This is a genomic window from Streptomyces sp. NPDC088706 (assembly GCF_044752765.1).
Classification (GTDB): domain Bacteria; phylum Actinomycetota; class Actinomycetes; order Streptomycetales; family Streptomycetaceae; genus Streptomyces.
Genome location: NZ_JBIVLW010000003.1, coordinates 633,102 through 690,772, shown reverse-complemented (window position 1 = coordinate 690,772; position 57,671 = coordinate 633,102). Strand labels below are relative to the sequence as shown.

General features: G+C 68.8%; 43 protein-coding genes, 1 tRNA gene, 1 other RNA gene and 4 pseudogenes (2 of these 49 cut by a window edge). 23 read left to right on the top strand and 26 right to left on the bottom strand.

All coding sequences use genetic code 11. The features are described 5' to 3' along the window. The 5 genes from ACIQAK_RS12575 to ffs all read right to left on the bottom strand — a co-directional run. Window positions 1–266, bottom strand: partial view of a N,N-dimethylformamidase beta subunit family domain-containing protein gene (locus ACIQAK_RS12575; RefSeq protein WP_366392201.1) — the 5' end (the start) only. Its footprint begins 1,189 nt before the window's first position; only the first 266 of its 1,455 coding nucleotides appear in the window; its start codon is at window positions 264–266; its stop codon lies off the left edge, out of view. A 486-nt stretch (window positions 267–752) separates the two neighbouring features. Beyond that, entirely contained in the window at window positions 753–2,471 is a 1,719-nt protein-coding gene (locus tag ACIQAK_RS12570; protein WP_366392200.1) for a hypothetical protein, read from the bottom strand. A 332-nt stretch (window positions 2,472–2,803) separates the two neighbouring features. Next, window positions 2,804–4,054, bottom strand: a complete 1,251-nt coding sequence (gene purD, locus ACIQAK_RS12565; protein WP_366392199.1) for a phosphoribosylamine--glycine ligase — start codon at window positions 4,052–4,054, stop codon at window positions 2,804–2,806. Window positions 4,055–4,137: 83 nt separating this feature from the next. Further along, a complete protein-coding gene (locus tag ACIQAK_RS12560; RefSeq protein ID WP_366392198.1) occupies window positions 4,138–6,408 on the bottom strand; it encodes a DNA polymerase III subunit gamma and tau in 2,271 nt (756 codons plus the stop codon). 102 nt (window positions 6,409–6,510) lie between these two features. Continuing rightward, window positions 6,511–6,607: signal recognition particle sRNA small type (ffs, locus tag ACIQAK_RS12555), an RNA gene on the bottom strand. Between the two features lie 131 nt (window positions 6,608–6,738). On the opposite strand from ffs, the gene ACIQAK_RS12550 reads away from it, so the two are divergent. The 3 genes from ACIQAK_RS12550 (at window position 6,739) to ACIQAK_RS12540 (ending at window position 7,690) form a co-directional block, all read left to right on the top strand. After that, window positions 6,739–6,826: transfer RNA gene (locus ACIQAK_RS12550), tRNA-Ser, on the top strand. A 322-nt stretch (window positions 6,827–7,148) separates the two neighbouring features. Next, entirely contained in the window at window positions 7,149–7,412 is a 264-nt protein-coding gene (locus ACIQAK_RS12545) for a hypothetical protein (protein WP_401847962.1), read from the top strand. A gap of 14 nt (window positions 7,413–7,426) precedes the next feature. Next, complete coding sequence (locus tag ACIQAK_RS12540; RefSeq protein WP_401847971.1) at window positions 7,427–7,690, top strand: hypothetical protein; 264 nt, start codon at window positions 7,427–7,429, stop codon at window positions 7,688–7,690. A gap of 619 nt (window positions 7,691–8,309) precedes the next feature. Here the strand turns inward: ACIQAK_RS12540 and ACIQAK_RS12535 are convergent. The 3 genes and pseudogenes from ACIQAK_RS12535 to ACIQAK_RS12525 form a co-directional block, all read right to left on the bottom strand. Continuing rightward, window positions 8,310–8,837: a GNAT family N-acetyltransferase gene (locus tag ACIQAK_RS12535; RefSeq protein ID WP_366392661.1), complete on the bottom strand. Its 528-nt coding sequence runs from the start codon at window positions 8,835–8,837 to the stop codon at window positions 8,310–8,312. Then, on the bottom strand, window positions 8,834–9,706 hold the full coding sequence (locus ACIQAK_RS12530; protein ID WP_366392690.1) for an XRE family transcriptional regulator: 873 nt from the start codon (window positions 9,704–9,706) through the stop codon (window positions 8,834–8,836). Before ACIQAK_RS12530 ends, ACIQAK_RS12535 begins: the two co-directional genes overlap by 4 nt. Before the next feature lie 171 nt (window positions 9,707–9,877). Further along, a pseudogene (locus ACIQAK_RS12525) lies at window positions 9,878–10,087 on the bottom strand (helix-turn-helix domain-containing protein); the annotation flags it as partial. Window positions 10,088–10,323: 236 nt separating this feature from the next. Here ACIQAK_RS12525 and ACIQAK_RS12520 point away from each other — a divergent pair. From ACIQAK_RS12520 to ACIQAK_RS12490, 7 genes are all read left to right on the top strand, one after another. Continuing rightward, window positions 10,324–10,749, top strand: a complete 426-nt coding sequence (locus ACIQAK_RS12520; protein WP_366392691.1) for an ATP-binding protein — start codon at window positions 10,324–10,326, stop codon at window positions 10,747–10,749. Continuing rightward, the gene (locus tag ACIQAK_RS12515) at window positions 10,746–11,165 is read left to right on the top strand and encodes a DUF6415 family natural product biosynthesis protein (RefSeq protein WP_366392662.1); all 420 of its coding nucleotides are present in this window, start codon (window positions 10,746–10,748) and stop codon (window positions 11,163–11,165) included. Before ACIQAK_RS12520 ends, ACIQAK_RS12515 begins: the two co-directional genes overlap by 4 nt. A gap of 223 nt (window positions 11,166–11,388) precedes the next feature. Further along, window positions 11,389–12,624: a methyltransferase, FxLD system gene (gene fxlM / locus ACIQAK_RS12510; protein ID WP_366392663.1), complete on the top strand. Its 1,236-nt coding sequence runs from the start codon at window positions 11,389–11,391 to the stop codon at window positions 12,622–12,624. Window positions 12,625–12,679: 55 nt separating this feature from the next. Continuing rightward, entirely contained in the window at window positions 12,680–12,871 is a 192-nt protein-coding gene (locus ACIQAK_RS12505; protein WP_366392664.1) for an FxLD family lanthipeptide, read from the top strand. A gap of 86 nt (window positions 12,872–12,957) precedes the next feature. Continuing rightward, window positions 12,958–16,023, top strand: coding sequence for a lantibiotic dehydratase (locus tag ACIQAK_RS12500; protein ID WP_366392665.1), 3,066 nt, complete (start codon window positions 12,958–12,960; stop codon window positions 16,021–16,023). Beyond that, window positions 16,020–17,252, top strand: coding sequence for a lanthionine synthetase C family protein (locus tag ACIQAK_RS12495; protein WP_366392666.1), 1,233 nt, complete (start codon window positions 16,020–16,022; stop codon window positions 17,250–17,252). Before ACIQAK_RS12500 ends, ACIQAK_RS12495 begins: the two co-directional genes overlap by 4 nt. Further along, entirely contained in the window at window positions 17,234–18,235 is a 1,002-nt protein-coding gene (locus ACIQAK_RS12490) for a thiopeptide-type bacteriocin biosynthesis protein (protein WP_401848006.1), read from the top strand. The genes ACIQAK_RS12495 and ACIQAK_RS12490 overlap by 19 nt, the downstream gene beginning before the upstream one ends. Before the next feature lie 25 nt (window positions 18,236–18,260). Here the strand turns inward: ACIQAK_RS12490 and ACIQAK_RS12485 are convergent, their stop codons facing one another. The 4 genes from ACIQAK_RS12485 to ACIQAK_RS12470 are packed head-to-tail and all read right to left on the bottom strand — an operon-like array spanning window position 18,261 to window position 27,175. Further along, window positions 18,261–20,987 carry a pPIWI_RE module domain-containing protein gene (locus ACIQAK_RS12485; RefSeq protein ID WP_366392668.1) on the bottom strand — a complete coding sequence of 909 codons (2,727 nt, stop codon included), beginning with the start codon at window positions 20,985–20,987 and terminating at the stop codon, window positions 18,261–18,263. Beyond that, window positions 20,975–24,538: a hypothetical protein gene (locus ACIQAK_RS12480; RefSeq protein WP_366392669.1), complete on the bottom strand. Its 3,564-nt coding sequence runs from the start codon at window positions 24,536–24,538 to the stop codon at window positions 20,975–20,977. The genes ACIQAK_RS12485 and ACIQAK_RS12480 overlap by 13 nt, the downstream gene beginning before the upstream one ends. Next, window positions 24,531–25,589: a hypothetical protein gene (locus ACIQAK_RS12475; protein WP_366392670.1), complete on the bottom strand. Its 1,059-nt coding sequence runs from the start codon at window positions 25,587–25,589 to the stop codon at window positions 24,531–24,533. Before ACIQAK_RS12475 ends, ACIQAK_RS12480 begins: the two co-directional genes overlap by 8 nt. Further along, window positions 25,586–27,175 carry a PD-(D/E)XK nuclease family protein gene (locus ACIQAK_RS12470; RefSeq protein WP_366392671.1) on the bottom strand — a complete coding sequence of 530 codons (1,590 nt, stop codon included), beginning with the start codon at window positions 27,173–27,175 and terminating at the stop codon, window positions 25,586–25,588. Before ACIQAK_RS12470 ends, ACIQAK_RS12475 begins: the two co-directional genes overlap by 4 nt. A 74-nt stretch (window positions 27,176–27,249) precedes the next feature. Here ACIQAK_RS12470 and ACIQAK_RS12465 point away from each other — a divergent pair, with 74 nt between their 5' ends. Then, entirely contained in the window at window positions 27,250–28,143 is an 894-nt protein-coding gene (locus ACIQAK_RS12465; protein ID WP_366392672.1) for a serine/threonine-protein kinase, read from the top strand. A 33-nt stretch (window positions 28,144–28,176) separates the two neighbouring features. Here the strand turns inward: ACIQAK_RS12465 and ACIQAK_RS12460 are convergent, their stop codons facing one another. After that, entirely contained in the window at window positions 28,177–30,891 is a 2,715-nt protein-coding gene (locus tag ACIQAK_RS12460) for a tetratricopeptide repeat protein (protein ID WP_366392673.1), read from the bottom strand. A gap of 1,122 nt (window positions 30,892–32,013) precedes the next feature. On the opposite strand from ACIQAK_RS12460, the gene ACIQAK_RS12455 reads away from it, so the two are divergent. The 11 genes from ACIQAK_RS12455 (at window position 32,014) to ACIQAK_RS12405 (ending at window position 43,634) form a co-directional block, all read left to right on the top strand. Then, window positions 32,014–34,197 carry a hypothetical protein gene (locus ACIQAK_RS12455; protein ID WP_366392674.1) on the top strand — a complete coding sequence of 728 codons (2,184 nt, stop codon included), beginning with the start codon at window positions 32,014–32,016 and terminating at the stop codon, window positions 34,195–34,197. 112 nt (window positions 34,198–34,309) lie between these two features. Then, window positions 34,310–34,942, top strand: a complete 633-nt coding sequence (locus ACIQAK_RS12450) for a hypothetical protein (RefSeq protein ID WP_366392675.1) — start codon at window positions 34,310–34,312, stop codon at window positions 34,940–34,942. Further along, complete coding sequence (locus tag ACIQAK_RS12445; protein WP_366392676.1) at window positions 34,939–35,673, top strand: hypothetical protein; 735 nt, start codon at window positions 34,939–34,941, stop codon at window positions 35,671–35,673. Before ACIQAK_RS12450 ends, ACIQAK_RS12445 begins: the two co-directional genes overlap by 4 nt. Window positions 35,674–35,677: 4 nt before the next feature. Then, entirely contained in the window at window positions 35,678–36,325 is a 648-nt protein-coding gene (locus ACIQAK_RS12440) for a hypothetical protein (protein ID WP_366392677.1), read from the top strand. After that, complete coding sequence (locus ACIQAK_RS12435) at window positions 36,322–37,188, top strand: protein kinase domain-containing protein (protein ID WP_366392678.1); 867 nt, start codon at window positions 36,322–36,324, stop codon at window positions 37,186–37,188. The genes ACIQAK_RS12440 and ACIQAK_RS12435 overlap by 4 nt, the downstream gene beginning before the upstream one ends. Window positions 37,189–37,299: 111 nt before the next feature. Continuing rightward, on the top strand, window positions 37,300–37,443 hold the full coding sequence (locus ACIQAK_RS12430) for a hypothetical protein (protein ID WP_366392679.1): 144 nt from the start codon (window positions 37,300–37,302) through the stop codon (window positions 37,441–37,443). A gap of 111 nt (window positions 37,444–37,554) precedes the next feature. Continuing rightward, window positions 37,555–38,466 carry an aKG-HExxH-type peptide beta-hydroxylase gene (locus ACIQAK_RS12425; RefSeq protein WP_366392680.1) on the top strand — a complete coding sequence of 304 codons (912 nt, stop codon included), beginning with the start codon at window positions 37,555–37,557 and terminating at the stop codon, window positions 38,464–38,466. Then, window positions 38,463–39,758, top strand: coding sequence for a serine hydrolase domain-containing protein (locus ACIQAK_RS12420; protein ID WP_366392681.1), 1,296 nt, complete (start codon window positions 38,463–38,465; stop codon window positions 39,756–39,758). The genes ACIQAK_RS12425 and ACIQAK_RS12420 overlap by 4 nt, the downstream gene beginning before the upstream one ends. Before the next feature lie 446 nt (window positions 39,759–40,204). Beyond that, window positions 40,205–40,963: a creatininase family protein gene (locus tag ACIQAK_RS12415; RefSeq protein ID WP_366392682.1), complete on the top strand. Its 759-nt coding sequence runs from the start codon at window positions 40,205–40,207 to the stop codon at window positions 40,961–40,963. Between the two features lie 457 nt (window positions 40,964–41,420). Then, the gene (locus tag ACIQAK_RS12410; protein WP_366392683.1) at window positions 41,421–41,657 is read left to right on the top strand and encodes a hypothetical protein; all 237 of its coding nucleotides are present in this window, start codon (window positions 41,421–41,423) and stop codon (window positions 41,655–41,657) included. Window positions 41,658–42,362: 705 nt separating this feature from the next. Continuing rightward, window positions 42,363–43,634 (top strand): hypothetical protein, encoded by a 1,272-nt coding sequence (locus tag ACIQAK_RS12405; protein ID WP_401847963.1) that lies wholly within the window; start codon window positions 42,363–42,365, stop codon window positions 43,632–43,634. Here the strand turns inward: ACIQAK_RS12405 and ACIQAK_RS12400 are convergent. The 8 genes and pseudogenes from ACIQAK_RS12400 to ACIQAK_RS12365 form a co-directional block, all read right to left on the bottom strand. Further along, entirely contained in the window at window positions 43,605–44,021 is a 417-nt protein-coding gene (locus ACIQAK_RS12400; protein ID WP_366392685.1) for a tetratricopeptide repeat protein, read from the bottom strand. The genes ACIQAK_RS12405 and ACIQAK_RS12400 overlap by 30 nt on opposite strands. Window positions 44,022–44,031: 10 nt before the next feature. Then, window positions 44,032–45,315, bottom strand: coding sequence for a hypothetical protein (locus ACIQAK_RS12395; RefSeq protein ID WP_366392686.1), 1,284 nt, complete (start codon window positions 45,313–45,315; stop codon window positions 44,032–44,034). Window positions 45,316–46,144: 829 nt separating this feature from the next. Beyond that, a complete protein-coding gene (locus ACIQAK_RS12390; RefSeq protein ID WP_366392692.1) occupies window positions 46,145–46,363 on the bottom strand; it encodes a hypothetical protein in 219 nt (72 codons plus the stop codon). A 114-nt stretch (window positions 46,364–46,477) separates the two neighbouring features. Further along, a pseudogene (locus tag ACIQAK_RS12385) lies at window positions 46,478–46,606 on the bottom strand (ASCH domain-containing protein); the annotation flags it as partial. Between the two features lie 1,753 nt (window positions 46,607–48,359). Next, window positions 48,360–48,680: pseudogene (locus ACIQAK_RS12380) on the bottom strand (GNAT family N-acetyltransferase); the annotation flags it as partial. A gap of 152 nt (window positions 48,681–48,832) precedes the next feature. Continuing rightward, a complete protein-coding gene (locus ACIQAK_RS12375; protein ID WP_366392687.1) occupies window positions 48,833–50,044 on the bottom strand; it encodes a hypothetical protein in 1,212 nt (403 codons plus the stop codon). Between the two features lie 617 nt (window positions 50,045–50,661). Next, the gene (locus ACIQAK_RS12370; RefSeq protein WP_366392688.1) at window positions 50,662–50,970 is read right to left on the bottom strand and encodes a hypothetical protein; all 309 of its coding nucleotides are present in this window, start codon (window positions 50,968–50,970) and stop codon (window positions 50,662–50,664) included. A gap of 211 nt (window positions 50,971–51,181) precedes the next feature. Beyond that, window positions 51,182–51,523: a hypothetical protein gene (locus tag ACIQAK_RS12365; RefSeq protein ID WP_366392689.1), complete on the bottom strand. Its 342-nt coding sequence runs from the start codon at window positions 51,521–51,523 to the stop codon at window positions 51,182–51,184. Between the two features lie 615 nt (window positions 51,524–52,138). Between ACIQAK_RS12365 and ACIQAK_RS12360 the strand changes: the two genes are divergently transcribed. After that, a complete protein-coding gene (locus tag ACIQAK_RS12360; RefSeq protein ID WP_401847962.1) occupies window positions 52,139–52,402 on the top strand; it encodes a hypothetical protein in 264 nt (87 codons plus the stop codon). Here ACIQAK_RS12360 and ACIQAK_RS12355 read toward each other — a convergent pair. The 5 genes and pseudogenes from ACIQAK_RS12355 to ACIQAK_RS12335 form a co-directional block, all read right to left on the bottom strand. Next, window positions 52,360–52,737 carry a hypothetical protein gene (locus ACIQAK_RS12355; RefSeq protein ID WP_401847961.1) on the bottom strand — a complete coding sequence of 126 codons (378 nt, stop codon included), beginning with the start codon at window positions 52,735–52,737 and terminating at the stop codon, window positions 52,360–52,362. The genes ACIQAK_RS12360 and ACIQAK_RS12355 overlap by 43 nt on opposite strands. Before the next feature lie 853 nt (window positions 52,738–53,590). Then, a pseudogene (locus ACIQAK_RS12350) lies at window positions 53,591–53,716 on the bottom strand (IS5/IS1182 family transposase); the annotation flags it as partial. Between the two features lie 509 nt (window positions 53,717–54,225). After that, window positions 54,226–54,987 (bottom strand): hypothetical protein, encoded by a 762-nt coding sequence (locus ACIQAK_RS12345; RefSeq protein ID WP_366391726.1) that lies wholly within the window; start codon window positions 54,985–54,987, stop codon window positions 54,226–54,228. Next, window positions 54,984–56,315: a hypothetical protein gene (locus ACIQAK_RS12340; RefSeq protein WP_401369886.1), complete on the bottom strand. Its 1,332-nt coding sequence runs from the start codon at window positions 56,313–56,315 to the stop codon at window positions 54,984–54,986. Before ACIQAK_RS12340 ends, ACIQAK_RS12345 begins: the two co-directional genes overlap by 4 nt. Beyond that, on the bottom strand, window positions 56,312–57,671 hold the 3' portion of the coding sequence (locus ACIQAK_RS12335; RefSeq protein ID WP_366391724.1) for a hypothetical protein. Its footprint extends 647 nt past the window's final position; 1,360 of the gene's 2,007 nt are visible here — the last part of the coding sequence; the start codon falls outside the window, past its right edge; the stop codon is at window positions 56,312–56,314. Before ACIQAK_RS12335 ends, ACIQAK_RS12340 begins: the two co-directional genes overlap by 4 nt.

Genomic DNA, 57,671 nt, shown 5'->3' with positions numbered 1-57,671 from the left:
ACGGTGATGTGGAAGTCGATCGCCTCGCCGGGGGCGGCCGCTCCGGGTGAGACGAAGCCCTTGATCTGCCGGCGCACGTCGTCGGCGGTACGGGTGCCGCCGCCGGTGGAGCGGGCGAGGTCGGCGTACCAGGGGACGACCTGGCCGGTGTCGTCGAAGTAGTTCTCGCTGCCGCGCAGCCAGGGCAGGGGGCCCTGCCCGAAGGGGTCGCTCACCGCGTGCGCGAGGGCGCCCGACTCCCACCGGCGAATCTGCTCCGCCCCCATGCCGCGCCCCTCCCTCAGGTCCCCCGGACAACACCGGCGCGCACGATGCCGGCGCCGCTCCCCAGCACATCACATAACGCACGCACTCCGTCACCCTTCGTCGTGAATTGACGTGATCGGAACGTTTCCCTCCGGGTGGACCCCTGTCTCCGGGCGAGTCCCTGTCTCCGGGCGGGTCTGTGCCGACTGGCGGTCCGTTGCCGCTGGTCGGTGCTTTGCCGCCGGGAGGTCCCTTGCCGCTGGTCGGTACTTCCCCCGGGCGGTGCCTTGCCGCCGGGAGGTGCCTCCCCCGGGGCCCGGGCGGTGCCTTGCCGCCGGGCGGTGCCTTGCCGCCGGTCGGTGCTTCCCCCGGGCGGTGCTTTGCCGCCGGGCGGTGCCTCCCCCGGGACCCGGGCGGTGCCTCCCCCGGGGCGGGCCCCTGCCGCAGGCCGGTCCCGGGGTGCGCCCCCGGACAGTGCTGTGGACTGCCCGGCGGCGGGCTCTCGGTCACACCAGCCGCACCGGCTTGTCGGAGCGCACGCCCGCCTCGGCCAGCCAGGACCGCAGCGGGTCCGGGTCGCCGTCCTCGACCAGGCTGAGGACCGGCGCCGCGAGGTCCGCCCGGCGCTCGCCGTCGACGAGCAGCACGGGGCCGTCCAGCCAGTCGAGGCCGGGGGCCGCGCCCGCCGTGTCCACGGCCGCGCAGCAGACCATGGCCGCGACGTGGTCGGCGAGCAGCTCCGTACCCGTACGCGGCGGCTGGAGCGGGAAGAGGGGCAGCGGGTCGGGGCCCCAGAGGTCGAGGGGGTCCGGGCCGGTGCCGGACGGCGGCTGCTGGGACGGGCCGGGCGCCGAGGCCCGGGCGTCGTCGCGGGCGACCGCCGCCCCGATGCCCGCCGCGAGCTCCTCCCCGGGCCCGCCGGGTCCGGACAGGTGCTCCATGACCCGGGCCAGGGTGGGAACCGCCGGATCGGCCGCGGAGGCCGGGGGTACGCCCATGGCGTCGAGCACCCGGTGGAGCCGGGCCGCCTCCGTACGCCACTTCCGGTCGACGACCTCGTCCGGATACTGCTGCCAGTCCACCGGCGCCCAGCCCGGACCGCTCTCCGCGGGGCCGCCGTGGAAGAGGCGGGCGGCGAGCAGGGAGGTGGCCTCGTCGGCGGCGCCGGGCTCGTCGAGCAGGTCGCAGGCGGGGCGCTCACCGAGGCGCGAGGTGAAGCCGTCGGCCAGCCGGTCCCGGCGGGAGAGCTCGGTGAGCGCGGAGACCACTCCGGCGTCCAGCCGGGAGGGCCAGCGGCCCATCCGCCAGGCGGGCAGCGCGACCCGGGTCAGCAGCCGGTCCCAGCCCGCGTAGGCCAGGCCGATCTGCTCCTGGGCGGCGATGCGGAGCGCGTAGTCGACGCCCTGGGCGCGCATCGAGGCCGTGGCCGCCACGCACCGCTCCATCTCGGCGGCGTGCTCCCGGCAGGCGCGCAGCAGCAGCCGGGCGACCCAGCCGGCGAAGGTGACCGGCGCCCCGCGCAGCGCCCCGCGGCCGGGGGCGGCTCCGTCGGCCACCGCGGCGTCCAGACCGCGGACGAAGCGCCGGGCGGCGGCTATGTCGGGGTGCGCGGACGAGTCGGTGCCCGCCACGACGGGGGCGAGGACCGCGCGGAGCTCGGCTACCCGCATCCACCACAGGAACGGCGAACCGATCACCAGGACGGGGGCGGTGTCCTTGGCCGCACGGTCCTCAGCCGGCGCCGGGGCGACGGCAGCCTGCTCCGGGGCCGCCGACGTGGCTTTCGGCCGCTTCCGGCCCACGCGGTGCGCGCGGTGGGTACGGTCCTCCAGCCAGCTGTCGCAGTCAGGGGTGAGCGCTATGGCCGAGGGCGCGGGGACGCCGAGCCGGTCGGCGAGGTCCCGGACCAGCCGGTAGAGGTCGGGGGCGCCCTCCTCCGCCACGGGGACGGTGGGGCTCACGGCGGGCCGGGCCCGCGCGACGGAGACCGCGACGGCGGCGGCCACCAGCAGCACCAAGACGGCGACACCCAGCACCGCCCACCGCACCCCGTCCCAGACGGACCCGCCGAGGTGCCCCTGGGCGCCCGCGGCGAACAGCACGACAGCCACGGCCGCCGGCGTGATCACCACGGCCAGTGCCCTGCTGCGGATCCGCAGCAGGGCGAGCGCTCGGGCCTGTGCGGCCCGTGCACCCAGCTCCTCACCCACGTCGATACCGGACACGGCCGGATGTCACCCCCTCTGCCCCGCGACGGTTGTCCACTCCCCCACTGTGGCACCCGTCACTGACATCGCAATGCCGGTGGGCCAAGTGCCGGAACGCTTGCGCCGCACCCTAGTTGGGGCCTGGGCGGGCGTCATCCGTCTGGCCCAGTCGTCACCCGATGGAATGGCTTTGGGCAAAGCTGCTGACGTGTTCGTGTCCGTAGGGCAGGGCTTCCGCCGCTGGTACCGCGCGCGTACTCCATGGGACGGCCCCTCGCGCCCGCCCCGCGTACGCCGGTGGCGTTCGAGGGGCGGCGCGAGGGGCCGGGTGGAGCACGGTGGCCGGCGGATCAGCCTCCGGCGGCCTTCAGGGCGATGTCCGTCCGGTGCTGGGAGCCGTCGAGGCGGAGGCGGCCGAGCGCGGTGTAGGCGCGCTCACGGGCCGCGGCGAGGTCCTTGCCGGTCGCGGTCACCGACAGGACCCGGCCGCCGGCGCTGACGACCGCTCCGCCCTCGGCACGGGTCCCGGCGTGCAGGACGTACGCGTCCGGCGCATCCTGCGCCGCGACATCCGCGAGCCCTTCGATCGGGTCGCCGGTGCGCGGAGTGTCCGGGTAGTTGTGCGAGGCGATCACGACGGTGACCGCCGCGTCGTCACGCCACGTCAGCGGGGGGAGCACGTCCAGGGTGCCGTTGGCGGAGGCGAGCAGGACACCGGCCAGCGGGGTCCGGAGCCGGGCCAGCACGACCTGGGTCTCCGGGTCGCCGAAGCGGGCGTTGAACTCGATGACCCGCACCCCGCGCGAGGTGATCGCCAGGCCTGCGTAGAGCAGCCCGGAGAAGGGCGTACCCCGGCGGCGGAGCTCGTCGACGGTCGGCTGGAGGACGCCTTCGAGGACCTCGTCGACCAGCTTGGGGTCGGCCCACGGGAGCGGGGAGTAGGCGCCCATGCCGCCGGTGTTCGGGCCCTCGTCACCGTCCAGGGCCCGCTTGAAGTCCTGGGCGGGCTGGAGCGGGAGCACGGTGGTGCCGTCGGTGATGGCGAAGAGGCTGACCTCGGGGCCGTCGAGGAACTCCTCGATGACCACGCGGTCGCAGGAGAGCGCGTGGTCGCGGGCGACGGCGAGGTCGTCGGTGACGACGACGCCCTTGCCCGCCGCGAGGCCGTCGTCCTTGACGACGTACGGAGCGCCGAAGGCGTCGAGGGCCTCGTCGATCTCCGCGGGGGTGGTGCAGACGTAGCTGCGGGCGGTGGGGACACCGGCCCCGGCCATGACGTCCTTGGCGAACGCCTTGGAGCCTTCCAGCTGGGCGGCTTCGCCGGAGGGGCCGAAGCACGGGATGCCGGCCGCGCGCACGGCGTCGGCGACCCCGGCGACGAGCGGCGCCTCCGGGCCGACGACCACCAGCTCGGCGCCCAGCTCGGCCGCGAGGCGCGCGACGGCGTCACCGTCGAGCGCGTCGACCGGGTGCAGTTCGGCCACCTCTGCGATGCCGGCGTTGCCGGGGGCGCAGTACAGAGCGGTGACATCGGGGTCGAGGGACAGAGAGCGGCACAGGGCGTGTTCGCGGGCGCCGCCGCCGATGACGAGGACCTTCACGGGATGCAGCCTAGCCGCCGGGCGCGGCGGGTCCGGACGGCCGCCGGTCCGTGGACGGCCTGCGCCGCTCGGGTCCCACCGGCTCACTGCTCGTTGGTGAACTCCTCCACCACGGTGGCGCCCAGCTCGCGGACGATCAGCTCGTGGCCGGAGAGGGCTGAGTCGACCAGATCCGGGTCGTCGGCCTCCGCCGTGTCGTCCTCCGGGGCGACGGAGCGCGGCGGCTCCGACCCGTACCCCCCGTGGGAGGGCTCGGGGGCCGACGGGGCCGTACTCCGGCCCTGCTGCTGCGGCGGTGGCGCGGAGTACGACGAGGCGGCGGCCTGCGGGGGCTGCTGCGGCGTGTGCTGCTGGGGGGCGTGCGCCGGGTTGCCCTCGTACGCCGTCGGGGTCGGGGTATGGGGTGAGGGCGTCGGGGCGGGCTGGTACTGCGGGGCCGGGGGGCGTCCACCGCCGGGGAGCGGGGGCGCCGCACCGCCGCCGGAGGCATCGACGACCGCTTCGACCCGCCACTGGGCGTTGAACCGCTCGGCGAGTGCCTGCTTCAGGACTTCCTCGCTGCCGCTGCTGGCGAAGTTGTCACGGGCGCCCGCGTTGATGAAGCCGATCTGCAGGGTGGTGCCGTCGAACCCGGTCACCTGGGCGTTCTGGCTGAGCAGGATCCAGGTGAAGCGACGCCGGTTCTTCACCGCTTCCAGGATGTCGGGCCACATGTTCCGGACCTGGCCGGCCCCGTGGACCATGCCCTGGTCCGGCGCCGGGGCGGCCGGGGAGGGGGCCGCGGGAGCGGGAGCGGTCGGTGCGGGGGCGGCGGGGGGCGGGGCGGCGGGGCCGCTGCCGGGGGCGGACGCGGTGGGCCAGCCGCCGGGGCGCCGGGCCTGCTCACCACCGGCCGCGGTGGGCCAGGACCCGGGCCGCTGCGCCGGGGCTTCGGCCGGGGGCTGCGCCGCCGGGGGCTGTGTGGCCGGGGGCTGCGGGTCGGCGGGCTCGGCCGGGGCGTGGGCGGCGGGCGGCGCGTAGGCGCTGGGCGCGGGGGCCGACGCCTCGCCCCGTACGGCGGCACGGGCGGCATCCGGACCTGCGGGGGCGGCGGGGGCTGCCTGCGGGGCGTGGCCCTGGGCCTCGGGCCCGGGGACGTACCCCATCGGGACGGCCGCTGCGGGCGGTCCGGCGAACGAGGCGGCAGCGGCGGCGGACGCACCGCGCTCCAGCCGGTCGAGCCGGGCCTGCATCGACCGCTCGTCGTCGAAGGCGGCGGGGAGGAGGACCCGGGCGCAGATCAGCTCCACCTGGAGGCGCGGCGAGGTGGCGCCGCGCATCTCGGTGAGCCCGTCGTTGACCAGGTCGGCGGCGCGGCTGAGCTCGGCGGCGCCGAAGACGGAGGCCTGGTCCTGCATCCGCTCGACGACATCGGCGGGCGCGTCGATGAGCCCCTTCTCCCCGGCGTCGGGCACGGCGGCGAGGATCACGAGGTCGCGCAGCCGCTCCAGGAGATCCGCCACGAACCGACGAGGATCGTTGCCACCCTCGATGACCCGGTCCACGACCTCGAAGGCGGCGGCCCCGTCACCGGCCGCGAAGGCGTCGATGATCGAGTCGAGCAGGGATCCGTCCGTGTACCCGAGGAGGGAGGTCGCCATGGCGTATGTCACACCGTCGTCGCCCGCGCCGGCCAGCAGCTGGTCCATGACGGACATGGAGTCACGCACGGACCCGGCCCCGGCGCGCACGACGAGCGGCAGGACACCGTCCTCGACAGGGCTCTTCTCCCTGCCGCACACATCAGCGAGATAGCTGCGCAGGGTCCCCGGGGGAACGAGCCGGAACGGGTAGTGGTGCGTACGCGACCGGATGGTCCCGATGACCTTCTCGGGCTCCGTGGTCGCGAAGATGAACTTGAGGTGCTCCGGCGGTTCCTCGACCACCTTCAGCAGGGCGTTGAACCCCGCCGGGGTGACCATGTGGGCCTCGTCGATGATGTAGATCTTGTAGCGACTGGAGGCGGGCCCGAAGAACGCCTTCTCGCGCAGGTCACGGGCGTCGTCCACACCACCGTGCGAGGCGGCGTCGATCTCGATGACATCGATGGACCCCGGCCCGTTGCGCGCGAGGTCCTGGCACGACTGGCACACCCCGCACGGGGTCGGCGTGGGCCCCTGCTCGCAGTTCAGACAGCGGGCGAGGATGCGCGCACTGGTCGTCTTTCCGCAGCCACGCGGCCCGCTGAACAGGTACGCGTGATTGACCCGGTTGTTCCGCAGGGCCTGCTGGAGCGGGTCAGTGACATGCTCCTGACCGATGACCTCGGCGAACGACTCGGGGCGGTAGCGGCGGTACAGCGCAAGGGACGACACACCTACGAGGTTATCGGGGCGGACCGACAACCGGCCCCACACGGCCCACGCAGGGCCCCGACCAGGACGTACGGCCCACCGGATCCCGGAAACCCCCGGAACACAAAGGGCCCCCCACGCACCCGCCAGAGCCAACCTACCCTTGCTGCCTTCCGGCCCTGGGGGAGTTCAGTCAGATAGCGCCACGTGAGGGGCTGACGCCCACCTTAGCGGATCCCCACCCCATCCGGTCCACCCGCCCACCCCACCGAACGACCTGCCCGGCCTCTCCGGACGATCTTCGGGGAACGTGTTCGCTAGCACCCTCCAACGTCTTGTATTGTTTGCGGCGGAGGATTCGCCTAGTGGCCTAGGGCGCACGCTTGGAAAGCGTGTTGGGGGCAACCCCTCACGAGTTCGAATCTCGTATCCTCCGCCATTGCTCTCACCGGGCAATACGAAGAAGGCCCTGACCCGTTTCGACTGGTCAGGGCCTTCCTCGCGTGCTGGCCCGAGTCGGACCGGTCTCAGTCACGCGCCGCTAGGCGGTGGGCTCTTCGTGATCTTCCGTCTCAGTTGCGGTCCGAGGGGCCCTCGTTCGGACATCTCCGACCTCTTCGCTCGCCTCCGGCGCGGTACCCCGGAGTGCGTCCCCGGCTTGCTGCGCGACGTTCTTCAGCATGGGTCCGGCTTCAGCATGGGTCCGGTGACATGCATGTGCCGGGGCCCTCGTCCCCCGTCTCGATCCCGTCACCGGAGAGGTGACCGGCTACAGCCTCGCCACCGCCGACGACACCGACACCAAGGGCGAGCCCGTCTTCTACAGCGGCTCCGCACTCGCGCCAGACCCGTCCCTGAACCGGCTCCGCGAGCGCTTCGGCCCGGCGGATGACAAGGTTGCGGGGCAGGCCACGGCGTTGCACACGAGCTGTGCGGACGCAGGCGACTCCTGGCGGCACGCCGATGGGGAGCTGCGCGCCGCCTACAACCTCGTCACCAGGGCCAACAGCGGAACGGCAGAATAGGAGACCGACGCCCAGTGCAGGCTCAGGGCGCGGCGTTCGCCGAGCTGCTGCACAACACCGCAGTCTCGGCGCCGCGCCAGCCCCGGGCAGAACTGCAAGCGGCAGCCATCGCCTTCAACCGCGCCAACCGCTCCGCCACCCGAGCCGAGCATCGGGCCGCCGACGCCCTGCGCCAGGCCGGAAGGACGCCGCTGACCGCACCTACCGCCAAGGACGGCGACTTCGTCGCCGCGGCGCTCGCCTCCGCCGTCTTCCTGCTCATCACCCTCACCACGTGACACGCCCAGCCCGGTCACGCGCAGCAGGCGGCAGCCGCCCAGCAGTCCCTCGTCCACCTCCAATCCGCCCAACAGCACGCCGCCCGGCCGGCCCTGGCCCAGCTCACCGCACGCGCCCCGAGTCCCCAAGCACAGGATCGGCTCGCCGCAGCCGTCCGAGCCACGATCCCCGAGCACGCGCACCGCATCCCCGCCGACCCGGCTAGGCCCGCGCTGTCCACCGCCCTCGCCCGAGCCGAGTCCGCCGGCACACCGCCCCGCCAGACCTTGGCCGACCTGTCCGGGCAACGGGAACTCGACACTGCGGACCGGCCAGCCGAAGTCCCGGTCTGGCGCCTACGAACCGCCACCGCCGAGCCAATCAGCCAGCGAGCTCGGAGCGCGGCAACCCGTAGCGCTCGCACCAAAACTCTGGCCGCGAGGCGGGCACACCTGCCGCTCCAGCGATCCAGGCACAGCCGCTCGACGTGAAACGCGTGCGCCCAAGTCGCTGACGTAGTCCTTCCCGTCTCAGAAGCTGCCGTCACGCTTCAGATAGGAACGTGACGGCAGCCCTCAGCGGACGGTGGTCGCACGCCGGGCCAGCAAGCAACACCCCACGAAGGGTGGCCTTGGCTGCTCAGGGGTGCAGTCTCTTCACCATGACCGCGTACACCGGGGAATCGGCGAAAGGCTGCTGCTCGCCCGCCTTCTCGTAGCCCCACGTCTCATACAGGTCCTGAACCTTCGGGTGCGTCACGTCGACCAGGAGCACCGCAAGGTCTTCGCCGCGTTCCTTCAGCAGGGCTTCGTGGAGCCGCTCCGAGATCCCCTGCCTCCGCCACTGCGGGCGCACCATGACCTCGGAGACGGCGTAGGTCGCGGTGTACCCGTTGTTCGGCGCGAAGGCCGTGGAACGCCACCACTCGCGGCCCGGCTGGAGCGGGGCGCCGTACGCGAAGCCGGTCGGCGCGTCGCCGTCGAAGGCGACGACACAGGTGAAGCCGTCCATTGCTGACCAGTGATCGACGAACCACGGGAACCGCTGGTTGAACTCGTTGTCCATCGCATCGACGTAGGCGTCGGCGTGCACGTCGATCAGCATCTGCTTGAAGCCCTCGGGGAGGCTTCCCTGTCCGTAGTGTCGCAGGTCGATCACACTGGTCACGTTCGGCTCCATTCATCTCGCATGCGGTCTGCCCAGTCGCGGGCGTACGTCGTCGACGGCGCCAGCCGGAACAGGTCTCGGTGGAAGTCTCCGATCAGCGTGCGCATGCGCCCCGGTAGTGGGGCGCCCTCCATGATCGTGAAGACGGTGGCCGCGGTCGCCGTGGCCTGCTCGGGCTCGCCCTGGCGGAGCTGTGCCAGGGCGAGCTGGCAGGTGGCCAACGCGCGGTTGCGCTGGAATGCCGCCGGGATCTTGGCCAGGGATCGGTGAGCCATCGCCTCGGCTTCGGCGGGCTCCCCGTTGTGGTTGAGGATGATCGCCGCAAGGTGGTTGAGTTCTGCCGGCCCATAGAACGCAGTCCACCGGGGGCGTTCGTCCTCGGCCGCCTTCCGGTAGTTCTCCTGCGCTGCGCCCAAGGACCGGCGAGCGGCCCGCAGGTCTCCCAGCGACGAGTGGGCAAGCGCGAGACGGACGCGGCCCATGGAGCCGAAGAACGGATCTCGGCGGGCAGCTGGGGAGGCGTTGGCCGCCTGAGCTGCCGCGAGTTGTTCCGGCCAGTTCTTCCGCTGATAGGCGAGCATGGCCATGTTGACCCACACGCGCATGGCCGTGGGCGGGTCCTGGGAGAGGCCGGCGAACGTGGACGACTCGTGCAGGTACGTCCGGGCCTTGTCCAGGTCACGTAGGTCGATGCACGACCAGGCGGCGACGGTGGTGAACTCGGCCGCGAGCGCGTACAGGGCACGACGTACACGTTCGCTGGCGTTCCGCTGCTGAAGCTCCAGCACCTTGGCGCGAGCTTCGAGGGCTGCGGTCGCCAGGGAGGCGTGCCCGCCTTGGCGGTCGTCGGCCTCCACGAGCTGGTCCATGCTGGCCGATGCTCGGGCCACGTCCGTCATGCCCACCGACCGACGTTGCTTGACCACGGGAACGGCTGCGGCTGCCGTCCCGGTGGTGGAAGCGATGAAGTCGCGACGCCGCACGGGGCCCTCCGGGGGATGTTGCATGGAGCTGGGTGCGCTGAACCCTAAGTCCGCCACGGGGCAGCCGAACACACGCTCAAGTGCGGCGCAAGTGCGTCCGATTGGGCGTCGGCTTGATCCGTTGAGCAGGTTGCGGACCGTCCGGGAGGAGATGTCGCCAGGCCGACCCGTGACCTCCTGTAGCGCGGCGTTCAGGCGTGCCGCCAACTCCTCCTGCGTCAGACCGAGTTGATCAAGTCGTTCCTGAAGAACGAAATTCCCTCCCATGCACCGAACGTAATACCACCGTCACGATGACACCTAGAGCCCGGTAATGGAAACGTAAAGTCTTCCGGTTGGTGGACGTGCAGAATCCGGGACTCTTCCTGTTGCGCTGCGCTCGTCGCTCGTTGACTGGTCATCGGTCGCCAAGCCGGGTTCGGTGCGGCGGCACGGAGGAAAGCCCGGTCCTGCCTTGCTTGCCCGGACCGGGAACCCCAGCAGGAGGGAAAGACCTCGTGACCATGACCGTCGCTCAACCGAATGCGATCGGCTCCCCGGGTTACGCCGCAGAGGTGCCTTGCGTACGTGAGTCCGTGAGCCTCGCCCGCGCTTTCGTCTCCCAGGTGCTGGCGGTCTGGGGCATGGACGACGACGTGACCGGCTGGGGAAAGATCATCGTCACTGAACTGCTGGCCAACGCCGTCGAGCACACCGAGACCCCGGTGTCGCGAATCCACATCGAGCGTCCGAGCAACGGTGCCGTCCGCATCGGAGTCTCCGACCGCTCGCACGACGCTCCCCATCTGAAGACAGCCGACCTGAACGCTGAGAGCGGCAGGGGTCTGAGTCTGGTCGCGGCGATGAGTTCGCAGTGGGGCTACGACACGCACCCGTGGGGCAAGGTCACCTGGGCTGTGGTCGAGACTCCGGCGGGGAGAGAGCGGTGAGCACCGCAGTGGCTCCGAAACCTCCAGCCCAGGAGTGGACGCCACCACTCGACGCGGACGGTTTACGGCTCGTGCTGGAGCGGTTCCGGGCGTGGGAACCCCTCGACATCGAGGAGGTCTTCGACGATCTCGACACGGCGATCGGCAGTCAGCCGCCACCTGTTGCAACGGCTGTCGCCCTGTTCGGCCGCCTCCGCAGACACCTGAGACAGCTCAGCGACATCACGGTGGCTGACGACAGCTTCCCGCCCAGTGCCGAGATGACCCGACTTGTCGAGCGAGGAGTTCCTCTGTTGGAGGAGCCCACTCCGGCTGGCTATCGGCAGGTTGTCGGACTCGCCCGCCGTCTCGCCTTCGTGACCGCTGACCTGATCGAAGTGCTGATCGAGGCCCGCTACATCAAGGATGTCGAGTGACGCACGCCCCTTGCCACCCGCGAGCCACCCGGCGTGCTGGTCGCCACGAACCGGCCCGCCGGGCCGCCCTCCACGGGCGTGGTCCTCCCAACTCGCCTTCCAGCGCGGCCCCGTCGGTCAGCCGACGAGAACCGAGCGAGCTCTCCCCCCCCCCCGGTTTCCCCGGCCCATCCGCCACGCGACGCCGGCCTGCATCCCCCATACGTACGACTGAAGGAAGTCCATGACGAACACGACCGTCGAGCCCGACGAAGCGACCCGTCTCCGGAACAAGGTGGTGGACGAGTTGCGCGCGGGCGGCGGCATCTCCTCCCCGGAGATCGAAGCCGTCATGCGCAAGGTGCCTCGGCACGCGTTCCTTCCCGACACCCCGCTGGACAAGGCGTACGACACGTACGCGGCAGTGATCACCAAGACGGACGAGCACGGTGTGCAGCTCAGCTCCGTCTCCGCCCCGCAGATCCAGGCGATGATGCTGGAGCAGGCCCAGGTGAAGCCCGGCATGCGCGTGTTGGAGATCGGTTCGGGCGGGCTGAACGCCGCCTACCTCGCCGAGCTCGTGGGTGAGCACGGCGAGGTCGTCACCGTGGACATCGACCCCGTCGTCACCGAGCGGGCGCACCGGCTCCTGGACGAGCACGGCTACGACCGGGTGCGTGTCCACACCGCCGACGCCGCCGAGCCCATTCCGGGCCTCGGCGAGGTCGACGTCGTCATGGTGACCGCCGGAGCCTGGGACATCGCCCCGGCGTGGACCGCGCAGCTCAAGCAGGGGGGTCGACTTGTGGTGCCGCTGCGGATGCGTGGCCTGACCCGGTCGGTCGCCTTCACCCAGATCACGGGCGAACACGGCCCGTACCTGGAGAGCATGTCGGCGCTCATCTGCGGCTTCGTCCCGATGCAGGGCTCGACAGCCCACCGGGAAGAACTTCTTCTCGTCAACGGCACACCGGAGATCGGGCTGAAGTTCGATGACGGGCTACCGGCCGACCCACACCGACTGGACAACGTGGTCACGTTCCCGCGCCACGAGCTGTGGACAGGCGTCGTCATCGGCCTCTCGGAACTCATCGACACCCTCCAGATGGCCTTGGCCATCAGCCTGCCCGGCTTCTGCACGATGGCCGTCGACGAGGACATGGACACGGGCCTGGTCGCCCCCGTGAACAAGCGGTTCGCCCTCGCCGCCGTCGAGGACGACACCTTCGCCTACCTCGTCACCCGCCGCACCGAGGACAACAAGCACATCGAATACGGCGTGCACACCCTCGGCCCGAACGCGAAGCAGTTCGCCGACCAGGTCGCCGACGTGCTTCGCGACTGGGAGGCCAGCCGGCGCGGGGGCCCCAGCCCGGTCATCCGGGTCTATCCGGCCAACACCTCTGATGACCAGATCCCGGCCGACCGGGTCATCGACAAGGTGCACAGCCGGGTCTCGCTCTCCTGGCCCTCGGCGTAACGCCGGAAGCCAGGTTGTTCCACACCATCCGGACACCAAGAAGAAAGGCACGAACATGACGAGCCCCACTCTGGCCCCTCCCGCCCCGCTGGCGGGCCTGGACGACGACTTCGCACCCCTGGACGTGAAGGTCGTCATCGCCGAGCACGCGTACGGCAAGCTCATGTGCTCCACGGGCGACGGCTGCGGCACCACCTGCGCGACCGGCGCCTCCGCCTGCGGCTCCTTCACGGAGGACCCGGCCTGATCCAGGCCGTTCCCTGCCGGTGGGCCGAGCGAAGTGTTCCGCTCGGCCCACCGGCTCCTCACCCGCCCCGCCAGACGGAGGGCCCCATGGTTTCCCGAGCAGTCGCCGACTACCGATGGCAGGGCGCTGCCATGCTGCGCGCCACCACCAGCCCCGGGCCGGCGGACATCCCCCGTACCCTCGACCTGGACAACGTGGCCGTCACTCGCGGGTGGCTGAACCGCGTCTGGGAATGCGATGGCTTCCGCAACGCGCTGGAGCTGGCGACCCCCGTCCTGTCCGACGCTATCGAAGCAGTCGTCCAAGGCCGGCAGTCCGAGCCCCGTCACGTCCGCCGCACCGCGGTATCGACGGTCTCCTACCTCTTGCGGTGGCAACACCGGCCGACCCCGCTGGGCCTGTTCGCCGGCACCGCTCCGGTGACGGTCGGGCCCAGGGCAAGCGCGCGGTGGCGCGACAAGCACCGCGTGCTGATCCGGCCGGACTCCGAGTGGGTCACCGACATGGTCCTCCGACTCCAGCGCATCCCCGCGTTACTGGCGCGGCTCCCGCTCGTCGCCAACAACGCCGCCCGCACGCGGGGCGATCGGCTCGTGGCGCCGGGCCCGCCCTCCGACGGGCACGCCGTCCTGTTGGCCCCGGTCGAGGTATCCGTCCGTAATGCCAGGCCAGTGGCCGCCGCCATGGACGCCGCCCGCTCGCCCATCCCTTACGGCGCCTTGTACGACCACCTGCGCGACAGCTTCCCCCAGGCCACACCGGAGCAGATCGACGCGCTCCTCACCAGCCTGGTCGAGCAGCAGTTCCTCATCACCAGCCTGTGGGCACCCATGACCACCGTGGACCCCCTCCAGCACCTGTGCCACGAACTGGAACAGCACGACGCGGACAGCATCCCCGACGTGCGGGACCTGGTCCACGAGCTGTACGCGCTATGCGACGAGGTATCCGCCCACCAGCCGACGCTCTCCGACGCCAGCGTGAGCGCCATCGTCGCGCGGATGCGCGCCCTCACCACCGTCACGCCGACACCGTTGCTCATTGACACCGCCCTCGACTGCGAGACCCAGCTTCCGCAGGCCGTGATCGCGGAAGCGCAGGCAGCCGTGTCAGCTCTCTACCGGACCACCCCGCAGCCCTACGGCTATCAGCACTGGCGCGACTACCATCGCCGGTTCCGGGCCCGGTACGGCGTCGGCGCCCTGGTGCCGGTGATGGACCTGGTCGCCGACAGCGGCCTCGGGCTGCCCGCCGGATACGTCGGCTCCGAACGCGGAGCCTCCCTGAAGGTGCGCACCGACCGCGACGAGCTGCTGCTCTCGCTGATGCAGCAAGTCCTCCTCGACGGCCGCGACGAACTGCGGCTGACAGACGACATGGTCCACGCCCTGGAGAAGGCCGCCGGAACGGACGAGCGGCTGTTCGTGCCCCGAGTGGAGGCCGCCTTCGAGATCCACGCCTCCAGCACCCGGGCGCTGTCCAGCGGCACGTTCGACCTCCTTCTCACGGCGGCGCCCCGCCCCGGCAGCAGCATGGCGGGCCGGTTCGCCCACGTCCTGCCGCCCGAGCACCAAGACGCCCTCGCCACCAGCTATCGCGGGGCACCGGACCGCCTCACGGCGCAGCTCGTGTTCCCACCGCGTCGGCACCGCAACGAGAACATCACCCGCACATCGCGACTCCTGCCGCACATCATCGAGCTGTCCGGGCACCAGGAGCGCGACGAGACGACGATCCAGCTCGCCGACATCGCCGTCACCGCCGACCCGCGCAGTTTCCATCTCGTGCAGCTCTCCACCGGCCGGCGCATCGACGTGCGGGTGCTGCATGCCCTGCAAGGCGGAACTCAGACCCCGCCGCTGGCCCGGTTCCTGGCCGAGGTGGCCAGCGGGCGGTACGCCGCATACAAGCCGTTCGACTTCGGCGCCGGTTCTCGGCTCCCCTACCTCCCTCGGGTGCGCTACCGCCGCACCATCCTCACGCAGGCGCGATGGCTACTGATGGCGGAAGACCTGCCCGGCCGGAAAGCCCCGAGGCAGGAGTGGGCAGACGCCTTCACTGCGTGGCGGGACCGGCTGCGGGTCCCGATGCAGGTCGCCGTCATCGAGTACGACCAGCGCCTCCCGCTCGACCTGTCCCACCCGGTCCACCTCCGGGTCCTGCGCGCCCACCTCGACAACGCCCGGCGCGTGGAGCTGCGCGAGGTACCGGACGCAGACGCCCACGGCTGGATCGGACGGGCACACGAGATCTGGCTCTCGCTGGGCCGTTCCGAGCCGGACACCGCGTACGTGCCCCGGCCGCGCTCCACTACGTCGCCGGGCGCCCAGCGGCATCTGCCGGGCGGCGGCGACGTTCTTCACGCACAACTCCACGCCCATCCGCGCCGCTACGACGAGATCCTGAGCCACCAGCTCCCCCGCCTGCTCACCGCGTTCGGGGAGGAGCCGCCGACTTGGTGGTTCACCCGGCACCGGGAGATGGCCCGGCCGGACGCCGACCAGCACCTCGACCTCATCCTGCTCCTGTCGCCGGACTCGTACGAAGTCGGCGCACAGCACGTCCGCGCGTGGGCCGACAGCCTGCACACGATGGGGCTCGCGTCCGGACTCGCCCTGGCCCCGTACCAGGCGCAGACCGGACGCTTCGGCCACGGGCCGGCCATGGACGCCGCGCACCAGGTGTTCGCCGCGGACTCCGCCGCCGCCCTTGCGCAGATCCAGCTCGCCGAGCGCACCGATGCCTTCGCCCCACAGGCCCTCGCCGCCGCCAGCGCCCTGCACCTCGTCACTCCCCTGGCACCGAACGCTGCGGCGGCCGAAGAGTGGCTGGTGGGCAACCTCCCCCAGGGCACAGGACGGTTGGACCGGACCCTGCGCGGCCAGGTGCTCGAACTCACCAGGCCGAACGGTGCCTCTGCGCTCGCGTCCCTCGCCGGGGGCAGGCAGGTCGCCGAAGCGTGGCGAGCCCGCGCCTCCGCCGTGGACTTCTACCGGACCGCATTGGTCAGTGAACGTAATCCGCTCGACGTCGCCCGGTCGCTGCTGCACCAGCACCACGTCCGAGCTCTTGTCGTCGATCCGCGCACCGAGGAGACGACGATTCGACTCGTGCGAACAGCCGCCCTCCAGCACCGGATGGCGGACCGATGACCACGCTGGCAACCACCGCCGCAACAATCTTGGAGCAGTACACAGCTGATCTGGCTGAGCCTCCTCCCCCGCCCCCGGAGGAGCCCTGGGCGGTGCAGTCGCTCGCCGACGGCGCTGCCGGAATCAGCCTGCTACACATCGAGATCGCCAGCAGGTACGGCGGCTCCTGGCGTTCCGCCCACCGGTGGATCACGAGTGCGGCCTCCGGCCCCATCAGCGCGGCCGACCAGGCGGGCTTGTTCCTCGGCGCCCCGGCCGTCGGCTTCGTCCTCACCGCCGTTCCCCCGGCGTACCGGCATCTGTATGCCTCGGCGCGCACGACCCTGCACCAGCACATCACCGGCCTCGCCCACCGCCGCGTGGACGCCGCGCTCGCCCGCGTCGGCAGGGGAGACGTGCCGAGCTTCGCGGAGTACGACCTCTTCTACGGCCTCACCGGGATCGGCGCCTACCTCCTGCGCACCGAGCCCGAGGGCCCAGCCCTGGAGAGGATCTTGCAGTACCTCGTCGCCCTTACCCGGCCGCTCGCCGCTGACGGGCGCGGACTGCCCGGCTGGTGGGTCCGCCATGACCCGGCGCGCGGCGAGTCGCCCCACTTCCCGGGCGGGCACGGCAACTTCGGCGCGGCCCACGGCATCACAGGCCCGCTCCTCCTCCTGGCCCAGGCCATGCGCCGAGGCGTCACCGTCGATGGCCACCAGGACGCCATGTTCACCATCTGCGCCCACCTCGACGCCTGGTGTCAGCACGGCGATTCCGGCCCGTGGTGGCCAGAGCACATCTCCCGGCGCGACCTCGACCGCGGTCAGCCTCATCACGACGCCCCCGCCCGTCCGAGCTGGTGCTACGGCACAACAGGCATCGCACGGGCAGGGCAGCTCGCGGGGATCGCCCTGCGCTCACCCATGCTCCAGAAGTTCTACGAGGATGCCCTGTACCGGACATTGTCCGATCCCGCGCAACTCGCCCTGGTCACCGACAGCGGTCTCTGCCATGGATGGGCGGGCATCTACCAGACCGCTCACCGCGCAGCCGCAGACGCTCTCGACCCGCGGCTTCACGCCCTCCCGGAACGCTTTGGTGACGCCCTCGCCGCATCCGGTCGGCCCAGCTCCCTCTCGGATCCCGGCCTGATCAACGGCGCCGCCGGCACCGCACTCGCCCTCACCACGCTCGCCTCGCAGCAGGCGCCGAGCACTGGATGGGACACATGTCTCTTGATCAACTGATCCAGACAACCGAGCCGAGTCCGACGCAGCACGCCGTCCTCGCCGTCCTGAACGGCCTGCCGCTCGCCGACGCGGTGCAGCAGTACCGGATAGACCCTGTGGTCCTCTCCGACGCGGTCGCGGTCTACGACCAGGCCGGCCGAGAAGCCCTGGCCCGCCACGCAGCCATCACTGACTGGTGGCAGACGTACCTCCACTTCACCGACTGGCCGAACGCCGACACCACCTTCACCACGCACGTCCTGCCCATCCTGCGCAAGGCGGAAGCCGCCCGCGCGATCGACGGCTGGTGGTACACCAGAAAGCACCCCTGCTGGCGGCTGCGCCTCCTCCGGGTCCAGCCTGCGGGCGGCGCCAAGCTGACGATCGGGGACGGCTTCGACCGCCTCGTCTCCGACGGACACCTTCAGCGCTGGTGGCCCGGCATCTACGAACCGGAGACGCCGGCGTTCGGCGGGAAGGCCAGCATGACGGCCGCGCACGCCCTGTTCGTCACCGATAGCCGAGAGATCCAGCTGTTGCGCCAGCGCGACGATCTCACCGTCGGGCCCAGGGAACTGTCCGTCCTCCTATGCACGATCATGATGCGCGCCGCCCGACTGGAGTGGTACGAGCAGGGCGATGTCTGGGACCGCGTCATCACGACGGAACACCGCTCGGCCGTCAGCGACGTTCCGCCGGAACAGCTCGACGCCCGAGTCCAGGAGATCCGTCCTCTGCTTCTCGCCGACAGTGACGTCCTGCTGCGCCCCGGCGGCCCACTGGAACCTGTCGCCGAGTGGGTCGCCGCATTTCACAACGCCGGCCAAGCCCTCGCCGACGGCGTTCGAGACGGAACACTCGACCGCGGGCTGCGACAGGTGCTCAGCTACCACGTGATCTTTCACTGGAATCGACTCGGGCTATCAATGCGAGGGCAGAGCATTCTGGCTTGGGCAGCCAGAGCAGCGATTCTGTGCGGCAATGGGCACAAGGAGGGCTAGCACGGCACCTCCGACTCAGCAACGTCTATTCGTCGACCTGCTCGGTTGCCGGGGCTGGAGCCAGTGGTAGGAAGTACTCCTCGGCGAGTTTCGCCAGGTGCAGCGGGAGCGGCCGGGCAAGCGGGTGGTACTCGTCGTGGAAGCGCAGCTGGTGGACGGCTGCCGCAATTACTGCGGGTTGTTCTGGCTTCGCGCCGGGGCTTCCCCCCGCAGCCAGAGCTGCCTCCGACAGACATCCCAGCACGGTGAGTTCCAATGCCTGTGGATTCCAGGCCGTAGCCGCAGGGCCGTGGGGCCAGTCCTTGTCGGGTACCAGTTTGCGTAGGTCGCGCCGCACCGTGCCTGCCGTCGGCGGTTTACCGACGGTGCTGACGAACACACGGTTGTCCGGGCTCGCCTCGCGGGCGGCCCAGAGGCCAGCGGAGAACCCTGGCGGCTCCTCGTCGGTCTCGCCGGGCGCATACCACTCGGGCGTCTCGCCGCGACTGTTGGCGTCCCGAATCAACACCGCTCGCAAGCCGCCTCCATAGAGCGCGAGCCGCGTCAGCTGTTCCCCGTGCAAAGTCACCATGTCCCTGACCAGTTGTCCGTTGTTCAGGCCGGGCCATACCCCGCGTAGGTTGCCGCTGTTTACCAGGAGCAGGGTCGGTCGATCGCGTACTTGGTAGAGCAGTGACCTGACCTGGCGCTCGACCTCGTCACGCCGCTCATCCTGGGTGGAGAAGGCCCGGGCTGATCGGGTCTGCGTCGGGTGGTCCGACGTGAACTCGTCAGCAGCGAGGGCAAGCAATAGTTGGGCGTATGGGAGCCACTTTTTGCGGGTGTCGTCCCAGCCACACACCGGATGTACAGGATCGCGTGGCCGGATGCGGAGAGCAACCAAGCGCTGTCCCGCCTGTCGGGTCGGACCGTCTGCCTGGCACCGGACGTACCAGAGCGCCAGGTACTGAAGGCCATCCGCCAGCTTGTCGTCCAGCCGCTGGTCCGGCGGGACCACAGCACCGAGTTGGCGCATCCCGTCGGCTATGGCGGACTTGGCGCGATGGGCCACGGCCCCGTCAGAGTCTTCCGGAACCACGATGAACTGGCTGACTCGACGGGCCACGGCGCAACCGAGCCGGAGTGCAGACTTGGGATCGGAGTCCCGGACTGGGAAGCGCTCGGGACCGAGCGTCTCCACGATCACCAGCCCTTCCGAGGCCGATGGGGGGACGAAGTGGCCAGCCGTCCGTGCAGCGCGCTCCCGTACGGCCTGAGCGAGCGCCTGCGCTCGTTTGTGGCCGGACTTCCGGATGACCTCGAGTGGGGCGCCCAGGGTCCCGAGCGGACGGGTACGCAACCTGACTCGCAGCTCGCCGTCCTGCCAGTCGTGTTCGCCATCCACTCCGCAGGATCCGGCAGAGAGGCCCAGCCACTCGCGAAGCGCCGCGACCAAAGCGTCCCGGGTCTCCTCGGTCTGCCAGAGTACGTCCACCAACAGCGGCCGCCCGTCGAGGGTCGCGCGCACCGCGTCCCGGCGGGCTTGGATTCGGTTCCGGGTCCGCTTCTCCTGCTCCGCCTGGTCTTTCGTCGCGGAGGTGGGCAGCAGGACGGGCTTGGACTTCCGGTGCACGCGTTCAAGCTCAGGTACCCGGCGCAGGAAGGGGCCGATGCCTTCCTCGACCCAGTGGTCGAGCAGCGAGCGTTCCAACGGCATGAGCCCGGCGCCGACACCATGCCGCCCCATCGCGGTGCTGTGCAGGATGCCGGCCGCAACCCCGTTCTGTCCTTCGATCCACCCGACCGGTTCGGCAACCAGATCAGACGGCTTGGGGTAGGCGCGCGTCACGTCCAGTTCGGGCAGCAGGCCGACCAGACTCTGCCGACTCCAGGCGAGCATCCCGAGGCTGCGGTCGTAGGCAAGGGAATTGGCTGTGAGCCGTCGGCGCGGGCCGTGGACACCTGGCCACGGCAGCGGCGCGTCGAGCAGTACGGTCGCACCATGCCCTTCCGGCAGCCATACGGGCGATCCTGTGGCCCAGCGACGGATCCCGTATGAGACATGCACGCGGAACCGTGGGGCGAAGGGCACCGTCTGAACGGTGACGGTCACCAGTCCTGAGTAGAACCATGTGCGTTTTCCCTTCGCGTACGACCGTGGTGGCCAGCTGACCAGCTCAACTCCTTGGTCGCGGGTGACCAGCCGGAAGGACAGGTCGACGCCGTTGAGGCGAAGTGGGGAGGAGGCAAGCCTGGCACCGATCCGCTCGGGTAGCAGTTGATAGAGCCTGCGGTCGGGTTGGGCGGTGCCGCCCGGAGAGTGATCCGCAGCCGTGAGGTCCACCGACTCAGTGCGCCACTGCGGGGTGTGGTCGTCGATCAGTGCAAGGGTCCGGTCGAGGGCTGCCCGGTGGTCGGCCATGCGCTCAGGGTCGGGATCGGTGCCGGGCGGCAGGGTCATCACCCAGGAGGCCAGCAGCGGAGAGATCAGCTCCGCGGGCATCTCCTCGGACGCATAGAACCACGGGACCTCGGCGTTGCTGCCGGCCCCCCTGCCCGTGGCCACCAGGCCCGGAGCGGTGGCTCGGAGTAGGTCGTTGAGCTTGCTGATCGGCAAGGCCGTCGGCTGTTCCCGGCGGCGCCATCGCCGTCGGTAGAGGTCCATGAACTCGGCCCGCCACTCCTCGGGGAAGCTGATGACCCGGTACTGCTCAGCCCAGGGTTCCCTGTCCACATCCGGTTCATAGGCTGTGGTACTGATCAGGTGATACACGCGGTGTTCCTTTCATTGGGGGATGGATTGAGGCAGCGGTCGAGGGCTGTCCACATCGGGCGGTAGAGCGCCCGGACGATGTGACGATCGTCGGCAGGCACGTCGGCCCCGGGGGTGAAGTAGGGCTCAAGGACGGAGTGGATGCTGTGCAGGAGGCTGCTCTTGGGAGTGTCCGGTTCCTGGGACGCCCCTCCAACGGCCAGATGAGGGGAGAATGCGGCGTCGACAAAGGCGACCCTGGTAGGCACCGCACCACGCACGGAACGGCCGATCACCTGCCAGATCAGTACGAGCAGGTCCCAGGTGATCGCTTCCCGGTCATCTCCGAGGGAACTCCATGCCATGCTCCGGGCGAGCACCCGGTACCACTGAGATCGAGCGAGATCCCTGACCTTGCGGGCACCGAGACCGAGGCTGGGCTCGCTTCGTACCCATTCGTCGAACGCCCCGCCCCTCATGGCCCGCACAATCCAGTCGTTGATCGCGTGTACCGCGAGGCCGAGGTCGTCGGGGCGCGGGTTGGGTCGGGCGAGGAAGTAGATCGACCCGATCGCGGCGTGCTCGCGGTCTAGGTCGAGGATGTTGTGTCCGCGCTCGACAGCTAGTAGCGGCGCCACCAGGATCTCGGCGCGGGTACTGGCCAGCGTCTCGACGTCGCCACGGCGCAGGATGGGCGCGTGGTGCTCGTCGCCCTCCCCCAAGACGCCGGCCTCGGGATCGTCGTCCGACACCAGCCGGCGGACCCTGTCCTTCCACCGCCTATTGAGGGTGTGCAGGGTGTCCGCCACGACTTTGGATTCCTCATAGCTGCCGACGAGCAGCAGGATGTGGCGGCGGCTCTCCGGAAGGCGCTGTAACTCCTCCCGGAGACGGCTGATTCCGGCGTCTTCGTCGCCGAGGGCGACGGCCATCCGGCGCAGAATCTCCTGCCGTTGATCGAGTGGCTCGCCGGAGAGTCGCTGCGCCCCGTACTGTCCATCGCAGGTGCAGCCCGCGCGGCATCCGCAGCCGCTGCGGATGAACTCGAAGCGGAACTCACTCTGTTCGGCGATCCGGTCCAGGTCCTCCGGGCCTGGCTCGATGATCACGCCTATGTCCACCGGAATGTGATAGCGGCTGGACTTGCCTGCCCAACTGCTACCCGACATCAACAGGACGTTGGTACCGGGGCGACCATCCACCGTCGGCAGGTCGGGCATCTCCCGAAGTAGTTCCCGGCCGACCCCGCTGCACCGGAAGAACCTCAGTTCCCCGGTGCGCACTCCACCGTGATCCGGGCTGTCCATCAGGAACTGGAAGCCGATCACATTGCCCATCGGTGCCTCGGGCACCATGGGTCCGTAGTCGAGCGGCCTGCGGTACATCTCGTTGAAACCCAGGTTGAGCGCTGACGCGACACGCGGCCACATGGCGTTGATCAGGGCAAGCCTGGGCTCCAGGGCGCTGAGGAGCATGGTGAACTCGAAGCGGGTCACGAGCAGCTTGAGCCAGTCATCAGAGTTCTCCGGAAGGGGTTCCTTCTTCAGCCGCCTGGCCATCTTGCGGCTCTTTCCAGGAGGCTGCGGCGGCCGGGGCCGCTCGGCGGCCGCGAGGTGGCGCAGCTCCTCGTACTGCTCAGAGGCTTCGGCCGTGGGCTCCAGCAGCGGATCCAGGGCGAAAAGGCGGCATACCATCCCCTCCAGCCGCTCGCGGGTTGTTTCGCGCCGGTTGGTGTGCAGGAGTTCGCCCAGCAAGGCGGTGAGTTCCACGCCATCCTCGGTGTATCGCTGCCGGTCGCCGAACGGATTCTCCCGGAAGGCGTCGAGGATCTCGGTGAGTCGAAGCCGCGGAGCCCGGTGCCGATGTCCGACCGCGGGTCCCAATGCCTCGGCCGGAGTCCCCTCACGATCTTCCGGGAGCGGATACCGCTCCTCCATTAGGCGGAGTTGGAGCGTCCACGCGCTGAAGTACCCAGTTCTGACCCAGTTCCGCAGTTCCACATCGCGGACGAGCATGGCCACCAGGCGGTCGGCGGCGGTCTGCGTGGTGTTGACGGCCGCCGACCAGTTCTCCACGTCACGGTCGGACAACTGGATCCCGCCGGCACCGGCCAACTCACGGATACGGTGCTGGTTGACATCGTGCAGGAAGGACCGTGTGTCGGAGCCACCGCCGATCAGCGGGATGGCCGGCGCGAACATCCGGTCCAACTGCATCTGGACCCGGTCCGCCTCATCGATGATCACCAGGTCACTGCGCCGACAGGCGAGTTCGAGGTACCGGACGCGTTCCGGGTTCTGCGGGTGCGGCACCTTGGAATCCACCAGGCTGGACGGTGTGGCAACCCATAGGGCCGCGCCGACCAGCTCTCGGGCTCCGTGGTGGCGGGGACAGGCGGACCAGAAAGGACAGGCCAACTGCCGCCGTTCCCAGAGGTCACCGGCGGGATCGCGGCGGCTGGGCTTCTGCAATCGGGCGCAAGGCGCCTCGCCGAATCCCAGCAGATCGTCGGCGAGCTGCCCCTCTGCGTATCGGAGTGCATTCAGAGCGCAGGTCGTGCTCAGGTACGCGAACGCCGGATCGTCGTGCGCGAGCAGGTTGCGTCTGCCACGGCCAGCCAACCGCCGGTGCAGTCGCTCGGCGTGCCGCTGGCGGCCCGAAGCACCAAGAACCGGCGCGGCAGATCGGGGCACGTATGTGTTGTACCTCTCCACCACCTTGAGCTGTTCCGCGACGTCCCCGACGACGATGGTCGCCCGCATGCCCTGCTGGGCCATGTGCACCGCCAGCACGTCTCGCAGGGTGCTCTTACCGGCGCCGACGATGCCCAGCAGGTGCTGGATCCGTCGCACCTCAAAGCGGTCCGCGCACCGGAACTCGTCCGCTTGGCGGGTGAAGAGGTGGACCGCCCCAAGCCGCCCTGCCCAGTTCTCGGACTTCACGGAATCCATGAACGCCGCTGTCTCCAGCAGGTCGCCCCACAGGAAGGACAGTGGCTTACCGCCGTTCGCCGGCAGTGTCGCGAAATCATGTTCGACCGGTGAGAGAAGGGCTGACTCGGGCAGCTGAACGGTGGCCTGATGCCGTCCAATCGGGAAGGTGTGCCGCCCGGCCGCCGCGATCACCATGGGCCGTCCGGCGAAAGCAGGTGCCTCGCGCAGCAGCCGTTCATAGGCGTCCCAGCGGTCCGGCGCCACCGATAGCGAACGCCGACGGACGGCTGGAAGACTCAGGTCGGCGACCTCATAGCCTCTGAGCTGCCTGTCGAGCAGTTGGTAATCCTGGAGTGCCTCGGTCCACGCCCTACGCCGACCCCAGGTCCACACCGTGTGCCGGGCTGTGCGGATAGTCCGCTCGCCAACAGCATCGACGGCTCGCCAAGCCCGTGCGAACGGGTACCCGCTGAACAGTGTCCAGGCGTCTTCTGCCGGCGCTTCTGCCGCGAATGTCTCTTGGAGGAGGAGCCCCACCTCGATCTCGCACAAGGAGACGAGCCGGGCAGTCTTCATCTTCGGGGCGGCATCCGACAGTGGAACGACCACCTCGCGCAGGGACTGGGAAGTACTACGCACGGTTCCCCCTCGATCGATGGGCTGGTCCCGGTGTTGTGAAATCGCTCGCGGCCACAAGGCGCACCTGAGCTCCCACCGGTAGGGCAAGGTTGAAGCGTCGGCGACATCCGGGGCGCCCTGCCATGGCGTCCGGCATCACGATGTCCAGGGGTCCGTCGAGCAGCGTGGCGACCTCCGCCGCCCGCAGAGCGGCCAGGCCCGGCTGTTCTCGGTCATAAACCTGGAAGACCCGGAGAGTTCCGTCCGGGCTGGTGACGCGATGGACGCCCAGCCCCAGTGGGAGCAGCTGGACCTGCTCTGTGAGCCGGGAGCGGACTGTCTGCTCGGTGCGCCCGGGAAGTGCCAGGAAAAGCCGGAGCGCGAAGGGAAGAGCAAGGGCCGACTGGGCATCCTGGGACGTTTCGAGTTCACGGTCTCCGGATGAACAGCCACCCTCACACCAAGGGCGCCCGGCCGTGCCGTACTTGGCGAGCAGCCCACAATCGCGACAGCAGTGCACCAGCCCGGCGTCCGAGAAGCGGTCGGGCACAGGACCGTAGAGTCCCTTGACCAGATTCCAGACCTGAGCCACGGCCGGCTGCATCAGCTGCATCGGATCAGGACGGAGCATGACCGGCCGGTCGATGAGGAAGTCTCGGCACACCGCGAATCGCTCCACAGTGCCGCAGGCAGCGGCGAGTTCGGCGAGCAGTGTTTCGGCCTCCCGCTCCGGCACACCGTACGGGCCGAGGGAGGCCAGCTCGACGCAGGTCCGCGTAGGCTCACCCGCCTCGGGGTGAATCAGGCGGGTGCCAACGGTCAGGAATTCGTCCGGTAACCCTGGCACCCATTCTTCCGGCCCTCGTTCTCGACACCAACGCATCAGGTCCGGTACTCCGGCGGGAATCGGATGGCTGCGGGTCATTCCCGACAACACCATTTGATCCAAGACAAGTTGAACTCCTGGTGGGTAAGGGAGCCGGAGTGCCGCGGACCGGTTGATCGAGGTCAGTTCGAGCACGCCACGGGCCACTGCGGCCAGCAGAGCAATGGCCTGTCTGTCCTCGGTCACTGGCCCTCCTCTGAGCCCACTTGCTGCGACTGCCGCACCGAGCACCACCTCGCCACCTCGCAGTGGGCACACTCCGGGCCGGGCACTGCCTCGAACAGCGTCTCCGTATGCCAGCCTTCGACCTGTTCACGCAGCACCGCTTCGGCGACGGCAAGGGTCGCGGGTGCGAAGGGATCGATGGTGCGCAGATCGGCTCCGGCGGGGCGCAGCAGCTCCAGTTCGACCCGCCCCCGGGCCTGCGGGCCGGAAAGTACGCCGCTGCCAATGATCTTCACGGCCAGGGCCAGCTGAGGGTAGGCAGCCATGAGGTCGCGGCGAGGCCGGTCACTGGCAGAAGTTTTAGTCTCCCGCCAGACCCATGAACCCTCGCTTCTGTAGAGCAGGTCGGGTTCCGCCAGGACGAGCAGGTCGGCTGCGGTGTCGTCGAAGGCCATCCTGGGCTCGATCCGGATCTCCGACTTCGGTTCGGCCGTGTGCAGCGGGCAGACCTCAGCATGGTGCCGCAGCAGATCGGCACCAAGCTGCCGCTCCTCATCGGGGAGCCGGTACCCCTCGGGCACCCAGTCCGTCGGGATCTCAGCTGTGCAGGGCGTGCGCGACTGCCGGTCGTGCCGCTCGGCGAGGAAGGCGTGCAACGCCCGCCCACGCTCGGCAGCGGCGCCCCGCTCCACGGTGTCATCAGCCGGGAGCCGCAGACCGCGCAGGTAGCCGCGGGCCGGGCAACTCTGGTGGCCACGCCCGGTGGTCGAGGACCAACTGCGCCGCGGCTGACTTCGGTCGGCCGTCCCCAATAAGCCCGCGGTCTTCGGAAGCGTCGGGCACACTGGCGCGATAGCACACGAGACGCAGGCGGTACCAGGGCGGTATTCCTGGCTGCCGAGCAGAGCGCGGACAGCGGGCGCCCCGTCCTTCCGGTACAAGGTCAGTGCCTCGGCCCGGCTGCCTTCGAAGATCGGAGCCGTGTGACCGTCGGACAGGGCGAACTGAACGACCCTGACTTCTTCCAGTCGTGGATCAGGGTTCCCTTCGGCCGCGACAAGGGCGGCTATCGCGCGCTCTGTGTCGCTGCGCGTACGGAGGCGCTTGACCACCGGCAGGCGCAGCTCTCGCCGGCGACCGTCAGGGGATTCCAAGCAGCGACCCCAAGCCGTGATCCGGTATTCCACGGCGGCCTGACCGCCGCCGGCCGCTCGCTGATGCTTGTAGACCCAGGGGCTGGGAGCGAGGCGTAGGGCCGAATTCGGTTCCGATTCGGTGGGAAAAGCCTTCCGGTACATCAGTAGCGCATGCTCGGTCCATTGGCGCACCCCATCGTGCAGCGGACGCTGTCGACCTCCGCTCGGCGGGTTCGACAACGATTCGTCCGCTGGCCGATCGAGCTCGTCGGCCGCAGCCATGAACGGGCCGTTGGAAAACGGATCCAGCACCTCAGGTTTCCAGGCGGGCCGTACGCGAGGCCGCATCCCGCGTGCCTTCAGCACGTCGGACGCCGGGCACCGGTACCGCTCCGGGCCGAACATGCTTAGCCGCAGGGTGACGGTGGTGGATCCCCCGATCAGTCCGTCGGGTGGCCAGGTCTCTGTCATAATCCTCTCGTTTCTCTAGGCCCCGGAACAGGTTGTCGAACCTGTTGGGTGATCCTCTTCTGACTACGGAGCGAATGAAGTGCTTCCCGGGACTTCTCGATGGGCGTTACCGGGTGCTACGGAAGCTCGGCCACGGCGGCGAGGGTGAGCTATTCGTCGCCCGGGACGAGTTGGACCGTTGCGAAGTGGCGGTCAAAGCTCAATTCCCCCGCACCTTCGAATCAACGAAGACCTATGCCTCTGCCGCCTTCGCTTTGGAAGACGAGCTTGAACGGCTCACATTCATGCGGCATGTACCAGGAATTCCTGAGGTACTGGGAGACGGTTATTATGGGCGGCACCGGGGCCGGTACATTGTGATGGAACTGGTCCAAGGCGATACGATTGCGTCCTGGATCAGCGACCACCATCCAGTTCCAGCGGCTGCGGCGGTCTCAGTTGTCGCGCAGCTCTGCGATATTCTGCACGGCGTACATAAGGAGGGCTACGTACATCGGGATGTCTCCGCGAAGAATGCCATGATGCAGCCAAATGGAAAGGTCAGACTGCTAGACGTAGGTATTTCCGGGCCGATCGGGGAAATCAACTCAGATCCTCGCGGCACTCCGGGTTATGCGCCTCCGGAGCAGTACGACAATAAAGCACTACTGACTCCGCAGGTCGATGTCTTCTCCCTCGGCACCATGCTGTTCGCCATGGTCGGCGCCGAGTTGCCTTACAGCGGCCTGGAAGGCCCACCAGATGCCACCACCCCAGCCTTCCCGAACGGGTTCCGTGCCCATATGTCCAATACGCTTCAGAGCCTCGCGCTCGCCATGGTCTCCATCGACCCGGGTGAACGCCCGGATCTGGCTGCGCTCCGGAACTACCTGCGGCCAATGCTGCCCACCCCCCGCTGCCCCGCCTCCCCGAAGGCCACCCGGCCGGACCCGACCACCCCTTACCGGCTTGGCTTGTCGTTGCCGTAACCGGGACGGAGCCAGCACGCTGTCGAAGGGCTGTCACGGGAGGCACCTCATACGCTCGACAGCCGCGTCCAGGTCGCTCTCACCCAGTTCTCGTAATAGTGCCTGGGCTTGCTGAATCGCCTCCTCGGCTTCCAGAGGCCGACCGGCTCCGCGGAGGGCGGCCGCAATCCAGACCAGCGTCCGGGCCTCTCTACTGCCGTAGGTCAAGGAGCGGTACAGATTACGAGCGCGCTCGAAGTCGGCAATGGCGGCCTCGTGATCTCTCAATACGAGCCGAACTCGGCCCATGCTGAACAGCAGATGCGCCAGGCCGTTGAGATCGTCCGTTCCTTCCAACAGCGTCAGCGAACGCCGGCAGTACTCCAGAGCCGCGTCGTAATGACCGAGGTCGTAGCGGGCACTTCCGATGCCGTTCAGCGCGGCTCCTTGGCCGAGGAGGTCACTAAGTTGCTCGAAGGCGGACAGAGCAGCGATGAAATGCTCCAACGCTTCACCCGCGGCTCCGCTCTCACGGAGTAGAACGCCCAGGATGTGCCTCCCGAGGGCAGCGCCTAGGACATCCCCGTCGTCCTCGCTCACTCGCACTGCGCGTCGTAGTTCACCCGTGGCACGCGGAAGGTCCGCGAGGCTCCGGTAGGTGCCGGCAAGCATCCGGTGCACCATGGCCACGTCGGCCGGACCGGCCTCCCGACCCGCGGCCTCAAGCGCACTGTTCAGGTACTTGAGCGCGTCCAGGTGGCGCCCGGATCTCCATTGGAAAGTCACCAGGACCATCGGGAGCAGCCACGTGTAGCGGTCGAGCCCACGCTTCTCCGCCAGACCGACGGCAGCCGTGAGGGTTGAGTACTCGGCCTCGAACCAGGACATCGCGTCCGCCGCATGGGTCGGTGTAACCACCTCGACATCGGGGGCTTCGCCGATGGGCAGTCGCCGGGCCGGATCCAGCCTCCGGTCGCACGCCCAGGCGTTGTGCAACAGGAAGCGGAGCACCCGCTCCACAACCCGCTCTCGCTCGTCTTCGTCCTGCCGGTCCGACAGTTCAGCGGTGTAAACGCGGACGAGATCATGCAGGGAGTAGCGCTCGAATACCGGCTCAGTCACCAGGCTCATCCGCATCAGCTCGTCGACTGCGTCGCTGACGCTGTCGATACCGTGAGTTTCGAGTGCGCGCAGTGCCACCCAGCTGATCGTCGGCCCCGGATGGACCGTCAACTGCCAGAGGAGGTTCGCCGCCGGTATCGGCAGCAACTTGTAGGAAGTTTCCAGCTGCAGGCGGACGCTCAGGCTCTCCGAGCCCAGGTCGAGAGAACGCAGCCGGGTTCTCTCCTGCCGCAGTTGGCGAACCATGCCTGCCAGCGCCTGGGACGGGCGTTCTTTGATCCGCGCGGCCATGATCCCCAGCGCCAAGGGCAAGCCTCCACAGTGTTCAACCAAGTCGTCAACGAAGGGGGCGGCCGCACCCATCCGATCCTCGCCCAACCGGATTCGCAGCAGCTCAACGGCATCGTGCGAGTTCAGCGGAGCGAGGTCGACAAGCTCGGCACCCTCACGAATCGCCAGCCCGTGCAACTGACGACGGCTCGTAACGATCGCCGCGCTTGCCCCCGGGCCAGGAAGCAACGGGCGGACATGGTCCTCGTCGCGCGCATTGTCCAGGACCAGCAGCAGCGAGCGATCTGCGAGAGCAGTTCGGTAAGCGGAGACCATGCCGTCCATCGTCGGAGTCGCTGGACGTACTCCGAGATCGTTCAGGAACCTGGCCAGGACAGCGCCGTGCCGTTCCGGTTCACCTGACGAAAAGCCACCGAGGTCGACGTAGAGAATTCCGTCCGAGAAGCTCCGTTCGGCCAGGGCGGCCGCCTCTATGGCGACGAAGGTTTTTCCTACACCAGGCATGCCTGTGAGCGCCGCGACTCGGCTCCTGCCAGGTGTCCGGCCGGCAAGGGTCTCCGCTATCCGGTCGAGCTGAGCTTGTCTGCTGACCAAACCGATGGGTGGGGAGGGCAGCTGCCTGGGGATCTGGCGGACTCGGACAGGTTCGGCACTGTCAGCGGTAGGAGCAGAAGTGTCCGTCTCTCCTGCCAGCAACAGGTGCATGGTGGGCCGAGCGAACTGACGCCCCCAGCGAGCAAGCAACGGCTCGATTCGTTCCGACCTGCCGAGAGCGCGCAGGGCACGCATCTGCGCTTCCAACAACGTCTCGTCGTCCGGCCAATGGGCCATCGCCGAGTCAGCCCGCTGCAACGCGGCGTGCGCTTCCCCGCACTCGAGCTCGGTCAGTGCACAGGCAATTGTCACGTTCCGTAATTCGGTGGTGAGTTCGATTCTCTTCCGAGAGAAGCCCGCGCCAGCCATTCCCTCCAGAGCCGTTCCCCGCCACTCGCCGAGTGCGGACCGGAGCGCGCTGAGCCGGCGCCGGGGATCATCGGCGACGTTCGCGAGGCGCTGGAAGGTTTGGAAGCGCAAGTAGTCGACACTCTGTGGGTCCACGTGGATCCGACAGAATCCCCGATCGTTCGGCTGGACAATGCCCGGGATTTCCATCCGTAACTGATGAGAATATTGGCGAATTCGATTCGCGTTCGACTCCTCGCCCGGCCATAAGAAGTTGGCGATAGTGGCGTGCGAGGCACGATGCCCAGGCGCCATTAGCAGAACAGCGAGAAGTTCGAGGGTCTTCGTCGGCTTCATCGGGACCGACTGTTCATTTGCCACAGCAAGCACCGGGCCCAGGACGCGAAATTCCATGATCATCACCTCTAGTCGCATGCGGCCTCGCACCGCGTTGGCTTTACCGGCAGGCACTGGAGAAGCATGGCATGGCGAGCGGGGCACCCATTAACGTTCGCCTAACGAAAGCAGTTTTGAACTTCCTATGCTGATCTGCAACGCTTCGAACATCCCACCCCGACCGCTCCAGCGGATCATCGGAGAAGGGCATACGGATGCCCCGCCATGGCGAAGGGGGCACACCACGCCACAGAGACCGAAGGTACGAATTCGGATCGTGGGAAACAGGCCACTTGAACAGGGAGAGATTCATGAAACCCGTACAACGTAAGAACCTTCGGCGTGATGCAAGCCGACCGGCACGGTACCGACGGCCCAAGGCCACGGTGCCCCCCAGGCGTCGGCGTAGGCCCCGCCCGCCCGCGCCGCAGCCGCCCTCAGCTGCACACCGCGCCGCTCTTCGCCGACCGGTCCGTCCGACGGCCCAACGGATCTACGAGGCCGAGCTGTTCTCCGACCTCGAGTAGGTCCCGAGGCGGCACACCGACCTTGCCGAGCTACACGGCCGACACGGAGGCACTTTGGGAGGCAGGCCAGGAAGAACCGGCCTGCCTCCCGGCCGGAGAACCATCAGTAGCCGCGTCCCGATCTATTCATGCTGGTAAGAGGGGTATAGAGCTTTGGAAAGCTGAGGGCGAAACACGCGTCGGTGAGCCCACCCGCGGGTTGCAGTATGCGTTGCATTCACTCCTGTGCCGGTACGATCAGCCTGCTTCCACCTGCGGATTACGCTGCTGGTCAGGACACTGACGGAGCTGCCTGAACCCCCGGACGAACAGTTAGAAAGCGTGTTGGGGGCAACCCCTCACGAGTTCGAATCTCGTATCCTCCGCCATTGCTCTCACCGGGCAATATGTCGAAGGCCCCCGCAGCTCGCTGCGGGGGCCTTCGACGTTGGAGGGTTGCAAATCCCATTATTCGAGCCTTGATCGCGAGGGACCATACTGCGGAGCAGCTAGCCATCTAGGCCGTGCAGAGAACCGCACAAGGAGAGGAGAGAGCGATGCCACTTGGACGACCAACTCACCGAGGACAGCGGCCGTAGCTCGTGCGTCTACAATCACCGGCAGGGAGGGCGCCGTGAGCGAAGTCGCTACCGGAAGTGAGCCGCACGGAGAGGTCCTCGGGCCGGATCATCCGTTGGTGTGCTCTGAGTTCCCCCACGCACCGCCACTGACAGACACGGCCCCACTCCTGCTTAACACCGGCGACCTCACATGGGAAGCCGTCGAGCACCTGGTGGCTGCTCTAGCCTTGAAGGTCGACCAAGCCCGCGAAGCCCGGCTGTTCGGACGCCGTGGGCAGCCACAACAGGGCATCGACGTCGTCGCGTTCCTTGATTCGGGGCCGACGTCGGTGTATCAGGCCAAGCGCTACGAGCGCTTTACCGCAGCCGATCTGAGGGACGCGGTAAAGCGCTACACGGAAGGTACACGCCCCTTCGCGGCCCAGCGCCTAGTCGTGATCACGACTGCGGACGCCTCGGACGTGAAGGTCGTCGAGACATTGACGGAACTTCGCGAAGCCCACCACAACCTGAAGATCGAACTATGGGACCAGGGGCAACTATCAAACATCCTAAGGGGATTTCCTGACCTGGTAGTCCGTTTCTTCGGGAGGGCTACTGCGGAGGCTTTCTGCAGGCACGAGACCGACCGCGCTCCGGACCGTCCCGGCGCGGCGATCGGCATGTTCACCGATCCGTACGCACTGGATGTCCACCGGGTGATCCAGACCGAAGGCGCTGCCACCGACGGCCCCCCGGCAGTGCTTCCCGTCTATGTCGGACGCGGCCATGACCGCTCACTGGCGAAGGCCATGAGTAGCGCCATCAGCGGCAACAGCGAGCTCGTCGTCCTCGTCGGTGAATCGTCGTCAGGGAAGACCCGCGCCTGCTGGGAGGCAGTGCAGACCCTGCCCGCAGACTGGCGGCTCTGGCAGCCGATCGCCCCCAGTCCGGGTGAAGCACTTCTCAGGGGCATGACTTCCGTAGGTCCACGGACAGTGCTGTGGCTCGACGATCTCGCTGCCTTCCTGTCAGCCCCGGGCAGCGAACAGGGGGCTACCGTAGCCGCTGGTTTGCGGGACCTGCTGAACGATGCGGCCCGCCGGCCCGTCCTGGTCCTGGGCACGCTGTGGCCCACGGAGTGGGAGAAATTCACCACCCGGCCCGACCCGGGGGAATCCGACCGACACAGGGAAGCCAGGGTCCTCCTCACTGGACGCAGCATTCGCGTCCCCTCGGAGTTCGACGGGTCGGCGCTGAGCGAGGCGCGGGAGCACGCACGTACCGACACGAGGTTCGCCGAGGCGGTCGAATGCACCCGTGACGGTCGCATCACGCAGTATCTCTCCGCCGCCTTCGCCCTGATGGAACGCTATGCCACCGCTCCGGCGGCTGCCAGAGCGGTCCTACACGCAGCGATGGACGCCCGTCGACTCGGATGCCGGAAAGAACTCCCGCCCGCGCTGCTAGAGAGGGCCGCCGCTGACTACATGGCCGACGACGAATGGGACGATCTGCCGGACGGATGGTTCGATGACACGCTGGCGTTCCTCGGTAGGCGGTGCCGGGGTGCCACAAGCCCACTCGTGAAGATCCGCCCGCGACCCAGCGCCCCGGCCGAGGTAGAACCGCGTTATCGGCTGGCGGATTTCCTGGATCAGTTCGGGCGGGTCAGCAGATCGACCATCGGTGCTCCGAACTCATTGTGGGAGGCAGTCGCCGAATTCTCGAACCCAGGTGATTACAGTGGCCTCGCCTGGGAAGCCCGAAACCGAGGGCTTTTCCGGCACTCCTTCCGGCTCCACCTCCGCGCGTTGAAGAGCGGGAGCGGGGAGACCTTGGATTTGGCTGGCGAGCTGATGGAGAGGGCCGGCTGGCACGATCAGGCGCTGCACTGGTACCGCTGCGCGATCGAAGCGGGTGATCACGGGACGCACGCCTCCCTGATCTCGCTCTCCGGCGCACTCGGCAGAGAACGCGAGGTCATGGACTGGCTGAGAGCCCGTGCCGAAGCAGGCGACGACCTAGCCCTGGAGTACGCCGCCGAAGACGCTCTCGCGAACCGTGGCCAGGGTGAGGCGATGGGCTGGCTTCAGCAGTTCATCGATGAAGGAAACGCCGTCGCACTTTTTTCGGTCGCGCAGGGGCATGTCTCTCCAAGGACCGCGCGTGCCAGGTATGTAGAGCTGCAGCAGCGTATCGATCCCATCGAACGCACGTGCCGATATACGCGAGACCACACAGCCACGCCCGCCTGAACAAGGCCGCCGCTGTGTTGGCCGCAGCCCTCGACGCCGAACGTCCCAAGGCCGAATCCGCTTGCGCCTGCCCGCTGCCGGCGTTGCCGCATGCCCCCGAGAGGGTGCTGCGATGAAGCCCGGCGACACGGTAACCATTCACCAGCTCCTGGGACGCATCGCCTACTTCCACGCCCTATTCATCGAACCCGTTCTCGTCTCCAGCGAGCAGCCCGGAGCGGGCGAGCCTTGCTGCAACCACAAGGACGCCGCGGGATTCGGACAGCCAGACGTCGGTGCCGTGCTGGCCAGCACCGCTTGGGCAGTCCTCGACGAAATCGCAACCACCGTCGGCGAGCACCTCCTCCTCTGCCCGGACTCCGACCGCCGGTGCTGCGCGGTCTGCCGCGTCAAAGCCTCCGGCGCCGCCATCGCCCAGGCATGGACGGTCACCGAGCACCGCGCGTACGGGCTGCCGCTGCCCGCAGGCCCCCTTTTGCGGGCCTGCCGCACCACGGCCGCAGCTCGTCTCGCCCTCGTCTTCACCCGGCAGCACGGGGCCTCGTGCGGCGGCCTGGCCCAGGCCGAGGCACCCGACGCCGGCCTATTGCCCGACAGCAGCGACTTGCCGTTGACCGGAGAGCTCCTCGCGCTGTGGCAGGACCCACTGGCCGCCACCCGCAGCCCGGTCGTCAGCTGGCTCAACCACTGCACCGACCTGAACGACATCCACCGCGTGCTCCAGCAAGGAGGAACCACGAAGTGATCCACATTGCCGAGACCGTCGGCGTCGGAAGCATCGAGAACTTCCTCAGCGATGCCGAGCGGGCCCACCTCGCCGACCTGATGAACGACGTCCTGACCAGCGGCGGCACCAACCGCTTCGGTGACGAGCGCCGTACCTCCATCCACGAAATTCCCGGTCACGGCGCCGAAGAGGCCATGGCCGTCTACGAGCCGGCCGGACGCGTCGAAATCCCCTCGATCCCCGAAGCCGCCGAGAGACTCCTGAGTGACGCCTTCGAACGCGCTCGTCCGGCGCTCTCCCGCGTCATGCCCTCGATCACCCTGTGCCGCCCGTGGACGTACGTCGAGTACGGCGTGGGCCAGCACATCACCAGCCACCTCGACGGCATCGCCCCCGACCCGCTCGCCTGGCCCCGCCAGATCGCCGGCATCAGCGTCGTGATCACCCAGGCCGACGCCGGAGGCGACTTCTATGTCGAGACGGCCTCCAGCAACCGGCTCTGGAACGGCAAGGCCCCCGATGCCGCCTCGAACGGCTACGCGGAGGGCATGTGGCTGGCCCACGACGGAGCCGACAATTCCGCGACCTGGTTCCGGCAGATGCCGCGCACACGCTGGAGCGTCGCGCCGGCCCCCGGAGCAGCCCTGCTGTACGGCTCCCAGCTCGCGCACGGAACCCTCCCGGTCACCGCCGGCCGGGTCGCCAAGTTCATCAGCTGGCTCATCGCCGAACCCACCACGGCCGGGTGAGCGCGTGCTCCTGGCCTTGGAAGGCATAGCCGGCGCCGGAAAGAGCACCCTCCGCGACCGGCTCTTGGCCACCGCCCACGCCGAGGACATCCCCCTCAGCCACATCGGACAGTTCTCCTGGCTGTCCCACCCGGCCACTCGCTCGCTGATCCGCCTGCGCGCCGGGCTCGGCGGCGACGAGCAGGAGGCCATCGAGGCCGCCACCACGGATCTGACCCTGCACTCCCGCTTCAACATCGCCGTCGCCCTCACCGAGGGCCCGGTCCTCGCCGACCGGCTCGCTCTCTCCACCGCCTGCCTGCTCGCCCTGCTACACCAGCAGCCCGTCGAGGCGTACGTCGAGCGCCTCGCCGAGCAAACCCAGGCCCGTCCGCAGCTGACCGTTCTGCTGACCACCGAGCCCGACATCTGCCACGACCGCATCACTCAACGTGCGACAGAGCGTCGCTTCACCGAACAGCCCGAGGCCGCCGCACGGCTGGCCGACCTCTACAACGAGGCCGCCGACACCTGGACGCAGGCCACCGGTCTGCCCGTGCTGAAGCACCCCTGCACGACCCACAGCGACCTCGAAGCCTTGGTGAACGCCTGCATGGAGGACCTCCGCTCGGCCGACGGTCCCACGCCCCCGAACAAGGAAGCGAGCCGATGAACCTGCACCCGATGCATCCCGCAGCCTGGGTACTCGATCAGCTCCGCACGGACGGCTGGCACATCAGCAATCTCCTCGCGTTCACGCGGGCCAGCACCTTGGTCAGAGCGAGCCGCCCCGGCCAGGAGAACGTCGTGCTGAAGGCGGGCTTCGGCAGCAACCACGTCCTGGCCGAGCTCGACCCCAGCGAGAAGCCCGCCGCGTACGGCTTCTACTGGTACGCGCAGATGACCGAAACCGAACGCGCCCTCACCCGTGAAGACTTTCGCCACGAGGCGGAGCTGACCGCCACCGCTGGAGGAACCGATCACATCGTCCCTCTGCTGGAACAGGGCAGCTCGGAGCGGTTCGACTGGTACACCATGCCTCACTGCGACGGCGGAAACTTCCGGGCCTTCATGACCTCGTCGAAGGACACCGGCAAGGGCCTCAGCATCCTCGCCGACGTCGCCGACGGCTTGGACAACCTGCACGAGCGCGGAATCGTCCACCGCGACGTCTACCAGGAGAACATCCTCATCGACCAGGACCGGGGCCTGATCACTGACCTCGGAGCCGCCCGCCGCCTGTCCACCCCACGCGGGCCTGAACACCGCGGCCCGGAGGTCCACTGGCCGCCGGAGTACCTCACCGGCTACCACGAGGCTACCCCGGCAGCCGACGTGTTCAGCCTCGCCGTCCTCGTCCACCGCTACCTGTGCGCGGACATCCCCCGCCTGGCTGGCCACACGAAGCTGCCCCTCATCCCGGAGCCTCTGCGCGGCGTCGTGGCCGCCGCGCTGTCCGACGGCGCGGGCGACCGGCCCGCCATGGACGACCTGCGCATCGCGCTCCGCACCGCGGCCAACCTGCACCAGCGCTGACAACGCAAGGGAGCCCCCATGCCCAGGGCGAGATCTCCGCCCCTTAGCCAGCACCACAGCACAGCAAGCGGAACAAGCCCAAGCCAACGAGACCGAAAGGCGGAACACCCCATGAACCAGGACCGCATCGCCGACTTCCTCGCCAACGTCGAGGACCTGCGCGGCGAGGACGAGACCGTCCGTACCACCGCCCACACCTCCAGCGTCTCGGCCGAGGGCTGGCCGGCGGCCGAGGCGGACACCACCACCGCCTGAAAACCCACAGCCGCCCGGCGCTCTGAGCGCCGTCGGTGAACACCCCCGGGGCCGGGCCGCCAGCAGCTGCGGCCCGGCCCCGGGCCCTCCACCGAACAGGAGAGCCGCCTCATGCACACCCTCACCGACCTCTTCGACCTCCCGCCGATCGACCGCCTGCACCACGAGCGCACGCAGCGAATCCACGCGGTCATCCGCCCCGGAGTCCAGGCGCCTCAGTCCAGTACCAGTACGGTGGCCGACTACTGCCTGGCCCACCACGCCCTCGAAGGAGCCGAAGCCGCCGCCCGAGCCGGCGATGCATCGACCTTCGACTGGTACGTCGCCCACACCGACGTGGGTGCCACCACGGGCTCCGTCCCCACCGCGGTCGGCGCCCGCGTGGTCGTCGCGCCCACACTCGCCGACCTGCCCCGATCCGCGATCTCCGAGACCCCCTACTACGTCCTGGGCCCTGGTACCGAACCCGCCCAGCCCCACCTGTGCAACCTCGCGGCCGACGCGTACGCCAGCGCCGCACGAGCGGGCTTCGGTGACCTGCTCGCCGCGCACGCCGTCGTCCTGTGCCTGCTGCGGACGAAGAACCTCGGCGAGACCCTCGACAGCTGGACCATCAGCCGCCTGCCCGGCACGGTCTTCATGGACCACGTCGACAACCCGATCGTCCTGGCCCGCGACCTTGTCCACGAGGCCGGGCACAACTGGCTGAACGACGCCCTCGCGGCAACGGGATGCAAGGTCAGCGACGCTGCGCACTTCCACTCCCCGTGGAAACAGACGATGCGACCGGCGTTCGGCTTCCTCCACGCCTGCTGGGCGTTCCCGCTCACCATGCTGTTCACCGCCCACGCGCTGAACAGCACCACGGGAGACCTGCACCGGTTCCTGACCGCCTACCTCGACCAGCAGCGAAGCCTCCTCGCTGGCACCGCGCCCGATCACGCCCGCGCTCTGGACCTGGTCAGCGACGACGGTCTCCGCCACCGCCTCGCTGCCGCCCACCACCAGGCCCTCGCCCTGTGAACGCGCTCCGCGACGAGCAGCCTGGCCTGTCCCTGCTGGTCCATCGGCCAGGCGAAGAGCCCACTCTTCTCCACACCGGCCTGGCCAGCCTCGAACACGGCCTGGCCATCGGACCGGACACCACGTTCAACGTCGGCTCGGTTGCGAAGCAGATCACCGCCCACCTGATCCTGCTCGCTGCGCATGATGATCTCCTGCGCCTGGACCAGCGGGCCGCGGACCTACTGCCCCGCCTCAAGATCAGCGATGTCACCGTCGCGGACCTGGTCACCCACCGGTCGGGCATACGCGACGCCGAGTCCCTGCTCTCTCTCGCCGGCTTTCGCGACCTCGACCAATACACGGCCGACGATCTACGGACCCTCGTCTACCGCCAAGACCAACGCGCCGTCCCCGAAAGCCACTTCCTCTACAGCAACACCAACTACCTCCTCCTGGCAGAGATCCTCGAAACAGTCCACCGCACCACGCTGCCCGACCTCGCCCGGCACCGCGTTTTCGGCCCGCTCGGTATGCACGCCACCCACTTCAAGACAGACCCTCGCCAGGTCATCCCCGGAGCCGCATCCGCCTACCAGGCCATCCACCACGGCTGGCGGCACACAGAAGTGCCGGTCACCCTGCCCGGCCCCGGAACCCTATGGACCACCGCCGGCGACCTCGACCGCTGGCTCACCCACCTCCACCAGCACTGGCAGCACCCCCACCAACTCCCCTGGCAGGAAGCTGTCGGCTACGAGCCCAGCGACCACGAGCCCTATCTCTACGGCCCGGGGCTCTACGCCGACGCTCGCCCCGGCCGCCATGCCGTCTTCCATTTCGGTCACGAACAGGGCTTCTCCGCGGCTGCCCACGTGGAGGCGCCAGGGCTACGCGTGATCGCCCTGTCCAACAACGCCGGGCTCTCGGCGGACCGCGTCACCGCCTCCATCCTCCGGGACCTCCACCAGCAGCCGACGCTGGCCCAGAAGGAGGCCCTCGTCCGCGCAGCAGCCCTGGAGCAAACCCCAAGCACTGCCGTACAAGATCAGCCCACACCCGACGACCTCGGGCAGCACACAGAGCTCGGCACCTTCGCCTGCGACCAGGCCCCCGGCAGCCTTCGCCTCACCCGCAGAGCCGACGCTCTCCACCTGTGGCGCCGAGGGGCATGCGACCGACTCACCCTCACGGGTTCGGGCATCTACGCAGGCAACGGCTACACCCTCACCGTGCCCGGCGGCACGGGCCAGGTCGACCGCTTCACCCTCGACCTCGACCGCGCCCCCGGACTCACGTACATCCGCCAGTAGCCACCGCCGGAAGGCGCCATCTGGATTACTACCCACAACCGATAGAGACGCGAACCGAACTGGAGACTCCCGATGCTCAACCACCTGGTGATTCCCGGGATCGCGGCGTACGCCCACGAAGGTCTGCCCACGCCCGCCCAAACCGATGACTCGAACACGTGGGTCGACGGTGTCTGCTGGCTGTACTGCGGCCAACGCCGAACACACATCTTATGGATAGGGCCGGCGAGCGTCGCGGGCATGCAAGCCCCCATGTTCGCCTGCGGCCCGTGCATCTCCGAACTCCACGAGCGGGTATGGCAGTCCATCCGTCTCCGAGACGAACCTCACCGGAGCAACACCCATACGCGGAGCGAGGTGGACGAGCATCCCAGCCCCCGCAGAGGCCGCCACCGAGCCCGCACCAGTCCCCAGCGCGCATAGACCAAACGCCCGCCCGAATAGCGATGGCGGATGATGATGGTCGAGCGATAGCCGACCCGGGGAGTGCCGTGAACCTGCTGCCGACCGCCACCAGCACGGATGTCCAGGAGCAGCAGCCCCACGTCGCCGTGCTCCCGGTCGGCTCTTTCGAGCAGCACGGCCGGTACCTCCCGCTGATCACCGATACGGCGATCGCCTGCATCATCAGCCAGGAGACCGCTGACGCCTACCCGGTCCACCTGCTCCCGCCCATCACCATGTCGTGCAGCCACGAGCACGCCGCCTTCCCCGGCACGGTCAGCATCAGCGCGAAGACCCTCTACGCCGTAATCGACGACATCCGCGCGTCCCTCGCCCGCTCCGGCATCCACAAGCTGGTGATCGTCAACGGCCACGGCGGAAACTACGTCCTGTCCAACATCGTCCAGGAAGCCAACATCGACGGGCCTGCGGTCTCCCTCTTCCCCCTCGGAGCAGACTGGGACCGAGCCCGCGACCGCGCCGACCTCGTCTCCGACCGCCACGCGGACATGCACGCCGGCGAGATCGAGACATCCATCCTTCTTCACGCGGCGCCCGAGCTGGTGCGGGACGGGTTCGCCGATGCCGACCATGACGGCGGCAACCGCCCCTTCCTACTGGTCCAGGGCATGAGCGCGTACACCGAAACCGGTGTGATCGGCTTCCCCTCCCACGCGACCGCGGCCAAGGGCAAGGCCGTACTGGCCAGCCTGGCCAACAGCTTCGCGGGCCACTTGGAGATCCTCGGCCCCAGTGACTGAAGCCAGCCAACACCTGTAATCGAAGGGTCCCGCTTTGACTCCTGCGCCACAGAGCTTCCCAGTCGGCTCGATCGTCCTGTACCTGGGGAACCGCGCCAATGTCACTGCTCACGCGGCCGACGGCAACGTCGAGATACGAATGCTCAGCACCGGAAGCGAGCTATCCGTCTCTCCGGACAGACTGACCTCCCTAACGCCACCTGCTGCTGCGAGGCCACCACTATCTCGGGCTGGCCTGTTCGCCAGTGCCGGACTCATCGTCGTCATCGCCTTGGCATTCCTTCTTGACCTCGGAGCCAATGATCCGAACGAGGCCACTTCGGCGACGCCGCTCGTGTCGTCAGCGTCTGCGGTGCCGAGCAGTCCCTCTGCGGCTTCACCACCGGCGGTTCCACGGGCCGATGGCACGCCCACCCCAGGTGTGACTCCCAGCTACGGTGCTGGAGTGCCTGCATGGGTGAAGCAGATCCAGGACGTGAAGGCGGCGTACATCCTGCCCGGCAACCCTGATGAAGAAGATCCAGCCGACCGCAGGGACTCAGTAGTGATCGAGTACACGAGCGGCGACGCCGGCCAGCGCTGCACGACCATGCGGGCGCTGGCCGGGCCCGAGCATGGCGTGATCGCCTTCACACCGTCCGGGGTGGGCGTCGACTCCAACGACTGCCTCAGCGTGAAGCTCGGTGCTCGCTGAGGTTCAGCAGTCACTCGCTGAACTGCGGCAACGCGCAGCACGGCCGCTGGTCCCAGCGGCGCGTGTTCCAGATCAGGCGCATACCTCCACGCAGTGCGGTTGCCGATGAGGGCGGGAGCGAGGACGCCACAGCTAGGGTGACCGTGACAACGATGATGCTGCGCAGCCAGTTGGAGGTGACGGTGGGGGTTGCTGATCCCTTGGCGATACGGGTGCCAGTAGGGGAGGACTCCCACCTGTGGACCAGCCGGACGACAAGTCGCAAGGTTCTGCTGGTGGCACACAACGTCACCTCAGCGGGACGCCTGCTGGACGTCGTGCCACTGTTCCGCGACGACTTCCGCGTGCAGTTGCTGGTGACCTCCACCGGCTCGTCCGCGTTCCGGTCGGGGCTCCACGAGCTGTTCGCCGGGTTGGAGCTGCCCGTCGTGCCTTGGGTACAGGCCCAGTCAATGCCGGTCGACCTCGCAGTGTCGGCCAGCTTCGGCGGAGAACTCCATCTCCTCCAGGGTAAATTGAGCATATTGTCGCACGGTGTCGGATACACTAAGAAGCTAGCGAAGCCGGGAGCCGGGAGCCGGGAGCCGGGAGCCGGGAGCCGGGAGCCGGGAGCCGGGAGCCGGGAGCCGGGAGCCGGGAGCCGGGAGCCGGGAGCCGACTTTCGGCCTGTCTGCGGACTGGCTCCTGCACGAGGGCGAGCCGTTCGTGGACGGTCTCGTACTTTCGCACCCGGAGCAGCTGGAGCGGTTGCGCCGCGCATGCCCGGCAGCCGAAGACGCGGCGGTACTCGCCGGGGACCCCTGCTACGACCGGATGCTGGCCGCGGTGCGGCACCGTGAGCGGTTCCGGCGGGCCCTCGGAGTACGCCGTGGGCAGCGCCTGGTCGTTCTGAATTCCACCTGGAACCCAGAGGGCCTCTTCGGGAACGGAGGCGGGCAGGACGTCCTACCGAGCCTGCTGCCGCGGCTCACCGCTGAGTTGCCGGCCGACGACTACCGGCTGGCCGCCGTCCTGCACCCGAACGTCTGGCACGGGCACGGGCCAGGCCAGGTCCGCGCCTGGCTGGACCAGGCACGTCGGAGCGGGCTGACCTTGGTCGACCCCGTGCACGCCTGGCGCCAGGCCGTGCTCGCCGCAGACGTCGTCCTGGGCGACTTCGGCGCGGTTTCCTACTACGGAGCGGCCCTCGGCATCCCCGTGATGCTGGCGGCCACCGGCCAGGACCGGCTGGACCCGGATGCCCCGCTCGCGTCGTTCGTACGGGACGCGCCCCGGCTCGATCCGCACCGCGCCCTGCGGGAGCAGGTGGAGAGGGTGATCGCCGCCCACCGGCCGCTCACCGGGCCGGCCGAGTTCACCAGCTCGGCGCCCGGCGCCTCGGCAGCCCTCCTACGGCGGCACTTCTACGCCCTGATGGACCTCCCGGAGCCGGAGGCCCCCGCACTGCTGGAGCCGCTGCCTCTGCCCCCGTACGATCCCCCTCTGCGCACCGCCCCGCTGCACGTACGGACGGGGGTCCAGGGGGCCGAGGTCGTGATCGAGCGCTCGACCCGGCATCCGTACGGGGCCGACGGTATCGCGCACCTCGCCGTGCACGAGGACACCCTCGACCCCGGCATCCTGGAATTGGCCGATGTGATCACTCAGGACGGGCAGCCCGACGATCCCCGGCTGGGCAGCCCCCAGGCATGGACGTCCGAGGTGCTCGCCCGCTACCCGCACTGCACGGTCGCCGCGTACGTGAGCGGGCCGCACACATGCACCGTCCGGAGTCGGCAGCACGGTGTGTACCAGCTCACGGCCAGCCCGAAGTCGGATGCCGACCCGGCGGCGTACGCGTCCTCGTTCACCGCGTGGCTCGCCACCGGCGGCCGAGTACCCCGAGAGGGAATCACGCTGCGGGTACAGGTCGCCGGTGGAGCACACCCGGTGTTGATCGAGTCGGTGCTACCGGGCGACCTCGCAACGCAGCCGTAGGGCGGCCAGGTACCCCAGGTGTGGGATCGCGGTCGGCGTGAGCAGCCGCTCCGCGGCCGCGATCCGCGTCAGCGCCTCGGCGTTGTCTCCCGCATCGTGCAGCGTTTCGGCAAGGTCGGTGAGGGCGCGGGCCTGGTTGTACGGCTCGCCCTGCTCGGCGAAGAAGTCCACCGCGGCCTCCAGCAGGCCGCGCGACTCCTCGAGCCTGCCCATTCCGCGCAGGGCCCGTCCCTGGTGGCGCTGCGACAGCGCGTGTGCCCTCGGCAGGTCGTGCGCACCCTCCTGATCCGGCCCGATCGCGCCGTAGATGGCGTCTGCCGCGACAAACCGCTCGTGTGCTGCCTCGTACAGCCAGCGGTTCAGGTTCAAGAGGCCCTGCAGCTCCACGGAAGAGGCCTCACCGCGCAGGTGGCCGGCCTCGCTCTCCGCCCTGGGCCGCGGCGCCCGCCTCCCGGTCCGCCTCCTCCCAGCGCCCCAGCTCGCCCAGACAGTGGGCGAGCTGGAAGTGCAGCGCACCCGCGATACGGGAGGCCGGCTGGTGCTCGTCGGCGCAACGGGCCGCGAGTCGCAGGGCGGGAAGTACGTCGTCCCAGTGGCCCGCCTTGAGCTGAAGGGGCCACAGGGTGCGGCCCAGCCGTAGGGCCGTGGTGGTGTGCTCGTACTCACGGGCCACGAACACGGCGCGGACCAGGTTGCCCACCTCCGCTGCCAGCGCTGCCACTCCCTCGGTTTCGTCCCGGTACGGTTCCCCGCGCGCGGGTGCCGGCTCGGTCCGCCAGCTCTGGGGCAGGACCGCGTGCGCCGCGTGCAGGGCTCGGTTGAGCAGGAGGTCCAGGGTCCGGGCGACAGCCGCGGAGCACTCGGGGATCCCGTGCTCCGGTCCGGCCGTGTCGGCCAGGCCCCGGCGCACCTCGGGCCGGAACCTGTACCTCTCGTCGGGCAGGGGTTCCATGAGCTGAGCGTTAGCCGCTTCCAACAGCATGCGGGCGGCCTCGTCCTCGGCGACGCCCGCGGCGGCCGCAGCGATCGACGCGGTGACCGACGGCCAGCCTCCCAGGGCCGTCAACCGGCAGAGCCGCGCCGTCTCCGGACCGACCCTGCGGCAACCAGCCTCGGTCGTCGCGCGTACGGGATCGCTCCCTGATGTCCCCGGTGCCGAATCCAGCAGGTCCAGCTCCGTGTCCTCGGTCAACAGGCGCATCGCCGTTGCCCTCACGGCGAAGGCATTGCCCGCGCAGTGGGCCAGCACGCCCGGCAGCTGCGACTTGGCACGCGCGACCTTCTCCCGGCCCGCGACCTTCCTCATCATCTCCAGCGCATCACGGTCGCTCAGCCCGGATACGGGGACGGGCTCCGCCTCCAGGACGAGGGGCGGCCCGGACACGACCACCAGCAGGAAGACTTCCGGTGTGGCCGGAACGAGACTGCGGACCTGAGCGACCGAGGACGCGTGGTCGACCACCACCATCGCCCGGCGGCCGGCTGTCAGCCGCCGGTAGAGCTGTTCCCGGCCCGCCTCAGTGGGCGGAATCTGCTCGGCCTCCACGCCCATCTGCCGGAGCAGCCTCAGCAGGACCGCTGACGGCGTTGGGCCCAGCTCACCGGAGCCGTCGCGCAGGTCGACGTAGAACTGTCCGTCGGGAAAACGCTCACGGCAGACGGCACCCAGGTGCAGAGCCACCGCGCTCGTACCGACCCCCGGAGGGCCGTACAGGAGCGCGACGCGCGGACGTCCGGCAGCCGGACGAGTAGCCTCCCGCTTCAGCTGCTTGACGACGTCCTTGCGGTCGGTGAAGTGCCGTGTGGCCGGGGGAAGCCCGCTTCTGGAAGGAAGCCCAGCCGCAGACTCGGGAAGGCTCCGGAGGAGGAGGGACCATTCGTCTGCCTGGCGTCGATCGTCACCCAGGCGAGCGTGTACGTGGCCGGCCAGCGACTCCCAGCCTTCCCTGGAGCTGGGCAAGGGCGTCTCCCGCCCCGTGGCCCTTCTCGCCAGTGCGCCGGTCGACAGCAGCAGCTGCTTGCCCATTTCACCAGCCGCGCCATTGCCCACCGCGGTGAGGAATGCGGTAAGTGCACTGAGCGCGATGATCTCCAGCATGTCGGCCCCTCCCCTGGTTCCCGATCTGCCCCTGCCGGACTGTAACCCCGCGACAGCGGCCTGGGGAAACATTCAGACCAGGCCAACTCCGTGCCGAAATAGCACAGATGAGCCCTGGGTCACAAAACGCGCCATTGGACCACAGCCTCGGTGGTGTGGGACCGCAACCGCGTGAGCGTCTCCCGGCTTCGTGCTCTACCAGCAGACTCCCCCGGGGCGAGGGAGTTCTTATCCGTGGGGATGACCAACGGCTGAGGTACAGGTGCCGGCTGCGGGGCTGGCACAGTTGCGACGTGAGGTGGTCTGGCTGCGCGACCTGGACTTGAAGAGGTAGGCCTTCGCAACCTGACGTCTGTTGGTTCAAGACGCTCAACCAGGCTTCACGAGTGCAGTGTTGTGACTGCTACGACTCTCAGGCAGGGACCATGTCGCCGAGCAGCTCGCGCAGAGCGACGTCGACGCCGTTCGGTGCGGCCTCCGTCATCTGACGGAGATCGACCTGCTTGACGTAGCGGTAGCTCTGTGGCGGGTGGAAGGAACCCACTGCCCGGAGGGCCGTGAGCGGGACCGGTTCCCGGAAGGTCACCGGATCAGCCAGCGTGAGGCCACTGGCCCGGCTCGCACCACTCATGTACGCGTCGTACTCACGACGACTGATTCCCGCACGCATACGGCTGGTCGACCACACTTCGCGGGGAGACGCCACCTGGACCGAAGCGATCCGGGCCGCGCCGACGATGGCCATCGTCGGCGCGGTGGCATACAGGAGGACAGCGGTGCCGGGAGGCGCGGCGATACGCTGCCGCCGCACTTCTACCGTCTTGCTCCCGGCGAGGATGGCGGTCGCGAACCGAGGGTGGACGGACAACAGCATCGCGCGTTCCGGATCGTTCACGTCTTTCGGTGCCCCTCTTCGTAGACCGCCTGGAACAGCGCGCTGTGATCTTGGACAGCTGTTGCAGCGACAACGCTAGCCCCAGATCCTCAGCCAGCACACACAGACGCCTGTAGGACACCGGCTCGGGGAAGAGCTCAGTGTCCGAGAACCTCAACGCCATGGCCTTGCCGTAGGGTTCGGCCGCCTTCCGAACTTCCTCCCGACCATATACGCCCAGGTGTTCGAATTGCGAGTGGAGGGTGTCGGGATCGTCGATCACCACCTCATCGAGGCGGGAGCAACCGATCACCATCTGTCCCTGCCAGCCGGGGTTCCCCCGGCTGACGTACCAGAGAAGGCGGCCCGGAATGCTCTCGTTCCGGTGGCCAGGGGAACGGTAGTAGACATGCTCGCGGCTGATTCCGAGGATCTCGTCCCTCGGCAACAGCATGGTGGGGAAGTCGAACAGGTCGGCAGACCAGCGGGGTTCGATGGGCACGATGAACGACGGCAGTCCGGAGTCCATGACCTTCGCCGGCCACCATGCGCGCTCGGCGACACTCGCTACCTCGGCAGACAGGTCAGCGGGCAGGTCGGGCACCGTGAGAGCCAGGCGCTGCGCGATGTCAGCAGCGGCGTCGGAGACCTCCGAGGCGGCCCCGCAGACGTCCACGAGCAAGGCGGTGAGGCCGTCTGCATGAGCGGCGAATCCGTCCGCGCCCGCCGCCGCCTTGGCTGCCGCCGACGGGTACGGGTCGGAGATCCGGATGACCTGCGCCCCGCGCTCACGGCCGAGACGCTTCAGCATGAAGAGCAGCTGCCGGGCCAGTGTCTCTTCCAGAACGTGTCCGGCAGTGCGCAGAACGGGAACGTTCAAGGTCCTGCCGTCGAGAGACCATACGTACAAACCGACTGGCTGCCCCTCTCCGTCCCGTAGCAGCTCCCGTCGCCACAGGATCGCGCCCGGACCAAAGCTCTGCAGACGTCGCTCGAAAGCGGGCCCGCCCTCACGCTGCTCTTCGTCGAAGAACAGGACCAGACCGGCCTCGCTGCCGACAGCGACCTCCTCCGCCGAGAACACGGTGCCCATTAGGTCCCTGGGACGGTAGACCTGTGCTTGCGTGAGCTCATCGACATGGAGGGTGACGGCGGAGGGCCCTACCACCTTGACTCCAGCGACGTCCCAGGCGACATCAGCCATATCTGCAAGCCCTGGGTCGCGCGTCACGAGCAGCTGCAGGCCGGTGCAGGAGGTCTCGGCCACGTACCGCAGCCGTGCACGGGTTCGCGCATCGGCCGGTACGTCAGGGAGTGCGCCGGACAGGGCTGCCATGAGTTCCGCGTACCGGGCCGCCACCGCCTCCGGGTCCGGGGTGATCTGCCGCAGGCTCGACAGATCAGCGCGCCGGTGCTGCCTCTCGGCACCATCGGCCATTTCGTGCACGTCGTGCAGGAGCTGTGGCGTGAATGCCAGCTCGACGAGATCGGTGAGCCAGCCTGCCTCCAGAGCACGGGCCTCCTCGACCTCCCGCGCGGAGCCACGTCCACTCAGGCCGGCGAACACCGAGTGATCCACTGTCACCACCAACAGCGCCTCGCTGTCAGCCTCCGAGAACAGGTCCTGATGCCCGAGGTCCAGCCACCAGGAGTCCAGGGTCTTCCGCTTCAGGCCCCGCCCCAGCCCCTCACCACGGGGCACGAAGCCCAGGCTGGTCCACATAGCGCTGAGCTCGTAGTCGCGTCGGCACCTCACCTTGATGGCGAGGCGGTGAGCCTGACGCTCCCGGATGGTCTGCACCAGTTGGCGCGCTACGCTCTTGCCGCGGTGCTCCTCGGCCACGCATAGGTGAGCCAGCCTTACGTACGGGCTCCGCTTCGGCAGTCCGAAGAGCGCGTAGCCGATGACCTGCTCGTCCTCCAGGGCTACGAGCAGGCCACCCTCGTCCGCGGCCTGCCGGTATGCGGGTGGGGTCAGCAGCCCCAGCCATTTCGTGTAACGGTCCCCAAGTGTCACAGCAGCGTCAATCAGCTCCGCTTGTTCACCCGACACCAGAACCACGTTGACCGTCATGAGCTCCCCCTCCGGATCGCCAGGCCCCGACGCTGCCGATCTCTGCTGTCCTGCTCCCCACTGCACACCTCGGCTATGGCTGCCGGACAGTCCTTTTTTGATTAGTTCCGGCCCGGGCGGCCGAATCATTCCTCTCGGCGCACGGGCGCCGCTCAGGAACCCCCATTTCGGCTCGGCCCGTACGGACTCCAACCCCTGAGAAACGGCTTGAGGTCTTCGGCTTCCAACTCACGTATCTGCGGCATGCCGGGCAGGAGAACGAGCGGGTCAAGGGATCTCGCGTATAGGCGGGCCCAGTCAAGCCAACGCCGAGCGTCCGCCAGCCCGCCCTCCTTCGGCCCCGCCGCAACAAGACGCCGCTCCAGCGCATGGCAGTACTCATGCAGGAGCCGGGAATCCCGCCAGGCCTGTGACTGCTCGCGCAGAACTTCTGCGAGTTGCGCTTCGACTGCCCGGCCCCGGGCCTCATCCATGGCCGCTGTCCATAGGACCTTGCGCTCAGCTGCAGCTCGCTCCTCGTCAGCCTTCCGCTGGCCGTCATCGACGGCTCGCAGTTCGATCTCTCGGAGGACGGTTCCGAGGACATCCTCCAGCTTCCAGCGCTTGCGATCGGCCCACTTGCTCTGGCGCCCCGAACGACTGTATGGCAGCTCGATCATCAGCACGAGCGATCGATCCGGATCCAGCGACTCTGGATACTCTCGCTTGATCGTCACTCGGCAAGAGAAGCCGCCGACGGTCAGCTCCACGTACCCTTCCCGCTGCGCGGCCCATCTTCCGTGTGCGGTGGAACGCTGGGTGCGTTCTCGGACGGCCGGTCCGGCGACCTGGTGTCCACGTCGGTCAGCCTCGGAGCACAGAGCCTGAAGGATTCGAAGCGAGCGTGCCCGGGGCGCCGAAGGCATGTGCAGCCAGGCGTCGTCCTCCATGAAGGCGGCCATCGCACGATGCGGCTTGCGGATCCGAGTCGGCACCCGGATGGTAGGGGCTGCCCCCGGCCGCTGGCTCTTCTCGTTAGGGTGCGGTCCTTCTTCAAGGGATATCTGGAGGTCACGCCCCGGATTCCACAGCCGCTGCTTTTCAATGCGCCGGCCCGGAGGTACGAGCCCGTGACGCTTGGCGTAGTCGATCACCCGACGCCACTCACCCACCTCGTCCTCATCGGGGTCGGATAAGACCACCCTGCGCTCGGCAACCAGCCGCTCGACCAGCTGTTCCGCCTTGGCCCGCCGCGCCCGCGCGACCGGCCGATCCGCGTAGGACATCGGCCTCGTCTCTGCCTCTTCCTTCCGTTCGGCTGCGGCATGCTTCGGATCGTCTGGGTGGTAGCCGTGCTCCAGATAGAAGACACCGGCCGCTGTCACCTGTGTCCGTACGCCTCCACCCTGCTGACGGGCGACTACGAGCAGCCCCCGGTCCCGCAGCGCGTAGGCCGTCCGCCGCAGGCCGGGATCTAACCCAAGGCCTTCGCTACCCTGCAGCTTTCGCAGGAGCTCCAACTGCCGCTCGTTTAAGGAAGCCCACCGATGCATTGATCCCCTACCTCACGCTCGGCCGCCGTCCACGATCAGTGCCGAGTACCAGTTGTTCGTACTCGGCACCCTTCCCCTCTACCCGATCTACAATGAGGCCGTGCGCAGTTTCGCCGTATTCGCTACCTGGCCAACCCCACCGGGCCGATCGGGACCAGCAACCCACCCCTGAGCCGGCACTGAGGTCGCGCAGCACATCCCTCGGGTGACGGCCAGGCGGGAGCAGAAGCATGTCAGCGACAACCAGCGCCTGCGACAACAGATGCCCCCGCCGCTCGGCGAAGACGGCAGAGCTCGGCAGCCGCCTGAATCCGCTGTGCCCGCGCTGAAGAAGAAGGGTCCGACCCAGGCGGGAACTGCGGTGTGGGAGGACGACTACATCCTGCTCGCACTGCTAGCGCACGGCCTCGTTGCGTCGAGGCGGCAGCAGGCCTGACCTGAGCAACCGCTCAGCCGACGTCGCGCAGCACATCCCTCGGGTGGCGGCCAGGCGGGAACAGAAGCAGGTTGCCGAGCACCAGCCCATGGGTCACCAGATGGCCGTTGGGGCCGTCGGCACGAACGAGCTGCAGCCCCCGCCGCTCGGCGAAGACGTAGAGTTCGGCAGCGGCCTGGATCCGCTCGTACTCCGACGACGAGATGGTGCCGAGGTCGCCGCCGCCCTCGGTGTTTGCGGAGGCTACGGAAGGTTCGGGCGCCTCCTGAACGCTCACTTCTTCCGTACCCCTGGAGCCCGTGGGGGCGAATTCGATCGTCATGTGCAGTCCTCCGAGGGGACATGATCCGGCCGGGAAACTACGCCCACACACCTGGCGTCAGCCCACAACACGCCAGGGTCGGCCACGCCGGTTCCCACCGATCCCACGATCATGTCGCGGCGTCCGATGGCCCCATCGGGGGCGTCAAGCCCGCCCGGCGAGGGCGAATTCAAGGAACCGGGCGAGTACCCCTCCCATCCAGGAGCGGCCCCTACTGGTCCTTCAAGGCTGGGAGGAGGTAGACCAGCACCACGGTGAGTACCGTCGGTCCGCAGAAACCTGCGACGGCTCTCCAAAGCTGGTAGCTGCGGCCGGTCCACCACTTGTCCAGGAAGGGGAGAAGAAGGCTGCTGATGGCCATCAGCAGCGTGCCCTGCAACACCAGCGCTACGTCACCGCGCCCCAAGCCGAATGCCTGACAGGCCCAGCCATACAGGAGGGCGCCGATCAGGACCAGGCTAGGCAAGAAGATGAGCGCAAGCCGACGCCCTGCTCTTCGCTCCGCAGCCTCCATCTCGGGAGTGACGATCTTGACGCGAACGTAGCGGGGCATGTCTCTCCAAGGACCGCGCGTGCCAGGTATGTAGAGCTGCAGCAGCGTATCGATCCCATCGAACGCACGTGCCGATATACGCGAGACCACACAGCCACCCCTGGCACTGTGGTCTCAGTACTGGTCTCATTCGCCCTCGTCCGGGACAGTCCGCCGCGCCGCCGACCGCCCTCTCCACCGCAGGTCAGGACACATACGACCCCCTCCGGACGGGCGTACGAACATTTGGAAAGCGTGTTGGGGGCAACCCCTCACGAGTTCGAATCTCGTATCCTCCGCCATTGCTCTCACCGGGCAATACGAAGAAGGCCCTGACCCGTTTCGACTGGTCAGGGCCTTCTTCGCGTGCTGGCCCGAGTCGGACCGGTCTCGGTCACGCGCCGCTAGGCGGTGGGCTCTTCGTGATCTTCCGTCTCAGTTTCCGTCTCAGTTGCGGTCCGAGGGGCCCTCGTTCGGACATCTCCGACCTTTTCGCTCGCCTCCGGCGCGGTACCCCGGAGTGCGTCCCCGGCTTGCTGCGCGACGTTCTTCAGCATGGGTCCGGCTTCAGCATGGGTCCGGTGACATGCATGTGCCGGGGCCCTCGTCCCCCATCTCGATCCCGTCACCGGAGAGGTGACCGGCTACAGCCTCGCCACCGCCGACGACACCGACACCAAGGGCGAGCCCGTCTTCTACAGCGGCTCCGCACTCGCGCCAGACCCGTCCCTGAACCGGCTCCGCGAGCGCTTCGGCCCGGCGGATGACAAGGTTGCGGGGCAGGCCACGGCGTTGCACACGAGCTGTGCGGACGCAGGCGACTCCTGGCGGCACGCCGATGGGGAGCTGCGCGCCGCCTACAACCTCGTCACCAGGGCCAACAGCGGAACGGCAGAATAGGAGACCGACGCCCAGTACAGGCTCAGGGCGCGGCGTTCGCCGAGCTGCCGCACAACACCGCAGTCTCGGCGCCGCGCCAGCCCCGGGCAGAACTGCAAGCGGCAGCCATCGCCTTCAACCGCGCCAACCGCTCCGCCACCCGAGCCGAGCACCGGGCCGCCGACGCCCTGCGCCAGGCCGGAAGAACGCTGCTGACCGCACCTACCGCCAAGGACGGCGACTTCCTCGCCGCGGCGCTCGCCTCCGCCGTCTTCCTGCTCATCACCCTCACCACGTGACACGCCCAGCCCGGTCACGCGCAGCATGAGCCAGCCACCCAGCAGTCCCTCGTCCACCTCCAATCCGCCCAACAGCACGCCGCCCAGCCGGCCCTCGCCCAGCTCACCGCACGCGCCCCGAGTCCCCAGGCTCGCCGCAGCCGTCCGAGCCACGATCCCCGAGCACGCACACCGCATCCCCGCCGACCCGGCTAGGCCCGCGCTGTCCACCGCCCTCGCCCGAGCCGAGTCCGCCGGCACACCGCCCCGCCAGACCTTGGCCGACCTGTCCGGGCAACGGGAACTCGACACTGCGGACCGGCCAGCCGAAGTCCCGGTCTGGCGCCTACGGACCGCCACCGCCGAGCCAATCAGCCAGCCAGCGAGCTCGGAGCGCGGCAACCCCGTAGTGCTCGCACCGACCTTCTGACGACGAAGACGGGAGCACCTGCCGCTTCGGCCGTCCAACCGCAGCCGACGGACGTAAAACGTCTTCGGCCAGGTCACTGACGTGGACTTTCCCCTCGTAGAACAGCGCTTCTCAACCTTCACGCGCGACCGGAACAATGAAGAGCGCTCGGGCGGCGGATGCTCGCAGCACCCTTCCTACGCGTCGATCGAACGGGATCAGGCCGGGTCGAGACTGGGCCGGAAGGTGCGACCACCACTCGTTGATCACATCCCTTACCTGATCCCAGAAAGAGCCGGCGATTCTCTCGAGAAACTCGCTGTCCGGCTCCGCAGCTCGCTTTGGCGATGTATCCGTCCGACTCGGCTAACGTAAACGAACCATTACACGGTCGCCTCGCCATTGGATAATCCGGACTCACCGACGATGCTTTCCCCTGCCTGTAGCGATCATGAGCTGGTAAGGCAAACGATTTCGTACGATGGCGACTCGGCTGAGGCACAGGACGTCACTCTCCATCACTCACAGTGGCTGACTCCATGAGCTGATCTGTCGGTGGGCGATGAGCCAGCAGGCGAGTTTGGGAGAAGCTTCGTGTATGTCTGCTGGTCGTTCCCAACGGATGCGGAGGCGTTCGACGACCCAGCGGAGATCGAAAGCGGCCTAGGCGATTTCTGCGCGGCGAAACTGGCGTTCACCAGCGCCGACGGGACCCAGTACGTGGTCTACCTGTCCGCACCGAGCGCCCAGTCGGACAAGTTCCGCCTTCGTCTTCGACGCCGCCGTGAACGGGATTCGACTGCCAGGGTAGCGGTGCGAAAGGGGCCGGGGTGGTGCACGGCCCCGCCCGTGCGCCCCGGCCCCCTCCTCCGCTCAGTACCAGGTGTCGGACCGACCACGCGCGATGCGCGCACCCGCTTCGAAGTCGTCGTAGTGCACGCGCACGTCCTGGATGCCGAGAGCTCGCATCAGGTCCGTCAACCTCACGACGTACCGACGCCCGACTTTCCGTAACGGACAAGGGAATTCGTCGCTTCTCGCACGCTTGTACGCCGTGCTTAGACCCAGGCTCAGCGCGTCCGCCGCCATGCGCATCCCCACCTCCGCCGGAAGTCCGAACACGGCGGAAAAGGCGACGGACTCATCATGATGGCGCTTCATCGGGCGGGCCCCCGCATTCCGAACAGGCCCAACTGTTCGCTCACTGCCGTCTGGACGCGAGGGCTCGCTCGGCGGCGCCCACGCTGACGTACCTGGCGCACATGGTCCAACAGGCCCAGTCGGTACGCCAGCGAGCCCAGCCGTTCGCCCTGTGCCTGCTGGGCGAGGGTCCTGGACATCCCCTCGACGCGTACGACTTCACCGGCCGCGATCGTCAGCGGATCGGGCCCTTCCGGCTCCTGCACCGTTCCCCACTCCCCCACCGGGGTCTCCTCCGGACTGCGACGGCCCGTCCGCCACCCGGCGGCGAAGGCCGCGTCGACCAGGTGCTGCTCAGCGAGCGACGCGTCCGCCCGGCCAAGGGTTCGTACACCCTCCAACATCCCTTGCAGCAAGTTGGAACACACGTCGGCGTGCTCGGCACCGGTGCGGCGGGAGAGCGAGTACGCCGCTCCCCTCAAGCGGGGCGCGAGCAGCCACACAGCGACAAGCGTCCAACTCCGTCCGCCCTCATCCTTGTCCTCCGGGTCCTGCCGGATGTGGCCGACAATGTGCCGCCAGTGAGCGATCCGGTCGGGGTGGCCCGGCCCTGTCCGGAGGGCCTGGGAGCGCAGGTCGTCGAGCGAGATGCCCGCTCGACCGCAGTGCGGCTCCATGGCTGCGTCCGAACCACTGCACAGCGGCTGCCCCTGGGCGTACCGCTGCTCCACGGACCTGCAGATGCGGCTGAAGACATCGGGGGACGGGCACGGGCTCATCGCTCACCCCCGGGCCATTCCGGGCCAGGGCCGCTCTGCGCCCATGCGCGGGGGTCGAACTGTCGGTTGGGGCAGTCCACTTCGGCGGCCGTGCCTTCCGATGCCGTAGGCCGCCTCCCGGTGCTCGACGGTTCCGCCGCGTCGGCCGGGTGGCCGACCGCGTCTCCGCCGTGCTGGGGCGCCGACCGGGAGGCGGGTGTGGCCGGCGGCGGGTCCTCCGTACCGGTCTCCGAGGGGTCGACAGGAGGGCGCCTGTCCTCGTGGTCGGTTTGGCGCATGTGCCTGCGGATGTTCTCCGCGGCCTCCGGCCGGCCCGCCGCGTCCGACGTACGCGCGAGGCGGTCCAGGAACACCCTGGTCTCTGCCGACCCCTCGGTGAACCCCTCGCTGTCCAGCCAGGCGGCCAGGAGATCGGCCGGAGGTTCCTGTCCCGCTGCCGGACGGATCGGGCCATGGCCCGGCGGGGTCTGCCCACCGCCCGGCTGAGGGTGGTCGAATCCGCTCATCGGCTCCTCTTCCACCGGCTTCCCGCGGCCCCGGAACAGGTCCCGGTACTTCTCGGGAATCTCCTCGTCGTTGGCGGCGGCGGACAGGACCGTCAGAGGAGCGATCATGTCCACCGCACGCTCGATCTGGTCGTCGTGGCGGGCCATCCACCAGACCACCGCGTTGCCGGGACTCCGTAGAACGTCCTCCCCCAGGTACTCCCGGAGGTTGCGCTCGTGCTGCCGCCGGCTCTCCCAGCTGCCCATGGCCTTGCGCAGCCCGTCCAGCTCTTCCAGGTGCTCCCGGTCCATGGGTCGCAGGACCAGCCGGATGTCCGTGGCGAAGGCCTCCACCAGCCCCGAACCGTCGAGGACCGGTGTTCCCAGCACTCCCTCCAGTGAGCGCTCCAGGAACGTGCACCGGCCGGGGTTCTCGGTCAGTGTCACGCTCTCCACACGCTGCAGGACGGATGTCGCGGCCAAGGCGGCCGGGTTGCCGTGCGACGAGGGGGCGAACCTCCCGGCGGGCCGCCACCAGACGGAGGCGGAGAACAGGAAGGGGCAGTCCTCGACGGCGCTCTGGACGGGCACCACCACGATCGACGTCTCCTGGTAAGGGACTTCGGTCGGAGGCTCGGGAACAGACTCATCCAGGCCCGGGCCCGGAGTCGTGGGACGCACGCCCTCCGCACGAGACACCCGCATATCGATCAGCAAAGCACCGGCGATGAGCGCAGGCAGGAGGAACCACACCCAGGGCGGACTGCCGAGCGCGATTCCCACCGCCAGGGCGGTGACAACGGCTCCGCCGGACACTAGGCGCGTGATGTGCTGGGTATTCATGGTCCTTCCCTTGTCCCTCGTGCACCCGAAGCCGAGGCGAGGCCTCCGACTCCTTGTGCAAGGTCGATTTCCCGGCAGAACCGGTCGGCGGTCCGCACGCGGTCGTCGCGCTGGGTCCGGAGTCCCTCAGGCATGTCGGCGGGCTCCGACTCGGTCCAATCGCACGTCGTCACATAGAGCTGGTTCAGCAGGTCCCGGTCTCCATAGGCGGCGAGCAGCAACGCGTTCAGGACCTCCTCCCCCGCCTGCCGCAGCGTCAGGGCGGCGAGCCAGCACTGCACCGACGGGGCCCAGACGCGCGCCGGCTTCCCCGCCATCACGGCCCGCCAGGCGAAGACGAACGCCTGCCAAGGCGGGTGGACGCGCAGTTCGGCAGGGTCGAGCAGTGCCAGAAGTACCTCCAGGCGGCCGTCCGCCGGTCTCGCCTGCGGCAGAAGGCGGTGCACCAGCCGCCCGTACAGCTGGCGGTTGCCGCGCGCCAGCTCCAGGAGGGCGGAGCGGGCCGCCGCCTTGATGTCCTCGGGGTTCTCCTGCCGCAGCGCGAGATGCCTGAGCCGGACCATGGCCTGCTCCGGATGGGTGACGGCCATCACCTGCCGGCACACGACCGTCAGCACTCGCGCAAGATCGGGTGCTATACGCGCCGTCGTCACCCACTGGTAGACGTGCGAGCGGAACCGCGACCCGTACCGTTCGTGGCTGAGGCCCAGTTCGAGCGCCGCCGCGGCCTCGGCCCGCAGCCGGCCCTCTGCCGAGGGGTGGGTCCATTTCTCGATGAGCAGGTGCAGATCATCGGGTCGGTCGGTCCGCAAGGCCTGTGCCGCGAAGCGGGCAACCAGGCGCGCGCGGTCCTCCGCCCCGAGGCCGGGAAGCTCCATGCATTCGCCTACCCAGTCCCGGAAGTCCGCGCGGAGATCGGGAAAGTTCTCCCAGAAGTGCCGTCTGACCGCGTCGTCGTAAGCGAGCCGGACGAATCGCACCCGCCCGTCGTCCTCCCGGGCGAGGGACAGTTCCTCGAACTGCTCGCCCAGACCCGCCCGGGCCAGTCTGGGCGTTTCGTCCTGAGGGTGCCCCAGGACGCCCAGGAGGCTGTGCGCGGCGCTCAGCACCGTGTCCGCCGGTCCGTCACTCGTCATGCTAGCCGCGAGCAGTAGTGCTCGTTCCTCTGCGCCTCGATGCTGTCGCAGGTCTCCGGCCACCTGCTGCGACCAGTTGGTCGCGGCGGCCACGGCCTCGTCCCGCCAGTGCTCGAAATTCGTGCCGCGGCCGGCCCGGTCCCGGGCCTGGACCACCAGGCCCGCCAGGCGGTCCAGCTCCCGCATGGGAGCGGTCCCGAACAGATGGGGCAGGTCGCCG

What these genes read in the sequence shown, in the direction of transcription:
- ACIQAK_RS12435 (WP_366392678.1), top strand. Translation starts at nt 36,322, where the DNA reads ATGAACCTGCACCCGATGCATCCCGCAGCCTGGGTACTCGATCAGCTC.
- ACIQAK_RS12345 (WP_366391726.1), bottom strand. Translation starts at nt 54,987, where the DNA reads ATGAGCCCGTGCCCGTCCCCCGATGTCTTCAGCCGCATCTGCAGGTCC.
- ACIQAK_RS12340 (WP_401369886.1), bottom strand. Translation starts at nt 56,315, where the DNA reads ATGAATACCCAGCACATCACGCGCCTAGTGTCCGGCGGAGCCGTTGTC.
- ACIQAK_RS12370 (WP_366392688.1), bottom strand. Translation starts at nt 50,970, where the DNA reads ATGACGATCGAATTCGCCCCCACGGGCTCCAGGGGTACGGAAGAAGTG.
- ACIQAK_RS12415 (WP_366392682.1), top strand. Translation starts at nt 40,205, where the DNA reads ATGGCGGATGATGATGGTCGAGCGATAGCCGACCCGGGGAGTGCCGTG.
- ACIQAK_RS12465 (WP_366392672.1), top strand. Translation starts at nt 27,250, where the DNA reads ATGAAGTGCTTCCCGGGACTTCTCGATGGGCGTTACCGGGTGCTACGG.
- ACIQAK_RS12520 (WP_366392691.1), top strand. Translation starts at nt 10,324, where the DNA reads ATGACCGTCGCTCAACCGAATGCGATCGGCTCCCCGGGTTACGCCGCA.
- ACIQAK_RS12450 (WP_366392675.1), top strand. Translation starts at nt 34,310, where the DNA reads ATGAAGCCCGGCGACACGGTAACCATTCACCAGCTCCTGGGACGCATC.
- ACIQAK_RS12430 (WP_366392679.1), top strand. Translation starts at nt 37,300, where the DNA reads ATGAACCAGGACCGCATCGCCGACTTCCTCGCCAACGTCGAGGACCTG.
- fxlM (WP_366392663.1), top strand. Translation starts at nt 11,389, where the DNA reads ATGACGAACACGACCGTCGAGCCCGACGAAGCGACCCGTCTCCGGAAC.
- ACIQAK_RS12365 (WP_366392689.1), bottom strand. Translation starts at nt 51,523, where the DNA reads ATGCCCCGCTACGTTCGCGTCAAGATCGTCACTCCCGAGATGGAGGCT.
- ACIQAK_RS12390 (WP_366392692.1), bottom strand. Translation starts at nt 46,363, where the DNA reads ATGAGTGGTGCGAGCCGGGCCAGTGGCCTCACGCTGGCTGATCCGGTG.
- ACIQAK_RS12495 (WP_366392666.1), top strand. Translation starts at nt 16,020, where the DNA reads ATGACCACGCTGGCAACCACCGCCGCAACAATCTTGGAGCAGTACACA.
- ACIQAK_RS12500 (WP_366392665.1), top strand. Translation starts at nt 12,958, where the DNA reads ATGGTTTCCCGAGCAGTCGCCGACTACCGATGGCAGGGCGCTGCCATG.
- ACIQAK_RS12425 (WP_366392680.1), top strand. Translation starts at nt 37,555, where the DNA reads ATGCACACCCTCACCGACCTCTTCGACCTCCCGCCGATCGACCGCCTG.
- ACIQAK_RS12460 (WP_366392673.1), bottom strand. Translation starts at nt 30,891, where the DNA reads ATGGAATTTCGCGTCCTGGGCCCGGTGCTTGCTGTGGCAAATGAACAG.
- ACIQAK_RS12470 (WP_366392671.1), bottom strand. Translation starts at nt 27,175, where the DNA reads ATGACAGAGACCTGGCCACCCGACGGACTGATCGGGGGATCCACCACC.
- ACIQAK_RS12505 (WP_366392664.1), top strand. Translation starts at nt 12,680, where the DNA reads ATGACGAGCCCCACTCTGGCCCCTCCCGCCCCGCTGGCGGGCCTGGAC.
- ACIQAK_RS12530 (WP_366392690.1), bottom strand. Translation starts at nt 9,706, where the DNA reads ATGGACCAGCTCGTGGAGGCCGACGACCGCCAAGGCGGGCACGCCTCC.
- ACIQAK_RS12490 (WP_401848006.1), top strand. Translation starts at nt 17,234, where the DNA reads ATGTCTCTTGATCAACTGATCCAGACAACCGAGCCGAGTCCGACGCAG.